The organism is Cellulomonas sp. P1_C4, assembly GCF_056406355.1.
Genome location: NZ_JBFUAI010000026.1, coordinates 1 through 53,251, shown reverse-complemented (window position 1 = coordinate 53,251; position 53,251 = coordinate 1). Strand labels below are relative to the sequence as shown.

The 53,251-nt window shown below is 71.7% G+C and carries 46 protein-coding genes and 2 pseudogenes; 29 read left to right on the top strand and 19 right to left on the bottom strand.

Annotation, left to right across the window (positions count from 1 at the left end; all coding sequences use genetic code 11):
- Together AC1DYZ_RS18500 and AC1DYZ_RS18495 are read right to left on the bottom strand one after the other, a co-directional pair.
- The coding region (locus tag AC1DYZ_RS18500; protein WP_477066581.1) for a hypothetical protein at positions 1-1,615 on the bottom strand (1,615 nt) is incomplete at its 3' end.
- Positions 1,612-4,908, bottom strand: coding sequence for an FtsX-like permease family protein (locus AC1DYZ_RS18495; RefSeq protein WP_477066580.1), 3,297 nt, complete (start codon positions 4,906-4,908; stop codon positions 1,612-1,614). The genes AC1DYZ_RS18495 and AC1DYZ_RS18500, both read right to left, overlap by 4 nt.
- A gap of 194 nt (positions 4,909-5,102) precedes the next feature.
- Between AC1DYZ_RS18495 and AC1DYZ_RS18490 the strand changes: the two genes are divergently transcribed.
- Positions 5,103-5,738 carry a PadR family transcriptional regulator gene (locus AC1DYZ_RS18490; protein ID WP_477066579.1) on the top strand — a complete coding sequence of 212 codons (636 nt, stop codon included), beginning with the start codon at positions 5,103-5,105 and terminating at the stop codon, positions 5,736-5,738.
- Positions 5,735-7,363, top strand: a complete 1,629-nt coding sequence (locus AC1DYZ_RS18485) for a DHA2 family efflux MFS transporter permease subunit (protein WP_477066578.1) — start codon at positions 5,735-5,737, stop codon at positions 7,361-7,363. The genes AC1DYZ_RS18490 and AC1DYZ_RS18485 overlap by 4 nt, the downstream gene beginning before the upstream one ends.
- A 54-nt stretch (positions 7,364-7,417) precedes the next feature.
- On the opposite strand, the gene AC1DYZ_RS18480 is transcribed toward AC1DYZ_RS18485, so the two are convergent.
- Together AC1DYZ_RS18480 and AC1DYZ_RS18475 are read right to left on the bottom strand one after the other, a co-directional pair.
- Positions 7,418-8,815, bottom strand: coding sequence for a class II fumarate hydratase (locus AC1DYZ_RS18480; RefSeq protein ID WP_477066577.1), 1,398 nt, complete (start codon positions 8,813-8,815; stop codon positions 7,418-7,420).
- Between the two features lie 35 nt (positions 8,816-8,850).
- A complete protein-coding gene (locus tag AC1DYZ_RS18475) occupies positions 8,851-9,486 on the bottom strand; it encodes a carbonic anhydrase (RefSeq protein ID WP_477066576.1) in 636 nt (211 codons plus the stop codon).
- A gap of 140 nt (positions 9,487-9,626) precedes the next feature.
- Here AC1DYZ_RS18475 and AC1DYZ_RS18470 point away from each other — a divergent pair, with 140 nt between their 5' ends.
- From AC1DYZ_RS18470 to AC1DYZ_RS18455, 4 genes are read left to right on the top strand one after another with little or no spacing between them, the layout of a single operon-like run.
- A complete protein-coding gene (locus AC1DYZ_RS18470) occupies positions 9,627-10,922 on the top strand; it encodes a sugar ABC transporter substrate-binding protein (protein WP_477066575.1) in 1,296 nt (431 codons plus the stop codon).
- Positions 10,919-11,896: a carbohydrate ABC transporter permease gene (locus AC1DYZ_RS18465; RefSeq protein WP_477066574.1), complete on the top strand. Its 978-nt coding sequence runs from the start codon at positions 10,919-10,921 to the stop codon at positions 11,894-11,896. The genes AC1DYZ_RS18470 and AC1DYZ_RS18465 overlap by 4 nt, the downstream gene beginning before the upstream one ends.
- Positions 11,896-12,744, top strand: coding sequence for a carbohydrate ABC transporter permease (locus tag AC1DYZ_RS18460; RefSeq protein WP_456823212.1), 849 nt, complete (start codon positions 11,896-11,898; stop codon positions 12,742-12,744). The genes AC1DYZ_RS18465 and AC1DYZ_RS18460 overlap by 1 nt, the downstream gene beginning before the upstream one ends.
- 37 nt (positions 12,745-12,781) lie before the next feature.
- A complete protein-coding gene (locus AC1DYZ_RS18455) occupies positions 12,782-14,038 on the top strand; it encodes an ABC transporter ATP-binding protein (protein WP_477066573.1) in 1,257 nt (418 codons plus the stop codon).
- Positions 14,039-14,154: 116 nt separating this feature from the next.
- On the opposite strand, the gene AC1DYZ_RS18450 is transcribed toward AC1DYZ_RS18455, so the two are convergent.
- From AC1DYZ_RS18450 to xseA, 3 genes are all read right to left on the bottom strand, one after another.
- The gene (locus AC1DYZ_RS18450) at positions 14,155-15,081 is read right to left on the bottom strand and encodes a carbohydrate kinase family protein (protein ID WP_477066572.1); all 927 of its coding nucleotides are present in this window, start codon (positions 15,079-15,081) and stop codon (positions 14,155-14,157) included.
- Positions 15,081-15,356 carry an exodeoxyribonuclease VII small subunit gene (locus AC1DYZ_RS18445; protein ID WP_477066571.1) on the bottom strand — a complete coding sequence of 92 codons (276 nt, stop codon included), beginning with the start codon at positions 15,354-15,356 and terminating at the stop codon, positions 15,081-15,083. Before AC1DYZ_RS18445 ends, AC1DYZ_RS18450 begins: the two co-directional genes overlap by 1 nt.
- 152 nt (positions 15,357-15,508) lie before the next feature.
- Positions 15,509-16,780, bottom strand: a complete 1,272-nt coding sequence (gene xseA / locus AC1DYZ_RS18440; protein ID WP_477066570.1) for an exodeoxyribonuclease VII large subunit — start codon at positions 16,778-16,780, stop codon at positions 15,509-15,511.
- A gap of 188 nt (positions 16,781-16,968) precedes the next feature.
- Here xseA and AC1DYZ_RS18435 point away from each other — a divergent pair, with 188 nt between their 5' ends.
- A complete protein-coding gene (locus AC1DYZ_RS18435; protein WP_477066583.1) occupies positions 16,969-17,991 on the top strand; it encodes a 4-hydroxy-3-methylbut-2-enyl diphosphate reductase in 1,023 nt (340 codons plus the stop codon).
- Positions 17,992-18,012: 21 nt separating this feature from the next.
- Here the strand turns inward: AC1DYZ_RS18435 and AC1DYZ_RS18430 are convergent, their stop codons facing one another.
- A complete protein-coding gene (locus AC1DYZ_RS18430) occupies positions 18,013-19,368 on the bottom strand; it encodes a DNA recombination protein RmuC (RefSeq protein ID WP_477066569.1) in 1,356 nt (451 codons plus the stop codon).
- Between the two features lie 79 nt (positions 19,369-19,447).
- Between AC1DYZ_RS18430 and AC1DYZ_RS18425 the strand changes: the two genes are divergently transcribed.
- From AC1DYZ_RS18425 to AC1DYZ_RS18410, 4 genes are all read left to right on the top strand, one after another.
- Positions 19,448-20,215 carry an ABC transporter ATP-binding protein gene (locus AC1DYZ_RS18425; protein ID WP_477066568.1) on the top strand — a complete coding sequence of 256 codons (768 nt, stop codon included), beginning with the start codon at positions 19,448-19,450 and terminating at the stop codon, positions 20,213-20,215.
- Positions 20,191-21,750, top strand: a complete 1,560-nt coding sequence (locus tag AC1DYZ_RS18420) for a hypothetical protein (protein ID WP_477066567.1) — start codon at positions 20,191-20,193, stop codon at positions 21,748-21,750. The genes AC1DYZ_RS18425 and AC1DYZ_RS18420 overlap by 25 nt, the downstream gene beginning before the upstream one ends.
- A gap of 71 nt (positions 21,751-21,821) precedes the next feature.
- Positions 21,822-22,895, top strand: coding sequence for a redox-regulated ATPase YchF (gene ychF / locus AC1DYZ_RS18415; protein WP_477066566.1), 1,074 nt, complete (start codon positions 21,822-21,824; stop codon positions 22,893-22,895).
- A gap of 104 nt (positions 22,896-22,999) precedes the next feature.
- Complete coding sequence (locus tag AC1DYZ_RS18410; RefSeq protein ID WP_477051512.1) at positions 23,000-23,866, top strand: GyrI-like domain-containing protein; 867 nt, start codon at positions 23,000-23,002, stop codon at positions 23,864-23,866.
- Between the two features lie 204 nt (positions 23,867-24,070).
- Here the strand turns inward: AC1DYZ_RS18410 and AC1DYZ_RS18405 are convergent, their stop codons facing one another.
- Positions 24,071-24,505 carry a hypothetical protein gene (locus tag AC1DYZ_RS18405; protein WP_477066565.1) on the bottom strand — a complete coding sequence of 145 codons (435 nt, stop codon included), beginning with the start codon at positions 24,503-24,505 and terminating at the stop codon, positions 24,071-24,073.
- Between the two features lie 159 nt (positions 24,506-24,664).
- Here AC1DYZ_RS18405 and AC1DYZ_RS18400 point away from each other — a divergent pair, with 159 nt between their 5' ends.
- The gene (locus AC1DYZ_RS18400; RefSeq protein ID WP_477066564.1) at positions 24,665-26,947 is read left to right on the top strand and encodes an ATP-binding protein; all 2,283 of its coding nucleotides are present in this window, start codon (positions 24,665-24,667) and stop codon (positions 26,945-26,947) included.
- Here the strand turns inward: AC1DYZ_RS18400 and AC1DYZ_RS18395 are convergent.
- Positions 26,925-27,590: a hemerythrin domain-containing protein gene (locus AC1DYZ_RS18395; RefSeq protein WP_477066563.1), complete on the bottom strand. Its 666-nt coding sequence runs from the start codon at positions 27,588-27,590 to the stop codon at positions 26,925-26,927. The two genes, AC1DYZ_RS18400 and AC1DYZ_RS18395, sit on opposite strands and share 23 nt — an antisense overlap.
- Before the next feature lie 330 nt (positions 27,591-27,920).
- Here AC1DYZ_RS18395 and AC1DYZ_RS18390 point away from each other — a divergent pair, with 330 nt between their 5' ends.
- Positions 27,921-28,871, top strand: a complete 951-nt coding sequence (locus AC1DYZ_RS18390) for a sugar phosphate isomerase/epimerase family protein (protein ID WP_477066562.1) — start codon at positions 27,921-27,923, stop codon at positions 28,869-28,871.
- Positions 28,872-28,974: 103 nt separating this feature from the next.
- On the opposite strand, the gene AC1DYZ_RS18385 is transcribed toward AC1DYZ_RS18390, so the two are convergent.
- The 3 genes and pseudogenes from AC1DYZ_RS18385 to AC1DYZ_RS18375 all read right to left on the bottom strand — a co-directional run bounded on the left by AC1DYZ_RS18385 (position 28,975) and on the right by AC1DYZ_RS18375 (position 30,920).
- Positions 28,975-29,430 carry an SRPBCC family protein gene (locus tag AC1DYZ_RS18385; protein WP_477066561.1) on the bottom strand — a complete coding sequence of 152 codons (456 nt, stop codon included), beginning with the start codon at positions 29,428-29,430 and terminating at the stop codon, positions 28,975-28,977.
- A 340-nt stretch (positions 29,431-29,770) separates the two neighbouring features.
- A pseudogene (locus tag AC1DYZ_RS18380) lies at positions 29,771-30,103 on the bottom strand (hemerythrin domain-containing protein); the annotation flags it as partial.
- Between the two features lie 298 nt (positions 30,104-30,401).
- Positions 30,402-30,920 carry an SRPBCC family protein gene (locus AC1DYZ_RS18375; protein WP_477066560.1) on the bottom strand — a complete coding sequence of 173 codons (519 nt, stop codon included), beginning with the start codon at positions 30,918-30,920 and terminating at the stop codon, positions 30,402-30,404.
- Positions 30,921-31,045: 125 nt separating this feature from the next.
- Between AC1DYZ_RS18375 and AC1DYZ_RS18370 the strand changes: the two genes are divergently transcribed.
- The 5 genes from AC1DYZ_RS18370 (at position 31,046) to AC1DYZ_RS18350 (ending at position 34,833) form a co-directional block, all read left to right on the top strand.
- Positions 31,046-31,774 (top strand): class I SAM-dependent methyltransferase, encoded by a 729-nt coding sequence (locus AC1DYZ_RS18370; protein WP_477066559.1) that lies wholly within the window; start codon positions 31,046-31,048, stop codon positions 31,772-31,774.
- Positions 31,775-31,821: 47 nt separating this feature from the next.
- Positions 31,822-32,310: a histidine kinase gene (locus tag AC1DYZ_RS18365; RefSeq protein WP_477066558.1), complete on the top strand. Its 489-nt coding sequence runs from the start codon at positions 31,822-31,824 to the stop codon at positions 32,308-32,310.
- An 80-nt stretch (positions 32,311-32,390) separates the two neighbouring features.
- Positions 32,391-33,242: a DUF4097 family beta strand repeat-containing protein gene (locus tag AC1DYZ_RS18360; protein WP_477066557.1), complete on the top strand. Its 852-nt coding sequence runs from the start codon at positions 32,391-32,393 to the stop codon at positions 33,240-33,242.
- 35 nt (positions 33,243-33,277) lie between these two features.
- The gene (locus AC1DYZ_RS18355) at positions 33,278-34,072 is read left to right on the top strand and encodes an ABC transporter ATP-binding protein (protein WP_477066582.1); all 795 of its coding nucleotides are present in this window, start codon (positions 33,278-33,280) and stop codon (positions 34,070-34,072) included.
- Positions 34,069-34,833: an ABC transporter permease gene (locus AC1DYZ_RS18350; RefSeq protein WP_477066556.1), complete on the top strand. Its 765-nt coding sequence runs from the start codon at positions 34,069-34,071 to the stop codon at positions 34,831-34,833. The genes AC1DYZ_RS18355 and AC1DYZ_RS18350 overlap by 4 nt, the downstream gene beginning before the upstream one ends.
- On the opposite strand, the gene AC1DYZ_RS18345 is transcribed toward AC1DYZ_RS18350, so the two are convergent.
- A complete protein-coding gene (locus tag AC1DYZ_RS18345) occupies positions 34,826-35,512 on the bottom strand; it encodes a hemerythrin domain-containing protein (RefSeq protein ID WP_477066555.1) in 687 nt (228 codons plus the stop codon). The genes AC1DYZ_RS18350 and AC1DYZ_RS18345 overlap by 8 nt on opposite strands.
- An 85-nt stretch (positions 35,513-35,597) precedes the next feature.
- On the opposite strand from AC1DYZ_RS18345, the gene AC1DYZ_RS18340 reads away from it, so the two are divergent.
- Positions 35,598-36,146 carry a CGNR zinc finger domain-containing protein gene (locus AC1DYZ_RS18340; protein ID WP_477066554.1) on the top strand — a complete coding sequence of 183 codons (549 nt, stop codon included), beginning with the start codon at positions 35,598-35,600 and terminating at the stop codon, positions 36,144-36,146.
- A gap of 22 nt (positions 36,147-36,168) precedes the next feature.
- Here AC1DYZ_RS18340 and AC1DYZ_RS18335 read toward each other — a convergent pair whose 3' ends face one another.
- The 4 genes from AC1DYZ_RS18335 to AC1DYZ_RS18320 form a co-directional block, all read right to left on the bottom strand.
- Positions 36,169-36,687: a GNAT family N-acetyltransferase gene (locus AC1DYZ_RS18335; protein ID WP_477066553.1), complete on the bottom strand. Its 519-nt coding sequence runs from the start codon at positions 36,685-36,687 to the stop codon at positions 36,169-36,171.
- A 65-nt stretch (positions 36,688-36,752) separates the two neighbouring features.
- Positions 36,753-37,262 (bottom strand): hypothetical protein, encoded by a 510-nt coding sequence (locus AC1DYZ_RS18330; RefSeq protein WP_477066552.1) that lies wholly within the window; start codon positions 37,260-37,262, stop codon positions 36,753-36,755.
- 202 nt (positions 37,263-37,464) lie between these two features.
- The gene (locus AC1DYZ_RS18325; protein ID WP_477066551.1) at positions 37,465-38,013 is read right to left on the bottom strand and encodes a GNAT family N-acetyltransferase; all 549 of its coding nucleotides are present in this window, start codon (positions 38,011-38,013) and stop codon (positions 37,465-37,467) included.
- A gap of 5 nt (positions 38,014-38,018) precedes the next feature.
- Positions 38,019-38,483, bottom strand: coding sequence for a nitroreductase family deazaflavin-dependent oxidoreductase (locus AC1DYZ_RS18320; RefSeq protein ID WP_477066550.1), 465 nt, complete (start codon positions 38,481-38,483; stop codon positions 38,019-38,021).
- Between the two features lie 381 nt (positions 38,484-38,864).
- Between AC1DYZ_RS18320 and AC1DYZ_RS18315 the strand changes: the two genes are divergently transcribed.
- The 3 genes from AC1DYZ_RS18315 to AC1DYZ_RS18305 all read left to right on the top strand — a co-directional run bounded on the left by AC1DYZ_RS18315 (position 38,865) and on the right by AC1DYZ_RS18305 (position 43,549).
- Positions 38,865-40,652: an ABC transporter family substrate-binding protein gene (locus AC1DYZ_RS18315; RefSeq protein WP_477066549.1), complete on the top strand. Its 1,788-nt coding sequence runs from the start codon at positions 38,865-38,867 to the stop codon at positions 40,650-40,652.
- A 225-nt stretch (positions 40,653-40,877) separates the two neighbouring features.
- On the top strand, positions 40,878-42,419 hold the full coding sequence (locus AC1DYZ_RS18310) for an ABC transporter permease (RefSeq protein ID WP_477066548.1): 1,542 nt from the start codon (positions 40,878-40,880) through the stop codon (positions 42,417-42,419).
- Positions 42,416-43,549 (top strand): ABC transporter permease, encoded by a 1,134-nt coding sequence (locus AC1DYZ_RS18305; RefSeq protein WP_477066547.1) that lies wholly within the window; start codon positions 42,416-42,418, stop codon positions 43,547-43,549. The genes AC1DYZ_RS18310 and AC1DYZ_RS18305 overlap by 4 nt, the downstream gene beginning before the upstream one ends.
- Positions 43,550-43,551: 2 nt before the next feature.
- On the opposite strand, the gene AC1DYZ_RS18300 is transcribed toward AC1DYZ_RS18305, so the two are convergent.
- Entirely contained in the window at positions 43,552-44,172 is a 621-nt protein-coding gene (locus tag AC1DYZ_RS18300) for a PH domain-containing protein (protein WP_477066546.1), read from the bottom strand.
- A 26-nt stretch (positions 44,173-44,198) separates the two neighbouring features.
- Here AC1DYZ_RS18300 and AC1DYZ_RS18295 point away from each other — a divergent pair, with 26 nt between their 5' ends.
- From AC1DYZ_RS18295 to AC1DYZ_RS18265, 7 genes and pseudogenes are all read left to right on the top strand, one after another.
- A complete protein-coding gene (locus AC1DYZ_RS18295; protein ID WP_477066545.1) occupies positions 44,199-46,001 on the top strand; it encodes an ABC transporter ATP-binding protein in 1,803 nt (600 codons plus the stop codon).
- Between the two features lie 151 nt (positions 46,002-46,152).
- Positions 46,153-47,940, top strand: a complete 1,788-nt coding sequence (locus AC1DYZ_RS18290) for an ABC transporter substrate-binding protein (protein ID WP_477066544.1) — start codon at positions 46,153-46,155, stop codon at positions 47,938-47,940.
- Positions 47,941-48,069: 129 nt separating this feature from the next.
- Positions 48,070-50,019 carry a translational GTPase TypA gene (gene typA, locus AC1DYZ_RS18285; protein ID WP_477066543.1) on the top strand — a complete coding sequence of 650 codons (1,950 nt, stop codon included), beginning with the start codon at positions 48,070-48,072 and terminating at the stop codon, positions 50,017-50,019.
- A 7-nt stretch (positions 50,020-50,026) separates the two neighbouring features.
- Positions 50,027-50,986, top strand: a complete 960-nt coding sequence (locus AC1DYZ_RS18280; protein ID WP_477066542.1) for a PIG-L family deacetylase — start codon at positions 50,027-50,029, stop codon at positions 50,984-50,986.
- A 5-nt stretch (positions 50,987-50,991) separates the two neighbouring features.
- Positions 50,992-51,414 (top strand): hypothetical protein, encoded by a 423-nt coding sequence (locus AC1DYZ_RS18275; RefSeq protein ID WP_477066541.1) that lies wholly within the window; start codon positions 50,992-50,994, stop codon positions 51,412-51,414.
- Positions 51,411-51,911, top strand: coding sequence for a flavin reductase family protein (locus AC1DYZ_RS18270; protein WP_477066540.1), 501 nt, complete (start codon positions 51,411-51,413; stop codon positions 51,909-51,911). Before AC1DYZ_RS18275 ends, AC1DYZ_RS18270 begins: the two co-directional genes overlap by 4 nt.
- A 199-nt stretch (positions 51,912-52,110) precedes the next feature.
- Positions 52,111-53,251: pseudogene (locus AC1DYZ_RS18265) on the top strand (hypothetical protein); the annotation flags it as partial.

The following is a 53,251-nucleotide window of genomic DNA, read 5'->3' as shown; positions in this document are numbered from 1 at the left end:
GGGACAGGGCGCGCAGCACGGGCGGCAAGGCGCGGGCGGCGAGGAGCGTGGCGGCGGTCGCGAGGAGCACGGGCGTCGACGCGAGCAGCAGGTCGACGCCGCCGGTCGCCGTCTGCAGCAGCCCGCGGCCGTGTACGGCCACCAGCGCTGCGGCGGCAACCGCGACGAGGGCGAGCTCGGCGGTCAGGCGGCGGACGCGCCGGCGGCGCACCAGCCGCTCCCGATCCACCCGGTTGGCGGGCACCCGGCGCCCGGTCCACGCGCCCCGGACCACCCGAGCGGCCGCGATCGCCGGCGCCACCGYGGCGACCAGGGCGACGACGGCGGCGATCGTCCACGACCCGCGGGCGTCGGGCCGGATCAGCCACGCGCCGAGCGCGCCGACGGCGGTGGCGAGAACGACGAGCGGGACGCTCTCCACGAGGGCACGCACGGCGACCGACGCCACGGACGCCCCCCGGGCCCGCTCCGCGAGCAGGAACGTCTCGCGGCGCACGACGAGCAGGCGGGCGGCGAGCACCAGCGCGAGCGCGCCGACGGTGGCCAGCCCGATGAGCAGCACCGATGCCTGGGCGGTGCCGGCCCGCAGCCGCGCGTCAGCCGCCCGCAGCACCACGCCGAGCCCGGTGGTGATCGCGGGCGTGTGCCCGTCGGAGCCGGTGAGCACGGTCGGGTCAGCGCGCATCTGGAAGACGGCGCGCTCGATCTCGTCGGTGTCCGTGGCGGCCAGGTCGCCGGGCTGCGCGGGGAACCGGACGATCGTCTCGACGGGCTGCTTCGATATCCCGAGCTGCATGTCGGGAAGCGACGCGTCGGACAGGAGCAGGCCCACACGGCCGACCGCGGCGGCTTGGGCGGGAGTGGGCACCTCGCCCAGCAGGTCCGGGTGCGCGGCCCACAGCGGGGAGCCGGCGTCGAGCGCCTCGTACAGCCCGGTCACCACGACCTCGACGGCGCCGAGCGTCGGCCCCTTGAGCGCGAACCGGTCGCCCACGGCGATGCCCACGTCCTCCGCGGCCGACGCGGAGACGCCGACCTCGACCAGGCGCGGGTTGTCGGCCGGTGGCACGGCGTTCCCGCTCGACAGGACGGGCGGCGGCGACATCCGAGGCTCGAGGCCCGTGACCCACCGGACCGTCTCGGGCGCGACGTCGCCGACGTGCTTCGGAGCGCCGTACCCCACGTGCACGAGCCGCGTCGCGACCAGGCCCGCGGTGGTCTGGATCGTCAGGGACGGGCTCTGCACGGCCGTGACGGGCGCGTCGGTGACCTCACGCACGGAGGCCGGCAGCAGGTCGACCATCCCGGCCGCGGCATTGGCGACGAGGGTCGCGGCGTCGTCCTGGCGGCCGTCCGCCGTGCCCAGTGCGCGGCCGATCGTCGCGACGACGTCCGCCGTCCGGCCGGCGTCCGTCACGGCCTGCTGGACGCCCTCGTCGGCCATCCGCAGCACGACGCGCGGCACGACGAGCGAGAGCAGCACCGTGACCGCCAGGAGCAGCGCCGAGAGCGTGAGGAGCCCGGCGTCCTGCCGGCTGCGCCGCCGCGCGACGAGCACTCCGTCGGCGGTCGCCGCGCGCCAACCGGCGGCCGCACGTGTCGTCGTGACGCTCATCGCTCGTCCCCCAACCGCAGCAGCTCGCCGGACGCGCGGCGAAGGAGCAGGTTCGTCGTGAGGGCCACAGCGGTGCCGACGAGCAGGACGAGGAGCGTGAGCAACGCGACCTCGGCCGGCCACGGCCAGTGCACGACGACCTGCGGGACGGGCCGGCCACCGGTCGCGGAGACCGTGACCAGGGGCGCGACGACCCACGCGAGGAGGGCGCCGAGCGCGAGGCCCGCGGCGAGCCCGAGCGTGCCGAGGATGACGTGCTCGACCAGCACCGATCGCACGAGCGAGGGGCGGGACGCGCCGAGCGCCTGCAGCCGCGCGAGCTCGAGGCGCCGCGTGCGCACGGCGACCGTCGCACTCATCGCGAAGCCGGCCACCGCGAGCGCCAGCGCGGCGAACGTGACGATCCAGAGCGCGGCCTGCACGCCGACCCGCAGCGGACCCTCGATCGCCGCCGTCCGCACCTCGACCCGGCTGGTCGGGGTGCCCAGCTCGTCGGCCACCACCTGGTCCACCAGCGCGGCCGCACGGTCGTCGGGGACCTGCAGCCACCACTCGTCCAGGAGCGGGTCGCTCCACGCCGACTGCAGTGCGGCCCGGCCGAGCAGGTCGCGGTCGACCAGCATCCCGGCGCCGCGGGGCATGCCGGGCAGGTACGGGACCTCGCGCTCGATCGACACGCGGACCGGCGCGCCGTCGAGATCGAGCTGCACGATGTCCCCGATCTTCGCCCCGAGGCTCGCCAGCACGGTGTCCGTCGTCACCACCGGCACCACGCCGGGGTCCACGAACGTCATCGCCGCCATCCGAGCCTGTCCGAAGATCAGCCCGATCGGGTCCAGCCGCGCGCTGAGGTGCAGGCCGTCGTCGTCGGCCGTGGTGGCCACCAGCGCTCGCCGGCCGCGGTCGTCCGCGGGCGCGCCGCCCGTCCACGTGGCGCCGCTCAGYGGGACGGGCGTCACGGTGTCGGCCGTCGCCCCGGCCGGGCGCGCGACCGACCGCAGGTTGCTGACGGTCACGGCCACCGCGATCGTCTTGCCCGGCCCGTCCCCGTCGTTCAGTGCGCCGATGTCCGGGCCGGCCGCGATGCCCTGGGCGACGACCGCGACCAGGCGCAGCCCTTCGGCGGCCGCAGGCAGCGGGACGCTGACGTCCCGCGTCGTCCCGAGCAGCGGCACGACCGGCAGCTGGAGCGACGTGCGGGTGCCGGACGTGTCCTCGACCACCACCGTGACCAGCAGCGAGCCGGTCAGCTCCGGTGAGACGGCGCTGTCGACGTCGAGGAGCAGGGAGGTCGGTGCACCGGGAAGCGGGATCGCCCCGTCGGGTGTCGTGGGCGCCAGCGGTGCGCTGATCTGACCCCAGTCGGGCGTGATGCGGCCCCGCAGCAGGTCGCCGCCGCGCGTGGCGTCGAGGGCCAACAGGTTGACCGTGCCGGCGTTGGTGGCGTCGTCGCCGTCGGTCGGCGCGCCGAAGCGGACGCTGCGGAACGCCACCGCGCTCGTCGCCTGCGCCCCCGGTAGGCCGTCGACGACCTCCGTCTGCGTGATCGCCTCGCCGTTGAGCCGACTCACCCGCACGTCGGTGCCCACCTGCAGGTCGACCTGGTCGGCCTGCGACGTCCGCCAGGTGGCGAGGAACGACTGCGAGAAGGAGCCGACGGCCAGCGCGAGCGTGAGCAGCAGCACCGCGCCCGCCGCGCGGGACGGCCGCCGACCCACCTCCCAGGCGGCCAGCGGCGCGACGAGCGAGCGACCACGGGCCGCGAGCCGCTCGCCCACGGCGGTGACCAGCGGGAGCGCCCGCAGCGCGAGCACCGCGCCCGCGAGGAGCAGCAGCGCCGGCGCCGCGACGAGGATCGGGTCGAGCTTCGCGCCGGCCACCACGGGGGAGCGGTACGTCTGCAGCTGCCACACCGCCACCCCGGCGAGGGCGACCAGCGCCAGGTCCACGCCGGACCGCGCGAGGCCACCGTGCCGGTCCTGGCGGACCAGCTGCTGCTCGGTGTCGACGACGCTGCCCCGGCGCCGCAGGAGCGGCCCGAGCAGGACGCCGGCCAGGACGAACGACGCCACGACGCAGGTGACCCAGAGCGAGACCGGCCGGCCCGGGTCGGTGTGCATCCCGGCGCGCTCGAGCGGGCCGAACGACGTGATGAGCCCGAAGAGCAGCCCGGCGAGCCACGGCGACACCAGCGTGGTGAGCAGCGCGACCACAGCCGCCTCGAGCGTCGCCAGGCCGAGCAGCTGGCGGCCGGACGCGCCGCGGGACGACATCAGCGTCTGCTCGGCCGCCCGCCGGTCGGCCAGCAGCCGGGCGGCGAGCAGCAGCACGGTCACGGAGAGCACGACGAGCATGAGTCCGACGATCACGATGCTGATCCGGGTGACCGCGAGGTTGCCCTCGGCGACGTCGATCGTCTCGGCCAGGTGCGAGCGGAAGGCACCGGAGACCGCAACGCCCTCGACCGCAGCGGTCAGCGACGCCTGCGCGTCGTCCAGCCGGGAGCGCAGGCCGGTGACCGCGCCGTCCGGTGCATCGGTGAGGTGCGGGGAGGCGACGAGGTCCGCGGTCGCGAGGGCGCCGACGCCGTCGAGGGCGCCCGGGTCCGCGACGAACGGACCCCACGCGTCGGTGGTGAGGAAGCCGAAGGTGCCCGGGACGGGGTAGCTGGGATCGTGCTCGGCGCCCTGCAGCAGGTCCCGGGTCCAGATGCCGCTAGGCCCGGTCAGCTCGTGGATGCCGACGACCACGAACCGGGTGTCCTGCTGGCTCGCCACGCTCTGCACGGCCAGCTCGCTGCCCACCGACCAGCCGTACGCGTCGGCCGTGACCTTCGGGACGGCCACCTCGACGCGGCCCTGGTCGTCGGTCGCGGCGGTCGGCCACGCGCCCGCCACCAGGGTGGCGTCCGACGGCAGCCGGGGGTTGGCGGCGAGGTAGGAGAGCGGGGGGACGCGGCCGCCCTGCCCGACCAGGCGGTACATGGGGGACGTGAGCCACTGGCCGCGCGTCGCCGGGACGTCGTCGAGCAGGTCGTCCAGGAACGACTCACCCGCGGCGACCGCGGTGGCCGGGTCGGACGTGGCGTCCACCGTGACGACGGCATCGATGTCGGTGGCAACCGTCGGGGCGCGGTCGAGGGCGGTGTCCAAGGACCCGTGCGCGCTGGTGTACAGCAGCAGGGCGAAGGTGCCGAGCAGCGAGGCGCCGACGAGGGCCACGGCGACGACGGCGACCAGGAGCGTCCGCTGTGCCGCGGCGCGGTGGCGCAGCACGCGCAGGCTCCAGCCCATGCGACCTCCTCCCGACGTCGTCGTCCCAGGCGCGAACGATCGAGGGATGACGCACGCGGCTCCGTGATCGTAAGGGACGCCGGAGGAAGTGTGGGAGCGATTCCGCGGATGCACAGCGGACCGTGATCCAAAGGTGACAGGTGGCGCTTCCCTGAGATATATTCCCGTCGGAATAATTAGTAAGGAGGTGGGATGTGGCCGAGCTGTCAGCGGTCGCCGTGCTCGTGCTGGCCCTGCTGCACGAGCAGCCGATGCACCCCTACCAGCTGCACCAGACCCTGGTGGAGCGCGGCGACGCCCGGATCGTGCGGGTCAACCCGGGCGCCGTGTATCACGGCGTCGAACGGCTCGAGCGGGACGGCCTCGTCGAGGTCGTCGGCACGGACCGCACCGGGAAGCGCCCCGAGCGCACCACCTATCGCATCACCGACGCCGGGCGCGCAGCCTGCGCCGAGCGCCTGGCCAGCCTGCTCGGCGACGAGCACCCCGCCTACCCGCTGTTCTCCGTCGGGCTCGCCGAGGCGAACGAGCTGCCGGCGGACGTCGTCGTCGAGCAGCTCACGGGGCGGCGCGACCGCAAGACGGGCAACCTTGCCGCCTTGGAGGCGTCCTACGGGGCTGTCCGGGAGCGGGGCCTACCCCGCCGGTACCTCCTCGACGTCGAGCACGACCTCGCCGTGCTGCGCGCGGAGATCGCGTGGCTCGACACCACGCTCGAGGAGCTGCGCGTCGGCGCACTCGACTGGGGCGGCCCGGTCCCGCCCGGCTACCTCGAGGCCAAGCGCACCCTCACGTCTTCCTCCCACCCGAACTCGAAGGACAACTCATGAGCACCGCCACCGAGCAGCCACCCGCGCTCGTCGACCTCCACGGCCGCAGTCCGTGGAGCATCCTGCCCGCCCTCTGCCTCGGCTTCTTCATGATCATGGTCGACACCACGATCGTGAACATCGCCATCCCGTCGCTGGTCACGGCGTTCGACGCCGACCTCACGGCGGTCGGCTGGGTCAACAGCGCCTACCTGCTGACGTTCGCGACCCTGCTGCTGGTCACCGGCCGGCTCGGTGACCGGTTCGGCCCCCGGCCCGTCTTCATCGTCGGCCTCGTCATCTTCACGCTCACGTCGCTGCTCTGCGGCCTGTCCGGCTCGATCGGGATGCTGATCGCAGCGCGCGCGGCCCAGGGCGTCGGCGCCGCGCTCATGACGCCACAGACCATGTCGATGATCACGCGGGTCTTCCCGCCGCAGAAGCGCGGGTCGGCGATGGGCCTGTGGGGTGCCGTCGCCGGCATCGCCACCATCACCGGCCCGGTGCTCGGTGGTCTCCTGGTCCAGACCGTCGGCTGGGAGTGGATCTTCTACGTCAACATCCCGGTGGGCATCGTCGCCCTCGTCCTCGCGGTGCGGACGCTCCCGACGCTCCCGACGGCGAACCGCTCGTTCGACGGCGTCGGCGTGCTGCTCTCGATCGTCGGCATGTTCCTCGTCGTGTTCGGCGTCCAGGAGGGTGCCACCTACGACTGGGGCACCATCGCCGGCCCCATCACGGTCTGGAGCGTCATCGGCGCCGGGTTGCTCGTGCTCGTGGCCTTCGTGCTCTGGCAGCGCCACCTCGGCAGCAACGCGCTGCTCCCGCTGAGCCTGTTCCACCACCGCAACTTCTCGCTGTCCAACGTGGCCGGGGCCGCCGTGAGCTTCGCGATGATGGGCATCTTCTTCCCGTTCACGCTCTTCCTGCAGGAGGTGCTCGGGCTCGAGCCGCTCCAGGCCGCTCTCGTGGGCCTGCCCGGCTCGCTCATCTCCGGGGTCGTCGCACCGATCGCCGGGCGCCTGTCGGACAAGATCGCCGGCAAGTGGGTCGTCGCCAGCGGGTTCGCCCTGCTCACGGTCGCCATCACCTGGCTGGCCGTCGCCGTGCAGCCCGACGCGCCGGTGTGGCACCTGGTCCTGCCGATGATCCTGTTCGGGGTCGGCACCGGCGCGCTCTTCTCGCCGCTGGCCAACCTGGCGACCTCGGGCCTCGACGGTCGCACGGCCGGTGCCGGCGCGGGCGCGTTCAACACGACGCGTCAGATCGGCGGCGTCATCGGGTCGGCCGCGGTCGTCGCCATGCTGACCTCGCGCCTGGCCGTGACCATCCCCGCGGCGGCGCAGGACGTCGCCGGGCAGCTCCCCGAAGAGCTTCGCAAGCCGTTCGTCGACGGCTTCGCCTCGGGCAGCTTCGCCAGCGGCGCGGCCCCGCAGCTGCCGTCGTCGGTTCCGGCCGACGTCGCCGCGCACATCCAGGACGTCGCCCTGCAGGCCGTGCACTCCGGCTTCGCGACCGCGGTCACGCAGACGATGCTGCTCACGGTCGGCGTGCTGGTCCTCGGGCTCGTCGCCAGCCTCGCCATGAAGGGCGGCCGCCCGGTGCACCACGCGCCCGCGCAGCAGCCGGTGGCGGCCGAGGTCTGACCCTGCGAACGACGAAGGCCCCGGTCCTGGTGGACCGGGGCCTTCGTCGTCGTGTCAGGCCTGCGGCGGCCGCGTCATGCTCAGCACGTCGAGAGCCGAGTCCAGCTGCTCCTCGGTGACCTCGCCGCGCTCGACGAAGCCCAGGTCGACGACGGCCGCGCGGACCGTGATGCCGTGCTTGACGGCGTGCTTGGCGATCTTGGCGGCGGCCTCGTAGCCGATCACCCGGTTGAGCGGCGTGACGATCGACGGCGACGACTCGGCCAGCGCGCGGGCGCGCTCGACGTTGGCTACCAGCCCGCTCACGGTCTTGTCGGCGAGCAGCCGCGAGGCGTTGGCCAGCAGGCGGATCGACTCGAGCACGCCGGCGGCGATCACGGGGATCTGCACATTGAGCTCGAACGACCCGCTCGCGCCGGCCCAGGCGACGGTGGCGTCGTTGCCGACGACGCGCGCCGCGACCATGAGCACCGCCTCCGGGATCACCGGGTTGACCTTGCCGGGCATGATCGACGAGCCGGGCTGCAGGTCGGGGATCGCGATCTCGCCGAGGCCGGTGTTCGGGCCGGAGCCCATCCAGCGCAGGTCGTTGCAGATCTTCGTGAGGCTGACGGCGATGGTGCGCAGCGCGCCCGACAGCTCGACCAGGCCGTCGCGCGAGCTCTGCGCCTCGAAGTGGTCGCGCGCCTCGGTCAGCGGCAGCCCGGTGTCCTCGCGGAGCAGCGCGATGACCCGCTGGGGGAAGCCGGCCGGGGTGTTGATGCCCGTGCCGACGGCGGTCCCACCCAGGGGGACCTCGGCCGCGCGGGGGAGTGCCGACCGCAACCGCTCGATGCCGTACCGGATGGCGGCGCCGTACCCGCCGAACTCCTGCCCCAGCGTGACCGGGGTGGCGTCCATCAGGTGCGTGCGGCCGGACTTGACCACCTCGGCCCACTCGACGGCCTTCGCCTCGAACGCCTCGGCCAGGTGCTCCAGCGCCGGGACCAGGTCCCGCACCACGCCGGCCGTCGCGGCGACGTGGACCGACGTCGGGAACACGTCGTTCGACGACTGCGACGCGTTGACGTGGTCGTTCGGGTGTACGTCGCGGCCGAGCCGGCGGGTGGCCAGCGTCGCGAGCACCTCGTTGGTGTTCATGTTCGAGCTGGTGCCCGAGCCGGTCTGGTAGACGTCGATCGGGAAGTCGCCGTCGTGCGCGCCGGAGGCCACGTCGTCGGCGGCGGCGACGATGGCGTCGGCGACGTCCTGGTCCAGGACGCCCAGCTCGGCGTTCGCGCGGGCGGCGGCCTTCTTGATGCGGGCGAGGGCCTCGATGTGGCTGCGCTCGAGGCGGCTGCCCGAGATCGGGAAGTTCTCGACGGCCCGCTGGGTCTGTGCGCGGTAGAGGGCGTCGACCGGGACGCGCACCTCGCCCATCGTGTCGTGCTCGATCCGGAACTCAGAAGTCATGCGTTCATCCTGCCGCACGCCCGCGGTGGTCGGTGTCAGGCGTCGAGCTGGCCCGCCGCCTCGGTGAGGTGCACCGTGCCGTCGGCGAGCGTGTACTCAAGGCCGACGATCGCCAGCCGTCCCTCGGTGATGGCCTCGGCGAGCGACCGCGAGTAGCCCTGCAGCATCCGGACGGTGTGCCGGACGTGCTCGTGCCCGAGGACCGCGGGGTCGAGCGTGTCCAGGGACCCGTGAGCGCCGCCCGCGAGGTTCACGATGCTGGGGATGACGCGGTCGACGATCGCGCGCACGAACCCGTCGGGCAGCTCGCCCGTGGTGAGCGCGGTGGTAGCCGCAGCGACCGCGCCGCAGCTGTCGTGCCCGAGGACCACGACCAGGGACGCGCCGAGGACCTGGACGCCGTACTCGATCGACCCGATCACCGTGGTGTCCAGCACGTGCCCGGCGGTGCGCACCACGAACACGTCGCCGAGGCCTTGGTCGAAGATGATCTCGGCCGCCACCCGCGAGTCCGAGCACCCGAAGATCACCGCGAACGGGAACTGCGCGGCGCTCAGCTCCGCGCGATGGTCGACACCCTGGGACGGGTGCAGCATCTCGCCGCGGACGAACCGTTCGTTCCCCTCGCGCAGTGCGGACCAGGCTTCGGCGGGGGTCGTGGGGCGTGTCACGGCGCCATCGTCGCAGGTCCGGCGCCCGCTCGGGAGCCGGTGTTCAGCACGCGGGTATCCCGCTTCCACTGGCGCGCCACTACCCAACGGGTGTAGCCCTTGGGTGTGAGGCGTCGACGCCTCGGGTCGGGGGTGGCGCCGTGCGACGACGAACGCGAGGGATTGCCGTCGCGCTGGCGGTGGGACTCGTCGCCCCGCTGGCTGCGTGCGCCGGGTCGGGGTCCGGGACTCCCGTGCTGACCTGGTACATCAATCCCGACGCCGGCGGGCAGGCGGAGATCGCCAAGCAGTGCACCGAGGCCGCCGGGGGTGCCTATTCGATCGAGACATCGGTCCTCCCGCGCGACGCCAGCGCCCAGCGGGAGCAGCTGGCCCGCCGGCTGGCCGCCAAGGACTCGTCGATCGACATCATGAGCCTCGACCCGCCCTTCATTCCCGAGATGGCGGAGCCCGGCTTCCTGGCCCCGGTCCCCGACGACGTCGCGTCGAAGGTCACGGAGAACGTCGTCGCCGGCGCCCTGGCCGGTGCGACGTGGAAGGACAAGCTCGTCACCGTGCCGTTCTGGGCGAACACGCAGCTGCTCTGGTACCGCAAGTCCGTCGCCGCGGCGGCGAGCCTTGACCCGGCGAAGACGCCGGTCACGTGGGACCAGATCATGAAGGCGTCCAAGGACCAGGACAAGTACCTCGGAGTCCAGGGCACCAAGGCCGAGTCGCTCACCGTGTGGATCAACGCGCTCGTCGCGTCGGCCGGCGGCAAGATCCTCGAGAACCCCGAGGCCCCGGCCGACGAGATCACGCTCGGCCTGGAGACGCCCGCGGGCGAGGCCGCCGCGACGATCATGGGCACCATCGGCAAGGAGAACCTCGGCGGTCCCGCCCTCCCGACCGAGGACGAGAATGGCTCGCTCGCCATCTTCCAGGGGGACAAGGGCTCGTTCATGGTGAACTGGCCGTTCGTCTGGTCCGCCACACAGACTGGCGTCAAGGACGGCACGTTCCCGCAGTCGCTGCTCGACGACATCGGCTGGGCGCTCTACCCGCAGGTGACGGCGGACAAGCAGACCGCGCCCCCCTACGGCGGGATCAACCTCGGGATCGGGGCCTTCAGCAAGTACGTCGACCTCTCGTACCAGGCGGCGGAGTGCATCGTCACCCCCGAGCACCAGGCGCAGTACTTCGCGACGAACGGCAACCCGCCGTCCAACACGACGTCCTACGACGACCCCGCCGTCAAGGAAGCCTTCCCCATGGCGGACGTCATCCGGGAGTCGCTCGAGCTCGCCGTGCCCCGGCCGCAGACGCCGTACTACAACGAGGTGTCCACCGGCCTGCAGCAGACGTGGCACCCGCCGAGCTCGGTGACGCCGGAGGTTACGCCCAAGGAGTCGACCGACCTGATCACCGCCGTGCTGCGAGGGGAGCAGCTGCTATGAGCAGCCAGGTCCAGACGAAGACACCCGGCGGGCTCCCACCGGACCTGCGCGACGCGGCGGCGAAGGCGGGGCGGAGCGACCGGTCGAGGTCCGAGGCGCGCCTCGGCTGGCTGCTTGCCGGCCCGGCGTTCGTCGTCATGCTGGCCGTCACGCTGTACCCGATCCTCCAGGCCTTCTTCGACTCGCTGTACCACTTCCGGCTCACGGCGCCGGACGACAAGCGCTGGGCCGGGCTGAGCAACTACGCCGTCGTGCTGACGGACCCACTGTTCTGGCAGGCGCTCGGCGTCACGGTGTTCATCACGGTCGTCACCGTGGTGGTCGAGCTGCTCCTCGGGTTCGCGCTCGCGCTCGTCATGCACCGAGCGATCACCCAGCTCCGCGGGCTGCTCCGCACGGCGATCCTGGTGCCGTACGGGATCATCACCGTGGTCTCGGCCTTCGCGTGGTTCTACGCGTTCGACATCAACTCGGGGTACATCAACCACTGGTTCGCCTGGGTGCCCGGGATCAGCACGGACCTCAACTGGTTCGCCCAGCAGGGCACCAGCCTCTTCGTCATCATCTTGTCGGAGATCTGGAAGACCACACCGTTCATCTCGCTCCTGCTGCTGGCGGGCCTCTCGCAGGTGCCGACCGAGCTGGAAGAGGCGGCGGAGGTCGACGGTGCCACGTGGTGGCAGCGCCTGACGCGGGTGGTCCTGCCGAACATGAAGGCCGCGATCATGGTCGCGGTCCTGTTCCGGGCCCTCGACGCGTTCCGCATCTTCGACAACGTGTTCATCATGACCAACGGCGCGAACGGCACCGAGGTGCTGTCGCTGCTCGCCTACCGGACGTCGATCGGCCGGCTCGAGATCGGCCTCGGGTCGGCGATCTCCGTGCTCCTCTTCCTGTGCGTGATCCTGATCTGCTGGGTCGCGGTCAAGCTGTTCAAGGTCGATCTGGCCGGCGGCGCGAGGGGGGCGGGCTGATGAAGCAGCTGTCGACGAGGGCCAAGTGGGCCTGGGCCCTCATCACGATCTTCGTCATCACGTACGCCCTCTTCCCGATCGTGTCGATCTTCGCGACGTCCTTCAAGCTGCCCAGCCAGCTGAACCTCGGGCTGTTCTGGCCGAAGACGTGGTCGACCGTGAACTACGAGGAGATCCTCGCGCCGGGCGGGTCGGCGCAGACGCTGTTCCTGTCCTCGCTGCGCAACTCGATCGGCATCTGCCTGATCGCCACCGCCATCGCCGTCGTCCTCGCCACGCTCGCGGCCTACGCGATCGCCCGGCTCGACTTCCCCGGCAAGCGGCTGGTCCTGCTCACCGCGCTCGGCGTGTCGATCTTCCCGGTCATCTCGATCGTCACGCCCCTGTTCAACCTGTGGCGGAACATCGGCCTCTACGACACGTGGCTCGGGTTGATCATCCCGTACCTGTCGCTGACGTTGCCGATCTCCATCTGGACCCTCGCGGCGTTCTTCCGACAGATCCCGTGGGAGCTCGAGCAGGCCGCGCAGGTGGACGGCGCGACCACGTGGCAGGCCTTCCGCAAGGCGATCGTGCCGCTCGCCGCACCCGGTGTGTTCACCACCGCGCTGATCGCGTTCTTCATCGCCTGGAACGACTTCGTCTACGGCATCTCGCTCACGTCGACCGACCGCGCCCGACCCGTGCCCGCCGCGCTGGCGTTCTTCACCGGTGCCTCGCAGTTCGAGGAGCCGACGGGATCGATCTCCGCCGCGGCCATCATCGTGACCATCCCGGTGGTCATCCTCGTCCTGCTCTTCCAACGCCAGATCGTGTCCGGCCTGACCCAGGGCGCCGTCAAGGGCTGACGTCCACGCGCGCAGTCCGTCCCACGAAGGAGATCCGATGGCCGCCATCACCCTCAAGGACATCGTCAAGCAGTACGGCGACGGCTTCCTCGCCGTGAAGGGCGTGAGCCTGGACATCGCCGACGGCGAGTTCGTGATCCTCGTCGGCCCGTCGGGCTKCGGGAAGTCCACGCTGCTCCGGATGATCGTCGGGCTCGAGGACATCACGGCCGGCGACCTGGAGATCGGTGGCAAGCGGGTCAACGAGAAGGCGCCGCGCGACCGGCACCTGGCGATGGTGTTCCAGAACTACGCCCTGTACCCGCACCTGACGGTCTTCGAGAACATCGCGTTCCCCCTGCGCCTGCAGAAGGGGCAGTTCACCGACGCCCAGATCCGCGAGAAGGTCGAGTTCGCCGCCAAGACCCTCGAGCTGCAGGACCACCTGGAGCGCAAGCCCGCCAACCTGTCCGGCGGTCAGCGGCAGCGCGTCGCGATGGGCCGCGCGATCGTCCGCGAGGCCGAGGCGTTCCTCTTCGACGAGCCCCTGTCCAACCTCGACGCCAAGCTCCGCGGGCAGATGCGCACCGAGATCGCGCGCATGCAGCGCCGCCTGGGCACCACGACCGTCTACGTCACCCACGACCAGACCGAGGCCATGACCCTCGGCGACCGGGTGGCCGTCCTGCGCAAGGGCGAGCTCCAGCAGGTGGCCAGCCCGCGGGGACTGTACGAGCAGCCGGTGAATCTGTTCGTGGCCGGCTTCATCGGATCGCCGCCCATGAACTTCCTGCCGGGGGAGATCAGCGGGTCAACGATGAAGCTGCCGTTCGCGGAGGTCCCGATCTCCGCGGACCTGGCTCCCAAGCTGCAGGGCAAGGAGATCGTGATCGTCGGCATCCGCCCCGAGCACTTCGAGGACGAGGCCCTCCTGGAGGACGCGCGCAAGGGCAGCGGCGTCTCCTTCTCGGCGCCCGTGGACGTCACCGAGTGGCTCGGCTCCGAGCTCTACGCCTACATCCCGTTCGACACGAATCCGGACGTCGCGACGACGCTCGAGGAGCTCGACCGCGATCTCGACGGCGAGGGCCTGCGCACGCAGCTGATCGTCGCGCTCCCGTCGGAGACCAAGATCCGGGACGGGCGCGACGCAACCCTGTGGTTCGACCCCGCCCGGATGATGGTGTTCGACCCCGAGAGCGGCGAGAACCTCACTTGGGACGGCGCGGCTGCCGAGGCGCTCGACCGTGAGAACGAGGCCGACCGCAAGGCCTCCCTCGAGCGGGCGCAGGCCCGGGAGAAGGCGCGCGTCTGACTCGCTCGCGGCGCGGGCCCGTCTACAGCACGAGCCTGCTCGTGCGTCTTCCGCACGCTCGCGGGGTGGGTTCGACTCGAGCGCGCCGAGGCTGCTGATCCCGACGGGATCGTCGGTCAGGCAAGCTCCGCCGAGCTCGGCGGGTTGGCGCCCGGTCGCGAGACGGTGATCGCGGCGATCCGGGCGCAGCGCTCTAGCACGGCCTCGACGGTCGCCGAGTCGACGTCGGCGAGCGCCTGCCGACGGTCCGCCCCGAGCAGCCCGGCGGACCAGAGCCCGTCGATCAGGCCGCCCATGAACGAGTCGCCCGCGCCGACCGTGTCCGCCACCTGCACCGTCGGCGCCGCGACCGACAGCCGGGCGCCCGCCGACGTGCTCGCGAACGCCCCGTCGCCGCCGTGCGTCACGACGACGAGCGACGGCCCCGACCTGCTCCACTCCTCGGCGATCTCCGCCGGCGCGACGCCGGGGTGCAGCCAGGCGAGGTCCTCGTCGCTGACCTTGACCACGTCCGCCAGCCGCACGAGCGCGTCGACCACGGGCAGCGCGTGCGCGGGCGACCCCATGAGGACTGGCCGCAGGTTCGGGTCGTACGTGATGGTGGACGTGGCGCGCCGCCGGGCGAGGATCGCGGCGACGGCGGTTCCACCGGGCTGCAGCACGGTCGCGATCGATCCCGTGTGCACGACGAGCGGGTCCCCGGGTTCCTCGTCCCACGTGTCGGGCAGGTCCCACTCGAGGTCGAACTCGTAGGAGGCGGACCCGTCGGCGTCGATGTGCGCGGTGGCGAGCGGCGTGCGCCGCGCCGACCGGTTGCCCTCCAGGACGTGGACGCCGGACCCGCGCAGGTGCTGCCGGACCAGGTCGCCGTCGGCGTCGTGACCCAGCCAGGTGAGCAGGTCCACGTGCCGGCCGAGCCGGCCGAGCCCGAGTGCCACGTTCGCGGGGCTGCCGCCGGGGTGCTGCGCACGGGTGCCGTCCGGTCTGGCGACGACGTCGATCAGCGCCTCGCCGACGACGAGCGCCCGGTCCGTCGTGCTCATCAGGACTCCTCGTCGTCCGTGGCGGTGGCACCCACTGGGGTGTCACGCACCGCACTGAGCCGCTCGCGTGCCCCGTCGAGCCACTCCTGGCACCGCGCGGCGAGCGCCTCGCCGCGCTCCCAGAGGGTGAGCGACTCCTCGAGCGTCGCGGCGCCGGCCTCGAGCCGGGCCACGACCGCGACCAGCTCGTCTCGAGCCTGCTCGTAGCCGAGCTCACGGACATCGGCGTTCGCGTCGGACGGCTGGGCGGCGGGCGAGGTGGACGGCTTCGGCACGAGGACAGTCAACCAGGACCAGCCCACACCGCCGCGCCGCCAAACCGCTCACCGAGACGCGGGCCGTCCCTGTCAGGCGGGGCGCACGCGGTGACCTGGGCGGTGGGGATCACGCGGAGGCGCACACGTGCCGTCGTCGCGAGGCGTGGCCGTCAGGTCGTGACGCGCGCCGCGACCTCGCCGCGGGCAACCCGGATGCGCAAGGGGTCACCGTCGGCCACCTCGACCGGGTCCCGCAGCACGTGCCCGTCGGCGCGCTGGACGACCGCGTACCCGCGGTCGAGCGTGGCGGCCGGCGACAACGCCCTGACCTGCGCCGCGAGGCCMGCCACCTCCGCCCGGCCGTGCACGAGCGCGGTGTGCAGCGAGCGGCGCGCGCTGTCGCGCAGGGCCGCCACCCGGTGCTCGTGCAGGTCCACCAGCGTCGTCGGGTTGGCCAGCACGGGCCGGCTGCGCCAGTGGTCCAGGCCGGTCTGCTCCCGGGTCAGCCGCGCCGTCAGCGCTGCCCGGGCCCGCAGGCGGGCCTGCGTGACGCGGGCGCGCTCCTCGCTGACGTCGGGCACGATCCGCTTGGCCGCGTCCGTGGGCGTCGACGCGCGCAGGTCCGCCACGAGGTCGAGCAGCGGGGTGTCGAGGTGGTGGCCGATCGCGCTGACCAGCGGGGTGCGGCAGGCGGCGGCCACCCGGACCAGGGACTCGTTGCTGAACGGCAGGAGGTCCTCGAACGAGCCTCCGCCGCGCGCGACCACGATCACCTCGACGCGGGGGTCGCGGTCCAGCTCCACGATCGCGGCACTGACCTCGGGCACCGCGCGTGGTCCCTGCACGGTCACCCGGCGGATCTCGAACTCCACGGCCGACCAGCGAGCGCGGGCGTTGGACACCACGTCGTGCTCGGCGTCGCCCTGCTGCGCCACGATCAGCCCCACCCTCGACGGCAGGAACGGCAGTGGACGCTTCCGCGACAGCTCGAACAGCCCTTCGGCCCCGAGGATGCCCTTGAGGTGCTCGATGCGGGCCAGCAGCTCGCCCAGGCCGACCAGCCGGACGTCGTCGGCCGAGAACGACAGCGTGCCCTTCTTGGCGTGGAACTGGGGCCGGGCGTGCACCACGAGGTGAGCGCCGTCCGCGAGCTTGTCCGCCAGCGGGCCGATCGCCGAGGCCGGCGCCGTCACCGACAGCGACATGTCGAGGTCCGTGTCGCGCAACGTGAGGAAGTAGAGGGTGTTCCACTTCTTCAGGTTGAGCACCTGGCCCTCGACCCACACCGGCGGCATCTTGGCGATGTAGTCGGCGATCTTGGGCGCCAGGTGCCGGACGGGCCACGGGCGGTCGGGCGTCGTGTCCGCCGCGCGCAGCGGCGGGGGACCGGCCGCCGGCGGGCTGGTGATGGGACCGGTGCTCACGCGCCCAGCCTGCCTCATCCCGCCGACAGCGCGGTCGCCGGGCGCGTCGCCAGCTCGCGCTCGTGTGCACCCCGTGCGGGTCGGGTGCAGGTCACAGCCGCCGGCGCCCGTTACGGAGGGCCCGTCGGACACGCCGAACTAGACTCCGGAGCGTGACTTCTTCGACGCCCGACGGCCAGCACCCCGACGGTCAGCACCCCGGCGACGTGCCTGCCGCCGTCGCCGGCAAGCGCGTCCTGCTCGCCGCACCGCGCGGGTACTGCGCCGGCGTCGACCGCGCGGTGATCGCCGTCGAGAAGGCACTCGAGCACTATGGCGCCCCGGTGTACGTGCGCAAGGAGATCGTGCACAACAAGTACGTCGTCGAGACGCTGGCGGCCCGCGGCGCCGTGTTCGTCAACGAGACCGACGAGGTGCCCGAGGGCGCGCGCGTGGTGTTCTCCGCGCACGGCGTCTCCCCGGCCGTCCACGCGCAGGCGGCGGCGCGGTCGCTGCAGACGATCGACGCGACCTGCCCCCTGGTGACCAAGGTGCACAAGGAGGCCGTGCGGTTCGCCTCGGAGGACTACGACATTCTCCTCATCGGTCACGACGGGCACGAGGAGGTCGAGGGCACCTACGGGGAGGCCCCCGACCACATCCAGGTGGTCAACTCGCCGGACGCCGTGGCCGACGTTGTCGTCCGTGACCCCGACAAGCTCATCTGGATCTCGCAGACCACGCTCTCGGTCGACGAGACGATGGACACGGTCCGCCGCCTGCGCGAGCGGTTCCCGAACCTGCAGGACCCGCCCAGCGACGACATCTGTTACGCCACGCAGAACCGCCAGGTCGCGGTGAAGAAGCTGGCGCCCGAGTGCGACCTGGTCATCACGGTCGGCTCCGCCAACTCGTCGAACTCCGTGCGGCTGGTCGAGGTCGCCCTCGATGCCGGCGCGCGGGCGTCCTACCGGGTGGACCAGGCGTCCGAGATCGACGTCGCGTGGCTCGATGGCGTCACCACCGTCGGGGTCACCTCGGGCGCCTCGGTGCCCGAGATCCTGGTCCGCGACGTCCTCGCCCTGCTCGCCCAGCACGGCTTCGGGGATGTCGAGGAGGTGCGCACTGCGACCGAGGACCTCATGTTCTCGCTGCCGCGCGAGCTCCGCGCCGACCTCAAGGCCGCCGGCAAGGCTCCGGAGGTCCCGCGTCGCGACGGCCGACGGTCGCTGGACGTTCAGCCCGCGTAGGCGGGCCCCACGCGGCACACGTCACGCGCTCGACGCGTCGCTGTCGTTCGTCCGCGGCACGACGCCCTCCGCACGCAGCGCTCGCTCGTCGCGCTCGGCGCGCCCGTCGAACATCACGATCTGGTCCTCCGCCGACGCCACCAGCTCGGGCGCACTGACGGCGGACAGCTGCGGGTTCACGGGGTCGGGCGTCGGGAGGTCCGCGTCCACGACGTGCAGGTCGGCGAACCGGCGGGCGCTCACCAGCACGCGCGTCTCGAGCGACGACACGGTCTGGTTGTACGCGCCGGCCGCCGAGTCGATGGCCCGGCCGAGCTTGGCCAGGTGCGACCCCATGGTCGCCAGCCGACCGTGCAGCTCCTTACCCAGGGAGAGGACCGCCTGGGCGTTGCTGGCCAGCGCGTCCTGCCGCCACGCGTAGGAGATGGTCCGGAGCAGGGCCAGCAGCGTGGTCGGGGTGGCGATGACGACGTTGCGCTCGAACGCGTACTCGATCAGGAGCGGGTCCTGCTCGGCGGCCGCGTGCAGGAACGACTCGGCGGGCACGAACATCACGACGAACTCCGGGGCCGGCGCGAACTGGTCCCAGTAGCGCTTCGCCGCCAGATCGTCGACGTGCGCCCGGACGTGCCGCGCGTGGGCGGCGAGCCGCTCCGTGCGCACCCGCTCGTCGGTCGCCTGCGCGGCGTCGAGGAACCCGAGGAACGCGACCTTGGCGTCGACCACGACGTTCTTGCCGCCGGCCAGCTTGATCACCATGTCCGGACGCAGGAGCCCGTCGTCGGTACGCACCTGCTCCTGCTCGACGAAGTCGACGTGCGCGAGCATCCCCGCCGCCTCGACCACCCGCTTGAGCTGCAGCTCACCCCACTTGCCGCGCACCTGCGAGGAGCGCAGCGCGGTGACCAGCTGGGCGGTCTCGCCCCGGAGGTGCTCGGAGGCCTGCTGCATCGCGCGGACCTGCTCGCCGAGCGCGGCCTGCCCGGCGGCGCGCGCCTGCTCGGCCGTCGACAGCTCGCGGCGGACCTGGTCGAGCGTGCGAGACAGCGGCTCGACCATGGCCCGGACGGCCTGCTCGCGCTGCGTGAGCTCGCCGACCTGCGTCTGGTGGTCGGCGGCGAACCGTTGGTGCGCGAGTGCGAGGAACTGGTCGGAGCTCGTCGCCAACGCGTCCGCCGCCAGCGAGCGGAACTGGTCGGCCAGGCGGTCGGAGTCCGCCAGCCGCGCCTGCGTCCCGTGCCGCTCCGCCTCGAGCAGCGCCGTCGCCCGGGCGGCCTCGAGGTCGGCGGCGCGCAGCMGGGCGGACGCGAGCATCCAGCCGAGGAGCACGCCGACGACGGCGCCGATCGCGAGTCCCAGCAGCAGTCCGGTGTCCATGCCCGAACGCTCCCAGGTACCTCTGACACCCCGCTCGAAACAGGCCCTGCCGCCGCGTGTCGCCGCCTAGTGTGGTCCGATGTCGACCCCACCCGCCCTGGAGCTGCGTGGCCTCTGGCGCAAGTTCGGGGACAAGATCGCTGTCTCCGGGATCGACCTTGTCGTGCCGGCCGGGTCGTTCTACGGCCTCGTCGGCCCCAACGGCGCGGGCAAGACGACGACCTTGTCGATGGCGACGGGCCTGCTGCAGCCCGACTTCGGCACCGTCCTGGTGCACGGCCACGACCTGTGGGCGGCGCCCGTCGAGGTCAAGGCGATGCTCGGTGTCCTGCCCGACGGCGTCCGGCTCTTCGACCGGCTGACGGGCGAGCAGCTGATCACGTACGCGGGCCTGCTCCAGGGCCTCGACCGCGCGACGGTCGCCGAGCGCGCGACCGACCTGCTGGCCGCGCTCGACCTCACGGCGGACGCCACGAAGCTGGTCGTCGAGTACTCCGCGGGCATGACCAAGAAGGTCGCGCTGGCGTGCGCGCTGGTGCATGCGCCGCGCCTGCTGGTGCTCGACGAGCCATTCGAGGCCGTGGACCCCGTCTCCGCGGCGAACATCCGCGACATCCTCGCCTCCTACGTCCGCTCCGGCGGCACCGTCATCGTGTCCTCGCACGTCATGGACCTGGTCCAGCGGATGTGCGACCACGTGGCGGTCATCGCGGCCGGGCACGTGCTCGCGGCGGGCACCGTCGACGAGGTCCGCGGCGACGGCAGCCTGGAGGACCGCTTCGTCGACCTGGTCGGTGGCCGGGTGACCGGGGAGGGGCTGGCGTGGTTGCGCACCTCGTCCGCCTGAAGCTGACGCTGCTGCGCAACGGCCTGCGGCGCAGCGCCTGGCAGATCGTGGGGCTCGTCGTCGGCGTGCTCTACGGTCTGTTCGCCGTTGCCCTCGTCGTGGGGTCGATGGCCGTGCTGAGCGTCCAGGAGCCCGACATCCGCGGGCTGGTGACGGTCCTGCTCGGGTCGGTGCTGGTGCTCGGCTGGTGGGTGGTGCCGCTCATCGCCTTCGGACTGGACGCGACGATCGACCCCGCGCGGTTCGTCACCTTCGCCATCCCGCGACGCTCGCTGCTCACGGGTCTGGCGCTCGCGGGCGTGCTCGGCATCCCCGGGGTCGTGACGACACTGTCGGTGCTCTCGATGGCGGGGGTGTGGTGGCGGACGCCGGCCGCCCTGGTCGCCGGGCTCGTCTGCGCGGTGCTCGCGCTGGCCACGTGCGTGGTCGGCGCGCGCGCGACGACGTCGGCCGCCTCGGGCGTGCTGAGCGGCCGGCGTTTCCGCGAGGTCATGGCAGCCGTCGTCCTCCTGCCGTTCATCCTCGTCGGCCCCGTGCTGGGCCGGTTCTTCTCCGGCACGACGATCACGCAGCAGACGGTCCAACAGGTGGCCGACGTGCTGTCCTGGACCCCGCTCGGCGCCGTGTGGGCGGTCCCCGCCGACGTCGCCGACGGCCACTGGTCCCTCGCCGCCGCGCACTTCGCGATCGCCGTCGGCACGCTCGTCGTCGTCGCGGTCGTCTGGGACCGGGCCATGGCCCACGCGCTGGTCAACCCGCCGCACCAGTCGGTCTCGACCCGGGGCCACGGTCTCGGCTGGTTCGACCGCCTGCCGGCGACAGCGCTGGGAGCCGTCACCGCGCGGTGCCTCACGTACTGGGCGCGGGACCCGCGCTACGCGATCGCGGTCGCCATCGTGCCCGTGCTCGCGGTCGTGTTCTACGTCGTGAACCCGGGTGGCGGCCTTGTCCTGCTCATCGGCCCGATCGCGGGCTACCTCATGGGCTGGGGCATCTCCGCCGACGTCGCCTACGACGGGACGGCCTTCTGGACCCACGTCGCCTCGCCGCTGCGCGGGGTCGCCGACCGGCTCGGGCGCGTCCTCGCCGCCGCCACGATCGCGGTGCCCGCCGTGGTGGTGCTCGCCGTGGCGTCGGCCGTGGTCACGGGCAAGAGCGCCATGATCCCGGCCTTGCTCGGGGTGTCGTTCGGCGTGCTGCTGACGGCGCTCGGCGGGTCGAGCATCGTCTCCGCACTCGTCGTCTACCCCGTCCAGATGCCCGGTGAGAACCCGTTCCAGAGCCGGCAGGGAGCGTCCATGTCGGCCCTGATCTCGCAGCTCTGCGGCTGGCTGGCCGTCATGACCCTGTGCCTACCGGAGATCGTGCTCGCGGTGGCGGCCGTCGGGTGGGGATCCGTGCCCCTGGGCTGGGTGACCCTGCTGGTCGGCGTCGTGCTCGGATCGGTCCTGCTCACCATCGGCGCCCGCATCGGCGGGCGCACGCTCGACCGCACCGCGCCGGACCTCCTGCGACGCATCGTCGCGTTCGCCTGACCGCCGCGCGGAGAGCGCGGGCTGAGTCGTCGGGAGGGGGCGGGCGCCCGCGCGGCCTAGACTCCTTCGTCGTGGCACTCACCATCGGCATCGTCGGCCTGCCCAACGTCGGCAAGTCCACCCTCTTCAACGCGCTGACCCGCGCGCAGGTCCTCGCGGCGAACTACCCGTTCGCGACGATCGAGCCCAACGTCGGCGTCGTCCCGCTGCCCGACCCCCGGCTGGACAAGCTCGCCGAGCTGTTCGGCTCCGAGCGCATCCTGCCCGCGACGGTGTCGTTCGTCGACATCGCCGGCATCGTCAAGGGCGCCAGCGAGGGGGAGGGCCTGGGCAACAAGTTCCTCGCCAACATCCGCGAGGCTGACGCCATCTGCCAGGTCACGCGTGCGTTCGCCGACCCGGACGTCGTGCACGTCTCCGGCGCGGTGAACCCCAAGGACGACATCGAGATCATCGCCACCGAGCTGATCCTCGCGGACCTCCAGACCCTCGAGAAGGCGATCCCGCGCCTCGAGAAGGAGGTCCGCGCCAAGAAGGCCGACGCGGGCCTGCTGGCGGCGGCGCAGGAGGCGCAGGCGATCCTCGAGACGGGCAAGACGCTGTCGCAGACCGGCAAGAAGATCGAGCACCTCGACGAGCTGCAGCTCATGACGAGCAAGCCGTTCATCTACGTGTTCAACACCGACGACGCCGGTCTGGCGGACACCGCGATGCAGGACGAGCTGCGTGCCCTGGTGGCACCCGCCGACGCAATCTTCCTCGACGCCAAGTTCGAGTCCGAGCTGGTCGAGCTCGAGCCCGACGAGGCCCGAGAGATGCTCGCCGACAACGGGCAGGAGGAGGCCGGGCTCGACCAGCTGGCCCGCGTCGGCTTCCACACCCTCGGCCTGCAGTCCTACCTGACCGCCGGCCCCAAGGAGTCGCGCGCCTGGACGATCCACCAGGGCTGGACCGCCCCCCAGGCGGCCGGCGTGATCCACACGGACTTCCAGAAGGGCTTCATCAAGGCCGAGGTCATCTCGTTCGACGACCTTGTGGCCGCCGGTTCCGTCGCCGCCGCCCGCGCTGCCGGCAAGGCCCGCATCGAGGGCAAGGACTACGTCATGGCCGACGGCGACGTGGTGGAGTTCCGCTTCAACGTGTGATCGCGTCCTCCCTGAGCTGCGCTGTTCACCCGACAGAACCGAACCGGAGAAGTCGGGCGGAGCCCCCTCTGCGTCGATGAGAGTGGGAGGCGAAGGGAGCGGCGATGATCGAGATCCTCAACCGGCTCGTCGACGAGATCGAGCAGCGCCTCGGCGACGACCTCGACGTCGATGACCTCGCGGCATCGATGGGAACGACGGGCTATCACGCGCGTCGCATGTTCTCGTCCTTGGCGGGCATGCCGGTGTCCGACTACGTGCGGCGGCGGCGTATGACTGTCGCCGCGGCTGACGTGATCGGGGACGAGGATCTGCTCACGATCGCCGTGCGGTACGGATACGGCTCGACCGAGGCATTCGGGCGAGCATTCCGTGCCGTGCACGGCGCAAGTCATGGCGACGTCCGCCGTGATGGAGGCCCCCTTCGTAGTCAACCGCAGCTCAGGTTCCGCCTGACCGTCGAAGGGACGCACCCTATGGATGCCCGCATCATCGAACGCCCCGCCTTCCGTCTGATCGGCCACGCCGCTCGCGTGCCGCTGGTCTACGAGGGTGTCAACCCACACATTCAGCGGCACGTCGCTTCGCTGCCCGTCTCCGAGCATGAGCGCCTCAAGCAGCTCGGCGGCACCGAGCCGTCGGGGCTGCTGCAGGTCAGTGCTGATGTCGAACCGGACGCGACTGAGGGCAGCGAACTGACATATCTGCACGGCGTGGCAGTTGACGTGGACGCCCAGACTCCCGATGACCTCGACGTGATCGACGTCGACGCCGGAGCGTGGGTGGTCTTCCGCACTTCCGGTTCGCACCCGGCGGCCCTCCAGGAGGCGTACGCGGCGTCTGCGACAGAGTGGTTCCCCTCCAACCCGTGGCGGCTGCGCCCTGGTCCGTCGATCGTCTCCGTACTCGACCGCGCGCCCGACTTCAGTACCGCGACGTGTGAGCTCTGGTTCCCGGTCGAGCGGGCCTGAGTGAGCGGCCGGACCGGGCTCGGGAGTCCCTGGGCCCGGTCCGCCTCCGTTTCACACGTTGTTCCGGTACGGAACGTGGTGGAGTTCCGCTTCAACGTGTAGTCGGCGCGGAGACGAAAGAACGTCGCCACCGGGCCAGCCTCGTCGCGTGGGTTGGCGTCGCCGCGCGTGCGCCGTCGGCATGCGCGTGCCCTCGGGCGAGCTTCACGGCACGAGGGCTCGGCGACGCAGCCGCAGCACGGAGAGGATCAGCGAGGTCAGCAGTAACCCGGTGTACACGTCGTTCTCCAGCCATCCGAAGGTGGTCTGCTGCTCGAGCGTGAAGGTCGTCGGGTAGTAGAAGACCGACACCCCGAGGATCACGACGAGATAGCCGAGCACGGTGATCTGCGCGGCGCGGGAGTCGAGACGGGCGAGAGCGGTGACCCCGAACGCGACCAGGTAGAACACCCAGGTGAGCGGGCTGGTCACGGTGAAGTCCGGATCCTCCAGCCCGGAGAGCCCCGCGTAGACCGTGTGGATCACGGACAGGCTGAAGGCTGCGACGAGCAGGGTCGGCACCGCCACGCCGTAGCGGGTGCGGCCCGCCGGATCGATCGCGTGAGCAGTGGTGCGGGTCTGGGCGCTGGTGGTGGACATGTCTTCCTCCGATGGTGTGGAGCTCGGGTGGTGGTCGTCGACCCAGACCGGGCCGGCGTGGTCAGGTACCAGCCTCCAGAGGCGGCTGCGGACCCGACACCCACAGCACGACCACAGTTGAGCCACGTCCACGCCCGCGGGGCGACTACCGTCCGTTCGGTGGGTGACAGCTTCGCGACACTGCTGCGGGCCTTTCGTGACGAGCGCTCCCTGACCCAGGACGAGCTGGCCGACAAGGCCGGCATCACGGTGAAGGCCGTCGGTGCGCTGGAGCGCGGCGAGCGTCGCCGTCCCTATCCGCACACCGTCCGCGCGCTCGCGGACGCGCTGGCTCTGGACGAGGGCCAGCGGGCTCGCCTTGTGGGCGCCGTCCCGGGCCGGACCCGTTCCGTCGTCGGTCCGTCGTCGGCTCCCCACCCGGACGCCGCTGCATCGAAGGCTCTGCCGAGCTCGACGGTCGACCTGGTCGGCAGGTCCACCGTGCTCGAGAGCCTCACGGCGCTGCTGGCCGAAGCAGCGACCCGGGTGGTGACGCTGACAGGTCCGGGAGGCGTGGGGAAGTCCACGCTCGCGCTCGCGGCGGCCCGAGCGGCGTCGCATGCGTTCCCCGGGGGCGTGACGCTCGTCGAGCTGGCCGGCATCACYGAGCCCCAGGTGGTCGTCCCGACGATCGCGGCAGCGCTGGGGGTTCCCGAGGCCGGGCACCGAGGGACCGTCGCCGGCCTGGCGCCCTTCCTCGCCGGTCGGCGGATGCTGCTGCTGCTCGACAACCTCGAACAGGTCCTCGCGTCGGCGCCGTCGATCGCCGAGCTGTCGGCGCACTGCCCGGGCCTGGTGATCCTCGGAACGAGCCGGGCTCCGCTGCGGATCCGGGCCGAGCGCACCCTCCGCGTCGAGCCGCTCGACCACGGCGCGTGCGTGCGGCTGTTCCGCGAGCGCGCCGAGGCGGCGGGCGGGCGGTTGACGCGAACCGCCGACGAGGACGAGGCAGTCGCCGAGATCTGCCGGCGGCTCGACGGCCTCCCACTCGCGGTCGAGCTCGCGGCCGCCGCGACCGCACTCCTGCGCCCGGCGGAGCTGCTGGTCCGGCTCGACAGCGCGCTCATCGACGGTCCGCGCGACCTCCCTGAGCGTCAGCGGTCGATGGCGGCGACGCTCGACTGGAGCTACGACCTGCTCGGCGAGCCCGAGCGAGCGCTGCTGGCGAGGCTCGCGGTGTTCCCGGGCACCTTCTCGCTGGGCGGGGCCGAGGCGGTCGCGGGCCAGGACGTGCTGCGCGACCTGCGTGTGCTGCTCGACCACTCGCTGGTCAGCCGCGGCGCCGACGTGCAGGGCACCGAGCGATTCCGGCTGCTCACCCCAGTTCGTCAGTACGCCGCGCTTCGGCTCGCCGAGGCCGATCGCGCGGTCGCGACGGCGCGCCTGGCCGACTCGGTGCTCGCGCTCGGCCGAGACCTGGAGCCGGATCTTCGAGGACCAGCACTGGTGGCCGGCCTCGACCTCGCCGAGGCCGACCTGCCCACGCTCCGGGTGGGCCTGCTGCACGTGATCGACGCCGGGCGCCTGGACGACGCGGCCGAGGCGATCTGGAGGCTGTGGCCGTTCCTGGCGCTGCGCGGTGTCGGGCAGGAAGGCCTGGCGCTGGTGGGCCTGCTCCGCGGCAGGCCGATGACCGACGAGGCGAAGGCCCGACTGCTGGTCGCCGCGGCCGGGATGAGCTACGTGGGCGGTGAGATCCCGGCCCTGCGTGCCGATGCCGACGCCGCACTCGCCCTCGCGCAACGGCTTGACGATCCCGGCCTGCTCGCCGAGGCCGCCGCGCTCGCGGGGTCGGGAGCATTGTTCGCCGGTGACCTCGGCGAAGCGTCGGCGCGCCTGGCCGTGGTGCGCACGAGGGTCGCCGACAACGACGAGACGTGGGCCGTGCTGCACTGCCGGATAGCCGACGCCCAGGTCGCGCTGCTGGCCGGCGCACTGCCTGCGTCGGAGCAGCTCCTCCTGGGCTGCGAGCATGGCGCTCGCAGGCTGGGGAACCCGTTCACGCTGGCGACGGTGCTCAATCTGCGCGCCACGCTGACCCAGCTCCGCGACGAGCACGGCGAGACCGCACGACTGCTGGCCGAGTCGGCCGAGATCTCCATGACCGCCCGGATCAGCTGGACGTTCGCCTACACGCTTCCGGCGCTCGCGAGCGTGGCCGTCAGGTCGGGGGACCCCGAGCTGGGGGCGACGCTGTTCGGTGCCGCCGCGTCGTGGTCCGCGGACCACGCGGTGGACACCGGTTTCCCGGCGTCGCAGGCGCTGGCGCACCGCGACCTGGCCCGTGCGCGCGAGGTGCTGGGCGAGGTGCGGTTCCGTCCCGCCTGGGACGCGGGAAGGGACACCACCGGGTCCGACGTCGTCGAGCTGGCGCGCGAGCTCAGCCGCCGCGCACGCGGCTGACGTAGCGGCGGTACTGCCACCGGCCGAGGGTGGCGAGGAGCACCCGGACCGGGACAGGCAGCTTTCCGAGCATCATCGACCGCTCGTCGTCGTCCGCCTCCTCGAGGACCGCTCCGAACATCAGGGGAAGCTGGCTCCGGGTCATCACCTCGACGCCGTGGTCGCCCATGGAGTCCCACTCCTTCGCGGTGACGTGGCGTGCTGCGACGGGGAGGATCGCGCGTTCCTCCAGGTCAAGGTGCTCGAGGAGCGCCGCACGGAAGTCCTCGACGAGCCGCGCGAGCTGCTCGCCGCGGACGGCCGACGCCGTCGTGCGCCAGTCTGCGCTGAGGGGAGCGATCTGGTCGGCGTACTCGTCCACGGCGTGGTGCTGCACCTCCATCGTCGCGATCAGGTCGGCTGACGGCGCAGCTCGCTCGAGGAGCAGCGGCCACAAGACCACGTCCTCGCCGGTGTGGTGCATGTGCAGGCCCGCAAGGACGAGGTCGAGGTGGGAGGCGACGACCTCGGCGCGCGCGACGTCGCCGGAGATGACGTCGCGGATCAGGTCGGGCAGCAGCCCGAACTCGCGGCGGAACGCGCGGTGGACGACGTACATGTCGCGGACATCGGCCAGGGGGCCGGCGGGGATCGTGGTGGACATCAAGTGCTCCTCTCGGTCGGTACACCGAGAATCGCGGCCCTCTCAGTGACCGGACCAGCCACGGCACTCCCACGTCGACCCCACACTCGGGCCCGAACGCCCACCCGTGGAGACGTCATTTCGGGCGGGGCTGATCACCCTCGAGCGGGACCACGCGAACTGATCGGCCGAGCTCACGGTCGATGGACCCGCAGCCGTCTGCCGCAACCTGCCGCACGGGCTGAACCGGTTTGCCCCGGCGCGACAGCCGGTTGGCCTGCCAGTAACTTGAGGATGAGACGGGCAAGGAAGCCGGTCGAACCTTCGGGCTTGGCGCCTCGGGAGGCACCGATGGAAACCTATCGATCTCGGGCCCGCACGCTGCGCGCCTTCATCGCCGCGACGCTGGTCGCGCTCTTCCTCGCCGTCGGTGGTGTCAGCACCGCGTCAGCCGCGTCCGCCGCTGCGCCGGAGTGCACCGGCAGAGGAGTTCCGACGAGCAAGATCTCGATCCAGCTCTGGACGTTCGCCGAGTACATCGGCTTCGGCACCGACGCCGGCACCATCGCCAGGACGGAGGAGGTGTTCAGCCGCCTCAGCGAGATGGGTTACCGGAACGTCGAGCCGTTCACCCTGAGCGGTCTGACGGCAGATCAGTACCGCGCGCTCCTCGACAAGTACGGGCTCAAGGCCTCCGCGCGGCACGTCGACGTCGGGACCCCTGAGGCCCCGGCCGACATCGACCAAATCCTTGCGGACAACAAGACGCTGGGGATCAAGTTCTTCGGCTCAGGAGCGACCCCGATCTTCCCGCTGGTCTACACCACCGAAGCCCAGTGGATCGCTTACGCCGAGTACCTCAACGAGATCGGCGCCGTGGCCCGGCAGAAGGGACAGACGTTGATGGTGCACAACCACAACGTCGAGTTCGAGGAGGTCTTCGGCGACCGGACCGTGTTCGACATCCTCGCGAACTACACCGACCCGAAGAACGTCGTGTTCCAGCTCGACCTCTACTGGGCTACCAATGGCGGCGGCATCGGCAACCCCCTCGACGTCATCGAGCAGTACGGCAACCGGATCAAGCTGTTCCACGTGAAGGACATGGCGACCGGCCCGTTCCCCGGTCGGATCGAGATCGTCGGCGACGGGATCATCGACTTCCCGGCGATCTTCGAGGCCGCGGGTGGCAGCACGCGGTACTACGTCGTCGAGCACGACCCCCGGTTCGGCGACCCGACGTTCGATCCCTTCGAGGCCGCCCAGGAGGGCTTCGACTACCTCGCCTGCGTGACCTTCTGAGTACCGGCCGACCCCGCTGCTGGACACTCCTCGAGGATCGGTCCCTGCCTGCCGACGTCGGACGACGGACCGACGAGGCCTGGCGCCGGTGGCCGCGAGAACGTCACTCCCGGGCGCGAGCCCGGTCTGCAGCCTCGAGCACCCGCCGGAGGCCGGTGAAGTCGCGCAGCAGGATCCGCGCCAGGACGAACGTCGGCAGGAGCGCCACCAGCCGGAGCCAGGCGGCGACGTCGCCGCCATAGTCGGCGCGGATGCGCGTGCCCCCGGCGTCGGGCGTGCACACGTACTCGACGCGGGAGTTCCACGGGGACGTCGAGTGCCACACGACCCGACGGTCGGGCTCGACGACCTCGAGCACGTCGGTGAACCGGATCCGGAACGGCCCGATGCGGTCGACTGCGGCCCACCGGTTCCCCACCTGCAGCGGACCGCCGTCCAGCGGGCGGCGGGAGTCGACCGCGGGCGCGAACTCGGGCCACCGACCCGGGTCGGCGAGGTACGGGTAGACGCGCGACGGCGGGTGATCGAGATGGACGTCTAGCTTGACGCGTCGCCACATGTCGGCGCGTCACACCATCGAGGGCACGGGCCGGTCGGGGTAGAGCTCCTTCATCGCGTTGTCGTACCCGCTTCATGAGGAGGAGATACAGGAGCCGGATCGGGGCGGGCACGTTGGCGCGGACCCAGTCCTCCCGCTCGGCCTCGGGAACGCTCGCGATCAGCAGGCCGACCTGCAGCGACAGGACGTCCTTCCCGAGCTCCTTGCGGTGCGCCATGAGGGTGGCGCGGGTGTGCTCCTCCATGAAGTCCCACTCCTGCTGGGACATCACCTCCCCCGCGACGGGAAGGATGTCGTCCTCCTCCTGCCCGAGGTGCGCCGACAGGAGGTCGCGGAGACCCTCGATGTCGGTGGCGAAGGCATCACGAAGCCGGGGATCGGCACTGACCACCCAGGGCTCCAGCTGCGGCTCGATCCGCGCGAGCCGCACCGCGACCTCGGCGTGCTGCGCCCGCATCTGACCGACGTGCAGGGTGCAGGCGGGTTCGCGCGCGACCAGCCTGTCCCACAGCACCATGTCCTCGGTCTCGTGGTGCATGTGCAGGGCGAAGAAGTCGAGGTGGGCATAGCGGCCGACGATCGCCGAGCGTGCGGTGTCGCCCGGCTCGACCTCGCGCACCAGCTCGGGGAGCTCCCGATACAGCCAGCGGAAGATCCGATGGACGAGGATCATCCCCGACGTGTCGCAGCCGGGGTGCTGCCCCGCGGGCAGCGGCCCGGGGGGAGGCAGTGTCTTGGCCATCCCGTCCTCCACCCGATCATCGACATCGACATCGCGGTGCGAGGCCGACGTTACTCCGACCCGCCGCGCGCAACATCACCCGCGGCGTCGGCGTCCGGGACCCTGTCAAGCGCGTCTGGGAGTCCGTCCGGCGGGATCGACATCGCCTGGTCGGGTCAGGCCCAGGCCGGCGATCACTCCGCCGGCCGGTCGCCTCGACCTGGTGGCGATGGATGGCGAGCTGGTGGGTTCAACCCGTGACGCGGCCGAACAGTCCGCGGTAGTGGTCCGACTGCGTGGGGTAGTAGGCGTCGAAGTCGACCGCTGCGACGTCGGCGCCGGTCTCCGCGGCCACGAGCCGGTCGAGGTAGTACTCCCAGCCCGGCCCGACGCCGGCCGCCGTCTCCGCGTCGGGCACGGACTGGCTGAAGCTGAGGGTCGTGGTGCCGGCGTCCTCGGTGAGCTCGACGAGGAAGTGCCACACGGCCTCCTCACCCTCGACGTTCGAGGTGAGGGCGATCCTGTGGGGCGGGTTGCAGGTCTCGATGGTGAAAGTCTCAGGCCTGATGTCGTCGCCCTGCGCATTCATCCGGAACAGGACCGAACCGGAGGCCGGGTCGCCGACCCAGGTGCCGACCCAGCGTTCGAGCCGGTCGGACTCGGTCATCGCCGCCCACACGGACTCGATCGGGGCGCGGAAGGTGCGGTCGACGACGACGCTGTCGTGCCCGTTGCGGGTCTCACGGCGGCCCGTCGCGCTGGGGCTCATGCTGTCTCCTCCGTAGGTGCCGGTCCGACGAGTCTGGTCAAGGTCTACCGCGGGTCGACGGACCTCGCGACGGCGACGAGCATTTCCGGTAGCCACCGTCCCGCCGCGCTCCTAGCGTCCGGGTCATGGCCGACGACGGATTCGAGGTCCCCCGCCTCGCGCAGCTCTACGACCCGCTCGACACGGACCGCAGCGACCTCGACGCGTACGTGGCCATCGCCGACGAGCTCGGCGCCCGCAGCGTGCTCGACGTCGGCTGCGGCACCGGCGTGCTCGCGCTGCAGCTGGCGGCGCGTGGACTCGAGGTGGTCGGGCTCGACCCGGCACGCGCGTCGCTCGACGTGGCGCGGGCCAAGCCGGGTGCCGACGAGGTCCGATGGCTGGAGGGCGACGCCACGGACCTGCCGCCGCTGCAGGTCGACCTGGCGACGATGACCGGCAACGTCGCGCAGGTGTTCGTGACCGACGAGGAGTGGGCGGCGACTCTAGACGGGATCCGTAGCGCGCTTCGACCAGGGGGCCACCTGGTGTTCGAGACCCGGATCCCGGAGCGGCAGGCGTGGCGCGAGTGGACGCGCGAGGCGACCTTCGAGGCGACGGACGTCGAGGGGGTCGGGCGGGTCGAGACGTGGACCGACGTCACCGAGGTCGTCGGCGACACCGTGACGTTCCGCGCCCACTACGTGTTCGCGTCGGACGGAGCCGTGCTGCACTCGGACTCGACCCTGCGGTTCCGCGACCGGGGGACCGTCGAGCGCTCCCTCGAGGCGGCCGGCTTCGGCGTGCTGGACGTCCGGGAGGCACCCGACCGGCCGGGGCGGGAGATGGTGTTCGTGGCGCGGTGTCACGTCTGACACCACAATTGCTTGACGTGACACCACTGTGGTGTCAAGATGGTGCCATGGAACTTGGACAGTACGTCACCGACCTGCAGCGCCAGCTGGTGGAGGCCGCGGAGAACGGCAATGAGGACACTCGCGCCGTCGCCGAGCGTCTCGTCGCCGGCCTCGACTCCGCCGCCCGGATCGTGCTGCTCGACGCCCTCTCGGCCGCGGCAGGGGAGATCACTCGCGACCTCGCACCCGGTTCGGTCGACCTGCGGCTCCGCGGGCGGGAGATCGAGTTCGTCGTCGCCCAGCCGAACGCGGAGCACGACACCGACGACGCACCCGCCGCGGCCGTCGACCTCGACGACGTGAGCACGTCCCGCACGACGCTCCGCCTTCCCGATGCCCTCAAGGTGCGGGTCGACGAGGCGGCGGCCGCCGACGGTCTGTCCGTCAACGCATGGCTGGTCCGCGCGATCGCGGCAGCACTGCAACCCAGGCAACGACGGTCCGCGGCCAAGACGCTGCGGACCGGCGACAGCTTCGCCGGCTGGGCGCGCTAGCCCCCAGCCCCACCCACCTCCACCAGCCACGCGGACCCGCGGGGCCGGACGAACACACCCAGAAGCAGGGAGTCGTGAGCATGCCCACGTACAGCACACCCACTCCGATCGACCTCGCCATCCACCTGCAGGTCGGTGCGATCGACGTCGTCGCCGGCGACCGCACCGACACCGTCGTGACCGTGACGCCCACCAACCCCGCCAAGGCGGTCGACCGGCGGGGCGCGGAGGACACCAAGGTCGACTTCGACGGCCAGCGGCTCACCATCACGGGCCCGAAGCCCCGTCTCAGCTGGATCGGCCCGGGACCGTTCGACACGGTCGACGTCGTCGTCGAGCTGCCCGCGGGGTCGCGGCTCACGGCCGAGATCTCGGTCGGGAACGTGCGGACCGTCGGGCGCCTCGGCGCCACCCGCATCAAGGCGTCGTCCGGTGGCGCGGACGTCGAGGCCACCGGCGACCTGTGGCTGCGTGCCGGGCACGGCAACGCGACGGTGGGCACCGTCGAGGGCGGGGCGGAGATCACGGCCGACCACGGTCAGATCCGGCTCGGCACGGTGACCGGCGACGCGGTCCTCAAGGCGTCGCACGGCACCGTCACCGTCGGGAAGTCCGGCGGGGACCTCGAGGCGAAGCTGTCCTACGGCGACCTCGAGATCACCCAGGCGCTCGCCTCCGTCACCGCGAAGACGGCGTACGGGGCCATCGACCTGCGCGAGGTCTCGAGCGGGTCCATCCAGGTCGAGAGCGGCTACGGCCAGGTGACGATCGGCGTGCGGCCCGGAGTCCCGGCCTGGCTCGACCTGTCATCGAAGATCGGCCACGTCCGCAACCAGCTCGCGGGTGACGTCGCCCCCGCCGAGTCCGAGCGAACGGTCGCCGTGCGTGCGCGCACCGCGTCCGGCGACATCACCGTCCAGCACGCCCGATGAGTTCGGCACACGAGACGAGGGGAACCAGCGACATGATGGGCATCGAGGATCGCGGACCGGCGATCCGTCTGCAGAACATCGAGAAGTCCTACAAGGAGCTGCACGTCCTGCGCGGCGTGGACTTCGACGTGGCCCCGGGCAGCATCTTCGCCCTGCTCGGCTCGAACGGAGCCGGCAAGACCACGATCGTCAGGATCCTGTCGACGCTGCTGAAGCCGGACGCCGGCACGGCCATCGTCAACGGGTTCGACGTCACCGGCGAACCGCTGCAGGTCCGGGAGTCCATCAGCCTGACCGGGCAGTTCGCCGCGGTCGACGAGATCCTTTCCGGCCGGGAGAACCTGGTGCTCGTCGCCAAGCTGCGACACCTCAAGGGCCCCGGCCAGATCGCGGACGACCTTCTCGCGCGCTTCGACCTCACCGATGCGGGAGCCCGCAAGGTGGCGACGTACTCCGGAGGGATGCGCCGCCGCCTCGACATCGCCATGAGCCTGATCGGCCGGCCGAAGGTGCTCTTCCTCGACGAGCCCACCACGGGTCTCGACCCGGAGGCGCGGCTCGAGGTCTGGCAGGTCATCAAGGAGCTCGCCACGCAGGGCACGACGGTCCTGCTCACCACGCAGTACCTCGACGAGGCGGAGCAGCTGGCGGACCGGATCGCGATCCTGCACCAGGGCCGGATCATCGCGAACGGCACCCTCGCCGAGCTCAAGAAGCTGCTGCCGCCGGCGACGGTCGAGTATGTCGAGAAGCAGCCCACCCTCGAGGAGATCTTCCTCGTCCTCGTCGGGAAAGACGCCACCACCGAGCTCAGTGAGGACCGGTCATGAGCACCACGCACTTCTTCAGCGACACGGTCGACCTGACCGGCCGCTCCATGCGCCACATCACCCGCAGCGTCGACACGATCATCACGACCGCGGTCACGCCGATCGCCATCATGGTGCTGTTCGTCTACGTCTTCGGCGGGGCGATCGACACCGGCAACGAGAACTACGTCGACTACCTGCTGCCGGGCATCCTGCTCATCGCGATCGCGTCGGGCATCGCCTACACCGCGGTCCGGCTGTTCACGGACCTGCAGAGCGGCATCTTCGAGCGGTTCCACTCGATGCCGATCTCCCGACCGTCGGTGCTCTGGGCCCACGTGCTGACCTCGCTGGCGTCCAACGCCATCACGGTCGTGATCATCGTGCTCGTCGGCCTCCTCATGGGGTTCCGCACCTCGGCCGATGTGCTCGCCTGGCTCGCCGTGGCGGGGATCCTGGCGCTGTTCACGCTGGCGCTCACGTGGGTCGCGGTCATCGCCGGGCTGTCGGCGAAGTCGGTGGACGGCGCCGCGGGGTTCTCCTACCCGCTGATCTTCCTGCCGTTCATCAGCTCGGCCTTCGTGCCGACCGAGACGATGCCGGCGCCCGTGCGGGCCTTCGCGGAGAACCAGCCGGTGACGTCGATCGTCGACACGATCCAGAACCTGTTCTCCGGGCAGCCGGTCGGCAGCGACATCTGGGTCGCCCTCGCCTGGTGCGTCGGCATCCTCGTCGTCGCCTACTACTTCGCGATGCGCGTCTACCGGCGCAAGATCAGCTGAGGGGCGCGGACCCGGGTCCGTAGACGCACGCCCGGTGCGCGGCGAACTGTCGCTTGCCGACGAGCCGCCACAGCACCCGGGCAGGAGCGGGCGGGTTGGCACGCAGCCAACCTGCCCGTTCGCCTGCGGGCACGACCTCGAGGACCCAGCCGAGCTGCAGGAACAGCCGGTCCTTCGGGATCGACGCCATGCCGTGCTCGTGCAGCAGGCTCCACTCGCGCTGGGACATGACGGTCGACGCCGTCGGCAGGATCTGCGTCTCCTCGGCGCCGAGGTGCGCCAGGAGCGTGTCCCGGAGCTCGTCGAGGTGCGCGGCCACCGCGTCGCGCTCCTCGACGCCGGCGTCCTCCTCCCATGCCGTCATGAGCTCGTCCAGGCGCTCGAGCTGGTGGGCGGTGGCCGTGTGCTGGGCCCGCATGAGGCCGACGTGCAGGGCGCAGGCGGGCGCGCGCTGCTCGAGCGTGTCCCACAGAAGCAGGTCCTCGCCCTCGTGGTGGTGGTGCAGCGCACCGGCGACCTCCCGCACATGGCCGGCGACGGGAGCCAGGCGGGCGAGGTCACCGTCCTCGACCCCGCGCACGAGCCCGGGCGCGTCGGTGAACGCGCGCCGGAACAGCGCGTGGATGGTCAGCATGTCGGAGGTGTCGCAGCCGAGCTTCTCGGTCGTCGCGGTGGTCATCGGGGTCTCCTTGCGTGTGCATCACCAGTAAAACCGTTACAGTGGTGACGACTATTGTGGCGACCCGCAGCCGACGTCAAGAGCGATGGAGGACACCGTCAGCGAGATCACCCGCCCCGACCCGCTCCTCGAGTGGGTCTCGCTGGGCGCCGAGCCCGGCGTCGCCCCCGGGCCGCTGGAGCGCGTCCGCTCCCTGCTGAACACCGACGACCGCTTCCACGGGGTCGACCACCTCGAGGCCCGCGGTCCCCGACCGCTCCGGTCGTTCCGCGATGCCCTGCGCGACTACCTCGTGACGGGTGACCAGGCCGGGCTCGCGGCGATCGCGGCCGCGCACCCCCTGGTCGTGACCTTCGACGGCGGCGCGGCGGTCCTCGCCGCGGCGGGGGACGACGCTCTCGTCGCCGACCTGCTCGCCGAGGTCCATCGGGCACACGCGGCGGGGGAGTGGCCGCGGCTCAAGGCGTGCGCGAACCCCGACTGCCAGTGGATCTACTACGACGGGTCGCGCAACCGGTCCGGCCGCTGGTGCTCGATGAACGAGTGCGGCGACGTCATGAAGGCCCGGGCGTACCGTCAGCGCTCGCGGGGAACCTCGGACGAGCGAGCGCGGGGTCGAGGATCCTCGCGGTAGGGCGCGCCGACGTGCGCGGCACTCAGGGCGCAGTCGGGACGTCGTAGCGGCGCTTGCGCGATCCGTCGACGTCGACCGTGTCGCGCAGCACGCCGCCGCAGCGCTCGATCACCGTGGCCGACCCGACGTTGTCGTCGTCGCAGGTGACGAGGGCGCACTCGACGCCCTGGTCGGCCGCGACCCGCAGCCCCGCCCGCAGGATCTCCGTGGCGTAGCCGCGGCGGCGGGCAGCAGGCCGGACGGCGTAGCCGATGTGACCGCCGACCTCGGCGAGGTAGGCGTTGAGCCGGTGCCGGACGGAGAGGCGTCCGACGATCCGGTCGCCGACGACCGCGACGAGGAACGTCGCCGGCACGCGCCCCGGCGGCAGGTCGTGCCCGGTGCGTTCGCGCTCGAGGGACTCGAGCAGGGCCGGCCAGCTCGGGGCCTCGTCGAGCCCCAGGACGAACTCGAACCCCGCGTCGGCGAGCTCGCGGTGCGCGGCCCGGGCGTCCTGCTCGTCGGAGACGGAGAGTGCGCGCAGGAGCAGGGTGTCGGTCATGGCCGGATCCTGCCAAACCGGCCGCCGGCGGGTCACGACCTTTCGTCGCGACCCGCCGGGAGGTGTCAGCTGACGGGGAAGCCACCCGCGGCGCACTCCGTGCTGATCGTGGCGTCCTGCGCCGGGAGGTCGAGCGTGGCGGCGTTGGTGCCGCCGGACTCGGCGGCGGCCAGGGCGCCCTGGATGCGGTCCTGGATCGCGGTGTACGCCCCGGCCAGCGGCGCGGGCGCCACCTTGACGGCCAGGACGAGGGACGAGTCGATCGCGCCCAGCTCCGTGGTGGTGTCCTCGTCGAGCGGCGTGCCCGCGTCCTGCGCGTCCATGGCCGGCGCGACGGCCGCGATCCGCACCTTGAGCGAGCTCGCGCCGCCGTTGTAGTAGCGGCCGCAGGCGAGCGCGATGTTCGCCTCGGCCGGCGCCGCGGTGCTGCCGGCGTCGGCGGTCGGCTTCGCGGTGGACGACGCGGTGGACGACGACGAGGCGGTCGAGTCGTCGCTGGTGTCGTCGCCGCTGGAGCAGGCGGCGAGGGTGGTGGTCAGGGCAGCAGCGACGAGGAACAGGGCGGCACGCTTCACGGTGGAACTCCTTGCGACGTTTCGACGAACGGGGCCGTGTGCGGCCCACCCCCTGGTTACCAGCCGGTAACGATGTCGTCGGGCCGTGCCCGCTTCCCGGACTGCCTCGACGTTCGCGCTCTCGAGCATTCGCCGCACGATTGCGCGGCGCAACACCAAATCGCGGACGACCGCCGTGACGGACGCCTCACCGGCGTCCGGCTCAGTCCGCCGGAGCGAGGAGCGAGTACATGACCATGTCCCGCCGCTCGTCGCCCACCCGTTGCCAGGACCGCAGCAGACCCTCCGCCGTGAAGCCCGCGTTCTCGGCGGTCCGGCGCGATGCCCTGTTCCACGGCTCGACGTAGAGCTCGACCCGCGCGACGCTGCGCAGGCCGACGGCCCAGCGGCTCAGGGTGACCAGGGCGTCGGTGGCGAGGCCTCGCCCGCGGTGCGGCCGCGCGATCCAGTACCCCGTCGACACCCGTCCGTCCTGCAGGTAGTGCAGCCAGAGGCCGATCTGGCCGACGGCTTCGTCGGTCCCGAGGTCCGCGACAGCGAACGAGTAGCCGACGCCCTGGGCGAGCCGGTCCGCCTGGCGCGCCACGTAGGCCAGGCACGCGTCGTCGTCGCCGCGAGCCGGCACCGACGTGATGAGCGGGATCAGCGGGTCGAGCGCTGCCTCGCGCACGACGGGCACGTCGGCCGGGGTGAAGGCGCGCAGCCGGACGCCGTGGCCGACGAGGGTCGGCAGGATCAGCGGGTCGCTCATGCAGGTCAGGCCGGGGCCAGACGGAACACCCGGAGCTCGCGGCCGGCGCGCGCGGCGTAGTCGTCGTACCCCGGCCAGACCGCGAGCAGGGCGGGCAGCAGGCGGGCGCGCTCGTCGTCGTCGGCCAGCGACGCGAGGACCTCGGTGGTGACGCCGCCGACGGTGACCGATGCGCGAGGGTCGGCCAGGAGGTTCCCCGACCACGCGGGGTGGTGCGCCTGGCCCCAGTTCGAGCCGATGAGCACCCAGCCGTCGCCGTCGACCGCGTAGAGCAGCACGGCCTCGCGCGGCTCGCCGGACTTGCGGCCCGTGGTCGTGAGGATCAGCTGGGGGAGCCGCGCCCGGCCGAGGGTGCTCCAGCGGCCGTCCGTGGCCTTCTGCAGGCGTCGGTCGAGTCCGGTCGTGGCCCGGCCGAGGCGTGCGAACCATCGGGTGCGCCCCAGGCGGCGCGCGGTGGTGGTGAGATCCATCGGACGAGTGTCCCCGACGATCTGCCTGTGACCGGCGTCTCGCGGCGGGCGACCCTATAGCAGACGGTCGGGACCGCCATAGCAGATCAACGCGCCGGACGTGGCTTCTTTTGAGTCAAGACACCCCTGCGGCCTCGGGAACGGACACATTACGGTGATGTTTCCGCTGGTCGCCATCTCGCATGCTGGACGGTACTCGCCAGTATCAATCAGGTAACGATCCGGCGTCAGGCCCATACGTGCCCGATATGTCCGAGCAACCGTGGCCTACCTTGTCTGCAACTCACGGCGGACGTGCTTACACCGCACCGCCTCTGTCCCGCGGCCCTGCCGCAGGCCCGAGGCGCGCAGGTCAGCGTCCACCCCTTCCCAGGAGGAACATTGAAGATCAGGCGAATCAGCGCCGCGGCCGCGGCTCTCGCAGCCGGCGCCCTGGTGCTCACCGCGTGCTCCAACAACGCCCCGACGGAGACCCCGTCGTCGTCGGAGTCGGCCGCCGCGGCTACGGGTGGCAACGTCGTCGTCGCCGAGACGAACGAGTTCTTCTCGTTCAACTCCTCGACGGCGAACGGCAACACGGACATCAACTCGAAGATCGCGCTCGCGACGAACTCGAACTTCTACTACATCGACGGCGACCTGAAGGTCAAGCGCGACGAGTCGTTCGGCACGATCGAGAAGACGAGCGATGACCCGCTGACGGTCAAGTACACGATCAACGAGGGCCAGAAGTGGTCCGACGGTGAGCCGATCGACGCGAACGACCTGGTCCTCGCGTGGGCCGTGTACTCCGGCTTCTACGACGACGGTGGCGCCCCCGACGACGAGGGCAACCCGACGACGGGCACCAACTACTTCAGCTACGCCGGTTCGACCGACGGCCTGGCCCTCACCGAGTTCCCCGAGATCGGTGACGACAACCGCAGCATCACGCTGACGTACTCCAAGCCGTTCGCCGACTGGGAGACCTCGTTCGGTCTGGACCGCCCGGCCCACGTCGTCGCGAAGGGTGCCGGCCTCGCCGACGCCGATGCGCTGACCGCCGTCATGAAGGACAAGCCGCGCGGCAACCCCGACGCCCCGGCCGCGACCGACCCGCAGCTCAAGGCCGCCGCCGACTTCTACAACACGGGCTTCGACTCCCGGACGCTGCCCAGCGACCCGTCGCTGTACCTGTCCAGCGGCCCGTACATCGTCACGGACGTCGTCGAGGGCCAGTCGGTCACGATGAAGGCCAACGACAAGTACACCGGCGGCCTCAAGCCGAAGCTGGACGAGATCACCATGCGCACCATCGCGGACCCGTCCGCCATGGTCCAGGCGCTGCAGAACGGTGAGGTCGACATCATCTCGCCGCAGGCCAACGCCGACACGCTCGCCTCGCTCGAGGGTCTCGACGGCGTTCAGGTCCACAAGGGCAACCAGCTCGCGTACGACCACATCGACCTGAACTTCAACGGCGTCTTCGCCGACCAGAAGGTCCGTGAGGCGTTCCTCAAGACGATCCCGCGCCAGGCGATCCTCGACGCGATCATCACGCCGCTGGACCCCGAGTCCAAGGTCCTCGACTCGCAGCTGTTCGTCCCGGCCCAGGACGGCTACGCCGACTCGGTCAAGAACAACGGCTCCGACAAGTTCGCCGACGTGGACATCGAGGGTGCCAAGGCGCTCCTCGCCGGCCAGACGCCGACCGTCCGCATCCTCTACAACGTCAACAACCCGAACCGTGTTGACGCGTTCACGCTGATCCAGCAGTCGGCCTCGCAGGCCGGCTTCATCATCGACGACCAGGGCGACGCCAAGTGGGGCTCGCGCCTCGGCGACGGCTCGTACGACGCGTCGATCTTCGGCTGGATCAACTCGGGCGTCGGCGTCTCCGGCGTGCCGCAGATCTTCGGGACGGGCGCCGACTCGAACTTCAACGGCTTCTCCGACACGTCGGCCGACGAGCTCATGCAGGAGCTCATCGTCACCACCGACAAGGACAAGCAGACCGAGCTGCAGCAGCAGATCGACCAGAAGATCTTCGCCGCCGACTACGGCCTGCCGTTCTTCCAGAGCGTGGGCGTGGACGCGGTCGCCGACCGGGTTCAGGGCATCGACGCGTACAACCCCAACCAGAACGGTGTCTGGTGGAACGTCTGGAACTGGAGCGTCAACGACGGCTGATCCTGGCCGAACTAGCGCACCACCCGGCGACTGTGTGACAGTCGCCTGAACGACCGAAGGTGCCGGGTCGCCCGCTCGCGGGGACCCGGCACCTTCGGGTCCGCCCACAGCTCGACGCAGTAGGACGACGAGGTCCGTGCGGTACTGGGGCGGCGACTGAATTACGCTTGACCATTCCCGGCACGCGGTTCGGCGTGCCGCCCCGACACCGACACCTGAGAAACGATGACCACCTACATCCTTCGACGGTTGCTCGCGTCCCTGCTGATCCTGCTGGGCGCGTCGTTCATCGTCTATCTGCTCATCGCCTACTCGGGCGACCCGCTGGCTGAGATCCGGTCGAGCAACTCGCCGAGCAAGGGCGCCCAGATGCAGCAGCGCACGGAGCTGCTCCACCTCGACGTGCCGCCGGCGCTCCGCTACTTCATCTGGCTCAGCGGCGCGATCAAGTGCGTGATCCCGTTCGGCGGGCAGTGCGACCTCGGGGTCACGCTGCAGAACCAGCCGGTGACGGCGGCGTTGTCGACCGCGATCCCCTCGACGCTCCAGCTGGTCACCACAGCCGCGCTCCTCGCGATCCTCTTCGGCGTGACCATCGGTGTCATCACTGCGCTGCGGCAGTACAGCACCCTCGACTACTCGGTCACGTTCATCACCTTCCTCTTCTTCTCGCTGCCGGTCTTCTGGGTCGCGGTCCTGCTCAAGGAGTTCGGGGCCATCGGCTTCAACGACTTCCTGCGGGACCCGTACATCGCGAACGGCACCGTGGTCGTGATCTCGCTGATCGTCGGTCTGATCTGGACCGTGATCATCGCCGGGAACCTGCGGCGACGCCTGATCACCTTCGGCGCCGCCACGCTCGTCACCGCTGCGGTCCTCTACTACCTGTCGGTCACCCGCTGGTTCACCACGCCGTCCCTCGGCGTCGTGGTCATCACGGTCACAGGCATCGCGGCCTCGTACGGGTTCACCGTGCTGTTCGCCGGGCTGCAGAACCGCAAGGCGCTCTACTCCTGCTTCATCACGGTCGGCATCGGCCTGGTCGCGTACTTCGCGCTCCAGCCGTTGCTCGACAACGCGAACCTGTGGATGATCATCGGCCTCGGTCTGCTGGCCATCGGGGTGGGTCTGCTCGTCGGGTACCTCATGGGCGGCTACGACCGTGGCCAGTCGATGAAGGCGGCCTCGCTCACCAGCTTCGCGGTCGCGTTCCTCATCCTGCTCGACCGCTACATGCAGTCGTGGCCCGCGTACATGGCCAACCCGCGCATCCGCAACCGTCCGATCGCGACGATCGGGGCCGAGACGCCGAACCTCAACGGCGACTTCTGGATCACCGGGATCGACAAGTACACGCACTTGATCCTGCCGACGATCGCGCTGATCCTCATCTCGCTGGCGTCGTACACGCGCTACTCGCGTGCGTCGATGCTCGAGGTCATGGGCCAGGACTACGTCCGCACCGCACGCGCTAAGGGGCTCTCCGAGCGCGTCGTCGTCACGCGGCACGCGTTCCGCAACGCGATGATCCCGCTCGCCACCATCGTCGCCATCGACATCGGCGGCCTCATCGGCGGCGCTGTCATCACCGAGAACGTCTTCTCGATCAAGGGGATGGGTCAGATGTTCCTGACCGGCCTGCACAACGTCGACCCCAATCCGGTCATGGGCGTGTTCCTCGTGACCGGCATCACCGCGGTGGTGTTCAACCTGCTGGCCGACCTCACGTACTCGGCCCTCGACCCGCGAGTGAGGGTGAAGGCATGACCGCCATCCTGGAAAACACGGCGGACGTCCCGCCGAACCCGACGACCCCGGAGAACCCGGAGGACGTCCGCGGCCTGAGCCAGGGCCGCATCGTCACCAAGCGGTTCTTCGGGCACACCGGTGCCGTCGTCAGCATCGTGGTGCTCGCCTTCGTGCTCGTCCTGGCCATCTCGGCGATCGGGCTCGGACCGATCCCGGGATGGTGGATGTGGAGCTACGCGGACACCCCGCCGCTCCAGAACGGCGGACACCCGACGCTCCAGCTGCTGCCGTTCTCGCTCGGTGACCACCCGTTCGGCCAGGACCGCGTCGGTCGTGACCTGTTCGCGATGACCATGCGCGGGACCCAGATCTCGATGTTCATCATGCTGATGGTCGGCTTCATCGCCGCCCTCGTCGGCGTGCTCATCGGCTCGAGCGCGGGCTTCTTCCGCGGCAAGACCGAGGCCGTGCTCATGCGGTTCACCGACATGATCATCATCATCCCGGCGCTCATCGCGGCCGCCGTGGTGGCCAACTCGGCGAAGAGCGTCGTGGCCCTGGCGGCGTTCCTCGGCCTCGTGTCGTGGACCGGCATGGCGCGCCTGGTCCGTGGCGACTTCCTGACCCTGCGCGAGCGCGAGTTCGTCGACGCCGCCCGCCTGGCCGGGGCGTCGAACCAGCGGATCATCTTCAAGCACATCCTGCCGAACGCGGTCGGCGTCATCACGGTGAACACCACGCTGCTGATGTCGGCGGCGATCCTCACGGAGACCGCGCTGAGCTACGTCGGCCTCGGCGTGAAGTCGCCGGACGTCTCGCTGGGCTCGCTCATCAGCGCCAACCAGGCCGCGTTCGCCACCCGGCCGTGGCTGTTCTGGTGGCCCGGCGTCTTCATCGTCGTCATCTGCCTCACGATCAACTTCATCGGCGACGGTCTGCGCGACGCGTTCGACCCTCGCCAGAAGAAGCTCGCGTTGCGCCGGGTCAAGGAGACGCGCGACCGCACGACGATGTACAAGCCCGGGGCCGCCCCGGACCACATCTCCAGCGCCGGCTCGGACTCCATCGCGTCTGGTGGGCTGTACGAGTCGTTCGACCAGCCTCGCGACATGGGCGACGAGAACGACGACGGGCGGGGCCGGCGGTGACGTCAGGTCAGAGCCACGACCGCGACGCCGACAACCGCCAGACCGAGCAGCGCGATCGCCGCTCCGTTCCAGTGCTGGTCCACGGGCGTGTCGTCCGCGACGCCGATGGGCAGCAGCTCGTTCTCCACGAGTTCCTCCCAGCGGCGGCGGACGATCGAGGCGACGTGGCCGGACGGCGCGCTGGGCAGGTCGCCGATGGAGACCGCTCCGCGGGAGTCGCGGGCCATGCGGGACATCCCGGAGAGCTCCTCGTTGCCGGCGGTCACCACCTGGTGGCGGCCCGGACCGGGTGCCGCCCAGGCGCGGTAGCGGCCGGTCGGGGTCACCAGAGTCAGCGAGTACTGCGTCTCGACCTGGATGAGCGCGGCCCACGGCACCCGGACAGTGCGCAGCGGGTTCACCAGCGTCACGCCCTCGTGCGTGACGTCGACCCGCGGGTGCCAGAAGACCAGCCACGCCAACAGACCCAGGCCGAACGCCAGCGGCAGCGCCCGCAGCACGGCCGTCGCCCCGTCCTCGAAGCCCCGCGCTGCCGTCAGTCCCGCGATCACCGTCCAGGCGGCGATCGTCGACACATATCTGCTGCGCGGCCTGTACGACAGGTCGCCACCTTCGGCACGCATGCCCGCATGATCTCAGGAGTCACACGATGACCGATACGACCTCCCAGGACGCACCCGTCCTCCAGGTCACCGACCTGTCCGTCGACTTCGCCGTGGACCGCAAGTGGATCCCGGCTGCCATCGACGTCAGCTACGAGGTCCACGCCGGCGAGGTCCTCGCCATCGTGGGCGAGTCGGGCTCGGGCAAGTCCGTGAGCTCCATGGCACTCCTCGGCCTGCTGCCCAAGAACGCGCGCATCACGGGCAGCATCAAGCTGATGGGCCAGGAGATGAGCGACATGTCGTCGGCGAAGGTCCGGGAGATCCGCGGCAACGACATCGCGATGATCTTCCAGGAGCCGATGACGGCGCTGAACCCGGTCTACACGATCGGCGCGCAGATCATCGAGGCCCTGCGGCTGCACAACATGATGTCGCCGTCGGACGCCCGCGACCGGGCGCTCGAGCTGCTCACGATGGTCGAGCTGCCCGACCCGCTCAAGGCCTTCAACTCCTACCCCCACCAGCTCTCGGGCGGCCAGCGGCAGCGCGCGATGATCGCGCAGTCGCTGTCCAACGACCCGGTCCTGCTCATCGCCGACGAGCCCACCACGGCGCTCGACGTCACGGTGCAGGCCGAGATCCTCGACCTCATGCGCAACCTGCGCGACCACCTGCACTCGGCGGTCATCCTCATCACCCACGACATGGGCGTGGTCGCGGACCTCTCGGACCGCATCGCTGTCATGCGTCGCGGGCTCATCGTCGAGACGGGCACCGCGCGGGAGATCTTCAGCAACCCGCAGCACCCGTACACGCAAGAGCTGCTGGCTGCCGTCCCGCACCTCGGCGCGGCGGACTCGTCGGGCGAGGAGATCGACCTCACGGCTGCCCTCGCCGCGGCCACCGGCAACGAGGACGTCCTCACTGTCGACGCCGCCGAGCTGGCGCGGCGCGAGGCGGCCAACAAGAAGGCGCTCGAGGTGTCGGAGCGCGCACGACGAGCGGCCGAGGTCGAGGGCACCGCCCCGATCCTGGAGCTGGTCGACGTCGCGATCGAGTACCCGAAGCAGGGGCGCATCCCCGCCTTCCGCGCGGTCGAGGGCGCCAACCTGCTCATCCGTCCCGGCGAGGTCGTCGGCCTGGTGGGCGAGTCGGGCTCGGGCAAGACGACCATCGGGCGCGCGGCCGTCGGCCTGCTGCCGGTGGTCGAGGGCACCCTGACCGTGGCCGGCGTCGAGCTGACCGTCCGGGACGCCAAGAAGCTGCGCTCGCTGCGCCGCAAGGTCGGCATGGTGTTCCAGGACCCGTCGTCGTCGCTGAACCCGCGGCTCCCCGTCGGCGAGAGCATCGGCGAGCCGATGTACCTCGCGGGCGTGGCCAAGGGTGAGGCGCTGCAGAAGCGGATCGAGGAGCTGCTCGACCAGGTGCAGCTGCCCCGCAGCTACCGCAACCGGTACCCGCACGAGCTGTCGGGCGGGCAGAAGCAGCGCGTCGGCATCGCCCGCGCGATCTCCCTGTCGCCCGAGCTGCTCGTCGCCGACGAGCCGACGTCCGCGCTCGACGTCTCGGTCCAGGCCACCGTGCTGGAGCTGCTGCAGGACCTGCAGGCGCGCCTGAAGTTCGCGTGCCTGTTCGTCACGCACGACCTTGCGGTCGTCGACGTGCTGGCCGACCGCATCGCGGTCATGCGGCGCGGGGTCATCGTCGAGCAGGGCACGCGCGACGCGATCCTGCGCAACCCGCAGCAGGCGTACACGCAGCGGCTCATCGCGGCAGTGCCCCTGCCCGACCCGGACAAGCAGCGCGAGCGTCGCGAGCTGCGGGCGCTCCTGCTCGAGAAGTCCTAGCCGTCCCGCGGACCCCGCGTGGCGTCCCGTCCTGTGGACGAGATGTCCGGAAGGGTTCAGGTGCGGGTGTGATCGACCGATATCGCTCGCATGGGGCGGATAGTCCGATCAGGTGCGAGCGGGGGTCGTGGTGCATCGTAGGTGGCTGGTCGTGGCGGGAGCTGTCGGGGCGCTCTCGCTCCTCGCGGCGTGCACCACGGAGACGCCCGAGCCGAGCCGGACCAACACGGTCGTCGTGGCCGTGGGGTCGCCGTTCACGTCGCTGAACGGCGGGACCACCGAGGGTCGGGCGCCGGGGAGCACGCTGGTGCGCTCGCTCGCGCAGTCCGGGTTCGTCTCGCTCGACGAGGACGGCACCGCCGTGCCCGACGAGGGCTTCGGCACCGTCGCGAAGGTGAGCGACGCGCCGCTGACCGTGACGTACACGATCGACCGGTCGGCCGCGTGGTCGGACGGCGTGCCGGTCACCACGGACGACCTGCTCCTCGAGTGGGCGGCGCGCAGCGGCCAGCTGGACGACGTCACCCCGGAGCTCGACCCGCAGGGCGGCATCACCAACAACGACGCGCTCGACGCAGGTGTGGCGTTCGCGGCGGCGTCGCCGGCCCTGGTGCACGCGGAGCAGCTGCCGACGACGGACGGCCCCACGTTCACGCTGACGTACGCCACGCCCGTCGCGGACTGGCCGACGGCGCTCGACGTCGGGGTGCCGGCGCACGTGCTGGGGCAGACCGCGCTCGGCGTCGAGGATCCCGCGGCCGCGGCCGCGGCGGTGACGAAGGCCATCGTCGAGCAGGACAAGGCCGCGCTGAGCTCGATCTCCGCCGCGTGGCGGACCGGGTTCGACGCCGACACGCTCGCGCAGCACGTCGACCAGGCCGTGTCGACGGGTCCGTACGTGGTCGACCTGATCGTGCCCGGCGAACGCGTCGAGCTGGCCAAGAACGACAAGTACAAGGGCTCCGGCCGAGCGGCGTACGACCGGGTCGTCGTCCGCAGCGACCTGGACCCGCTGGCGGAGGTCGCGGCGCTCGACGCGGGCACGGTGGACGTGGTCACGCCGACGGACACGAAGGACGTGCTCGACGCGCTGGCGAAGGTCGACGGGGCGGACGTGACCACGGGCGGGGACAGCACGCTGCAGCTGCAGCTGCAGGCGGCGGGCGGCGGGGCGTTCGACCCGGCGTCGTACGGCGGCGACGCGGCGGTCGCCTCGGCGGTGCGTCGCGCGTTCCTGCTGACGGTCCCGCGGGACGCGATCGTCTCCGACGTGATCCGGCCGCTGTGGCCMGAGGCGACMGTGGCCGGTGCGCTGCTGCCGACCGTCGGCCCGGACGCGGGCGGCGACGTGGCGCCCAGCGGTCCGGCCGACATCGCGGGGGCGCGCCGCCTGCTCGCGGACGCCGGCGTCACCGAGCCCGTGGTCGTGCGCGTGCTGGTCAACGCGACGGACCCGCTGCGGTCGGCGATGCTCACGCTGCTCACGGCGACGGCCGCCGACGTCGGGTTCCAGGTGGAGCCGTACGACGTGGTGGACGGCCTCGGGCCCGACCTGGTGGGGGCGCCGGACTCCTGGGACGCGGCGCTCGTGCCGGTGTCGCAGTCGGACCTGCCCGTCGACTCCGTGGTGTCCCGGTGGGGTACGGGTGGCGCGACGAACGTGACGCGCTGGACGGATGCGGCCACCGACGCGGTGCTCGCACCCCTCGCCGCGAGCGTCGACCCGACGTCGGTCGACGCCCAGCTGGCACCGGTCGCGCAGAGCCTCGAGGACGGCGGCGCCGTGCTCTCGCTCGTGCGGCAGCCCGTGGTCGTGGCGACGCGGGCGTCCGCGGCAGAGACGTCGGGCAGCACCGCGGCGCCGCTCGAGGTGGATCCGCTCCAGCTCGGGCGCGCGGACCTGACGTCGTGGTGGTCCTGGGCGCGCGCTGGGCGCTGAGGGATTGTTCGCGCTGGGCGCTGACGTGCGTCTGGTCACCATCTGACCCGTCGGGACAGGTGTGCGGGTAGAATCGATCGGCGCGGCCGACGACCCGGCGCGCTCCCCACCTTCTGAGATGAGTTCCCCATGTCTGAGCCCACGACTGCGCCGACGACCTCCGCCGGCACGAGCGTGCGCAACGACCTGCGCAACGTCGCCATCGTCGCCCACGTCGACCACGGCAAGACGACGCTGGTCGACGCCATGCTGTGGCAGTCCGGCTCGTTCGGCTCCCACGCCCACGTGGACGAGCGCGCGATGGACTCCGGCGACCTGGAGCGCGAGAAGGGCATCACGATCCTCGCCAAGAACACGGCGATCCGGTACACGGGTCCCGCGGCGGCGGAGATCGGCGAGCCCGGCGGCATCACCATCAACGTCATCGACACCCCGGGCCACGCCGACTTCGGCGGCGAGGTCGAGCGCGGTCTGTCGATGGTCGACGGCGTCGTCCTGCTGGTCGACGCGAGCGAGGGCCCGCTCCCGCAGACGCGCTTCGTCCTGCGCAAGGCGCTCGTCGCCAAGCTGCCCGTGATCCTCGTGGTCAACAAGACCGACCGCCCCGACGCGCGGATCACCGACGTCGTGCACGAGGCGACCGACCTGCTGCTGGGCCTCGCGTCCGACCTCCACGAGGACGTGCCGGACCTGGACCTCGACGCGATCCTCGACGTCCCCGTCGTGTTCGCCGCCGCCAAGGCCGGCCGCGCGTCGCTGACCCAGCCCGCCGACGGTGGCCTGCCGGACTCGGAGAACCTCGAGCCGCTGTTCAAGACCATCCTCGAGCGGATCCCCGCACCCACCTACACCGAGGGCGCGCCGCTGCAGGCGCACGTCACCAACCTCGACGCGTCCCCGTTCCTCGGCCGCCTCGCCCTGCTCCGCGTCTTCAACGGCACGATCCGCAAGGGTCAGACCGTCGCGTGGGCCAAGGCGGACGGCACCCTGGCGAACGTGAAGATCACCGAGCTGTTGGAGACCAAGGCGCTCGAGCGCGTCAGCACGGACTCCGCAGGCCCCGGTGACATCGTCGCCGTCGCCGGCATCGAGAACATCACCATCGGCGAGACCCTCACGGACCCCGACGACCCGCGTCCGCTGCCGCTCATCACGGTCGACGACCCGGCCATCTCGATGACCATCGGCATCAACACGTCCCCGCTGGCCGGCCGCGGCGGCAAGGGCCACAAGGTCACCGCTCGCCAGGTCAAGGACCGCCTCGACAAGGAGCTCGTCGGCAACGTCTCGCTCCGCGTCCTGCCCACCGAGCGCCCCGACGCCTGGGAGGTTCAGGGCCGCGGCGAGCTCGCGCTGGCCATCCTGGTGGAGCAGATGCGTCGGGAGGGCTTCGAGCTGACGGTCGGCAAGCCGCAGGTCGTCACGAAGAAGGTCGACGGTAAGACGTACGAGCCCGTCGAGCGGATGACCATCGACGTCCCCGAGGAGTACCTCGGCGCCGTGACGCAGCTGCTCGCGCAGCGCAAGGGCCGCATGGAGACCATGTCGAACCACGGCACCGGCTGGGTCCGCATGGAGTTCCTGGTGCCCGCCCGTGGCCTCATCGGCTTCCGCACGCGGTTCCTCACGGACACCCGCGGCACCGGCATCGCGTCCTCGATCTCCGAGGGCTACGAGCCGTGGGCCGGCCCGATCGAGACCCGCATCAACGGCTCGCTCGTCGCCGACCGCTCGGGTCCCGTCACGCCGTTCGCCATGATCAACCTGCAGGAGCGCGGCTCGTTCTTCGTCCAGCCCACGCAGGAGGTGTACGAGGGGCAGATCGTCGGCGAGAACTCGCGCAACGAGGACATGGACGTGAACATCACCAAGGAGAAGAAGCTCACCAACATGCGCTCGGCCACCGCCGACAACTTCGAGAACCTCATCCCGCCGCGCAATCTCACGCTGGAGGAGTCCCTCGAGTTCGCCCGCGAGGACGAGTGCGTCGAGGTGACGCCCGAGATCGTGCGCATCCGCAAGGTCGTGCTCGACCAGACGGAGCGCGCGCGCATCACGGCCCGCTCCAAGCGCGCCTGATCTTTGCGTGACTCGTTCTTCCGGCGGCCTCGTCGCGGTGCACGCGCACCCCGACGACGAGTCGCTCGCGACCGGCGCGCTGCTCGCCACCTGGGCAGCCGCCGGTCGTCCCGTCACCGTGGTGACCTGCACGCGCGGTGAGCGCGGCGAGGTCATCGGCGAGCGCCTGGCCCACCTCGAGGGGGACGGGCCGGCGCTCGCCGAGCACCGCGACCACGAGCTGGGCAAGGCGCTGGCGGCGCTGGGCGTGCCGGACCGCGGGTACCTCGACACCATCCCCGGGTCCGTCGACCAGCGGTTCGAGGACTCCGGCATGGAGTGGGTGGGCACCGGCCGTGCCGGGCTTCCCGACGAGATCCCCGCGGGGGCGTTCGTCGGCGTCGGGCTCGAGGAGGCCGCCGAGCGCCTCGCTCGCGTCATCCGGGCGCGCCGCCCCGACGTCGTCGTGACGTACGAGCCCGGCGGCGGCTACGGGCACCCCGACCACGTCCGCACGCACGAGGTCACGCAGTGGGCGGTCGAGTTCGCCGGCTCGCGTCCCGACGACGCGTCGCCCGCCTTCGCGGTCCCGGTCGTGCTCTGGGCCGTGCAGGGGCGCCTCGCGCTGCAGCGTGGCCTGCGCGCGCTCCGTGGCGACGCCGTGCTCGCGGCGCTCGGTTCGCTGTACGACGAGCTCGAGGTGCCCGACGCTGCCGCCGAGCTGCCGTCCGTGGCCGTCCCGGACGACGAGGTCGACCTCGAGGTCGACGTGCTGCCGGTCCGGGACCGCGTCCTGACCGCGCTGCGCGCCCACGTGACCCAGGTCCAGGCGATCCGGGCGATCGACGACGACGCGGGGCTGGTCGCCTGCTACGCGCTCAGCAACCGGATCCTCGCGCCGCTGCTTCCGGTCGAGGGCTACCGGCGGGGCACGGGCGGGTCCGGCGAGGACGTGGTCTGGCCCGTCGGCGTCCGCCCGGTAGCCTGACGCGCGTGCAACGCCTCACCGCCGGTGCGATCGGCACGGCCGTCGCGACCCTCGTCCTCGGGGTGGTCGTGGGCGCCCTGGGCACCGTGATGCACCGCAGCATCGAGCCCTGGGGCGTCGTCATCTGCCTCGTGCTCGCCTTCGCCGCCGCGATCACGGCGCGCGCCTGGGGCGGCCTCCTGGCGCTCGCCGGCTACGCGATCGGGCTGGTCGTGTCCGTGCAGGTCCTCACGCAGGAGGGGCCCGGCGGCGACGTGCTGGTGCCCGACGGGCAGGCGATCGGCTGGTGGTGGGTGCTCGGCTCCGTCGTCGTCACCATCCTCGCCGGCCTCCTGCCCGGCGCCCTGTTCGACGACCGCCCGCGTGCCCGCAAGCCGCGGCCGGAGGCGCCGGTGCTCGAGGGTGACGGGACGGGCGCGACCCCGTGACCGACGCGTCCGAGGTGTCCCCGGACGACTTCCGCTCCGCCGTCGGACGGCTCCCCGCGGGCGTCGCCGTCATCACGCTGCGCTGGCGCGGCACCCTGCACGCCATGACGGCCAGTGCGATCACGTCGGTCTCGCTCGAGCCGCCGATGCTGCTGTTCTGCGTGCATACCGACGCCCGGTTCCGCGACGCGTTGGACGACGTCGACACCTGGTCGGTGAGCGTGCTGGCCGACGACCAGGGCCACACCGCCGACTGGTTGGCCTCTCCGGGGCGCCCGGCGATCGACCAGCTCGCGCGCGTCCCGCACCGTACCGCACCCGTGTCCGACGCCGTCTGGGTCGACGGTGCCGCGGCGTGGTTCGACTGCCGGACGGCCTCCGTGCACCGCGCGGGGGACCACGACGTCGTCGTCGGTTCCGTCCTCGCGGCAGAGCAGGGCGCCGCCGGCGCCGGCGGCCTGGTGCACCTGCGCGGACGGCTGCGCCCGGTCCGCTGACCGACGTCGCCCGGTCCGGGCCCTCGTGGGCCGGAGGTCTCTCGACGCCCGGCCGGCGCGATTCCTCGCACCCGCCCGCGGGGCGGGGCCGGGCGGGTGAGAACCTCGTCCGCGCGCCGCGTCTCCGGCCGGACCGGTTAGCCCGGGCACGTAGACTCGCGCGGACGCGTGTGCGCGCGTGGAGCAGCGGGGGAGCAGGATGAGCAACGGCACCGACGGCGACGAGCCCGGACAGCGCAGCGGCGACGGGCGGCAGAGCCCGCCTGAGCCGGGCAGCGGTCCGTCGTCGGACCCGGTCTGGCCCGTCTGGGGCGGTGCCGGGACACCCGCAGGGCCGGACCTCTCGGAGCCCGAGAGCGCCAGTGACGAGTCGGCCACGTCGACGGTCGACGACGACCCGGCGACCGATGCTGTGGAGTCCGGGACGGCGGCCGAGCCCGGTGCTGTGGCACCGGCCGAGCCGGTGGCCGACAGCGAGACCGACGCGGATCCCGAGGCGGGATCCGACGCCGCGTCGCCGGCGGACGCTGAGCCGACGGCCGATGACGAGACCGAGGTGGATCCCGAGCCGGAGGCCGTCTCCGAGGTCGAGGCTGACGCCGCTCCCGACGACGAGGCAAAACCGGAGGCAGACCTCGATCCGGCGGTGGACGCCCCGGTCGGCGAGTCCGACGGCGTCGTCTCGCCCCCGGCCGATGCCGCTGACGACGCCGCCGAGTCCGGCGTCGATGCCACGCGCCAGGACGACGAGCCCGCCGACGAGACCGACGCGGCAGACGACCCGGTCCAGTCGGGCGAGGAGACCACCGAGCCCGCAGCCGCCGACGAGGTCGCCGCGACGGCCGTCGACGCTGACGGAGACGACGACTCGGGGCCCACGAGCCCGGTCGACGCGGCACCCGAGTCCGAGGTCGTCGCCGGCGCGACGCCGGAGGCCGAGGAGTCGGCCGACGACGCGTCCGCCTCGAAGGCGGCGGCTGCGGCTGTCGTCGCAGCCTCCGCCGCGACCTCRAGCGTGCCCGCGGCGAAGGTCGGCACAGAGAAGTCGGCCGACGCGACGAGCTCCGTCGCTGCCGAGCCCGCTTCTGAGTCGACGTCACCCGAGTCGACGAACGGCCGTGACGCCGCCACGGCGGTGATCGCACCGGTCGCCGCAGCCACAGCGGCGTCCACGGCCGCGGCGTCCACCGCCGCGGCGTCTGCCGCCGCAAAGCCCGGTGCCCMCGCGCCGGTCGGGACGCTCGCCGCCCCGGTCACCCGCACGATCCCGTCGTMGGCCACCGCCGCGACCGCGACGGTGCCGACCACGACCGCCGCGGCAACGCCAGACGCGTCAGCGC

Excerpts from the sequence above, each read along its gene's own strand:
- AC1DYZ_RS18485 (WP_477066578.1), top strand. The coding sequence starts at position 5,735 with ATGAGCACCGCCACCGAGCAGCCACCCGCGCTCGTCGACCTCCACGGC.
- AC1DYZ_RS18365 (WP_477066558.1), top strand. The coding sequence starts at position 31,822 with ATGGAACTTGGACAGTACGTCACCGACCTGCAGCGCCAGCTGGTGGAG.
- AC1DYZ_RS18310 (WP_477066548.1), top strand. The coding sequence starts at position 40,878 with ATGACCACCTACATCCTTCGACGGTTGCTCGCGTCCCTGCTGATCCTG.
- AC1DYZ_RS18425 (WP_477066568.1), top strand. The coding sequence starts at position 19,448 with ATGTCGACCCCACCCGCCCTGGAGCTGCGTGGCCTCTGGCGCAAGTTC.
- AC1DYZ_RS18385 (WP_477066561.1), bottom strand. The coding sequence starts at position 29,430 with ATGTGGCGACGCGTCAAGCTAGACGTCCATCTCGATCACCCGCCGTCG.
- AC1DYZ_RS18350 (WP_477066556.1), top strand. The coding sequence starts at position 34,069 with ATGAGCACCACGCACTTCTTCAGCGACACGGTCGACCTGACCGGCCGC.
- AC1DYZ_RS18460 (WP_456823212.1), top strand. The coding sequence starts at position 11,896 with ATGAAGCAGCTGTCGACGAGGGCCAAGTGGGCCTGGGCCCTCATCACG.
- AC1DYZ_RS18325 (WP_477066551.1), bottom strand. The coding sequence starts at position 38,013 with ATGAGCGACCCGCTGATCCTGCCGACCCTCGTCGGCCACGGCGTCCGG.
- AC1DYZ_RS18305 (WP_477066547.1), top strand. The coding sequence starts at position 42,416 with ATGACCGCCATCCTGGAAAACACGGCGGACGTCCCGCCGAACCCGACG.
- AC1DYZ_RS18410 (WP_477051512.1), top strand. The coding sequence starts at position 23,000 with ATGATCGAGATCCTCAACCGGCTCGTCGACGAGATCGAGCAGCGCCTC.
- AC1DYZ_RS18345 (WP_477066555.1), bottom strand. The coding sequence starts at position 35,512 with ATGACCACCGCGACGACCGAGAAGCTCGGCTGCGACACCTCCGACATG.
- AC1DYZ_RS18300 (WP_477066546.1), bottom strand. The coding sequence starts at position 44,172 with ATGCGTGCCGAAGGTGGCGACCTGTCGTACAGGCCGCGCAGCAGATAT.
- AC1DYZ_RS18395 (WP_477066563.1), bottom strand. The coding sequence starts at position 27,590 with ATGTCCACCACGATCCCCGCCGGCCCCCTGGCCGATGTCCGCGACATG.
- AC1DYZ_RS18340 (WP_477066554.1), top strand. The coding sequence starts at position 35,598 with ATGGAGGACACCGTCAGCGAGATCACCCGCCCCGACCCGCTCCTCGAG.
- AC1DYZ_RS18370 (WP_477066559.1), top strand. The coding sequence starts at position 31,046 with ATGGCCGACGACGGATTCGAGGTCCCCCGCCTCGCGCAGCTCTACGAC.
- AC1DYZ_RS18390 (WP_477066562.1), top strand. The coding sequence starts at position 27,921 with ATGGAAACCTATCGATCTCGGGCCCGCACGCTGCGCGCCTTCATCGCC.
- AC1DYZ_RS18295 (WP_477066545.1), top strand. The coding sequence starts at position 44,199 with ATGACCGATACGACCTCCCAGGACGCACCCGTCCTCCAGGTCACCGAC.
- AC1DYZ_RS18465 (WP_477066574.1), top strand. The coding sequence starts at position 10,919 with ATGAGCAGCCAGGTCCAGACGAAGACACCCGGCGGGCTCCCACCGGAC.
- typA (WP_477066543.1), top strand. The coding sequence starts at position 48,070 with ATGTCTGAGCCCACGACTGCGCCGACGACCTCCGCCGGCACGAGCGTG.
- AC1DYZ_RS18355 (WP_477066582.1), top strand. The coding sequence starts at position 33,278 with ATGGGCATCGAGGATCGCGGACCGGCGATCCGTCTGCAGAACATCGAG.
- AC1DYZ_RS18375 (WP_477066560.1), bottom strand. The coding sequence starts at position 30,920 with ATGAGCCCCAGCGCGACGGGCCGCCGTGAGACCCGCAACGGGCACGAC.
- AC1DYZ_RS18450 (WP_477066572.1), bottom strand. The coding sequence starts at position 15,081 with ATGAGCACGACGGACCGGGCGCTCGTCGTCGGCGAGGCGCTGATCGAC.
- AC1DYZ_RS18320 (WP_477066550.1), bottom strand. The coding sequence starts at position 38,483 with ATGGATCTCACCACCACCGCGCGCCGCCTGGGGCGCACCCGATGGTTC.
- AC1DYZ_RS18335 (WP_477066553.1), bottom strand. The coding sequence starts at position 36,687 with ATGACCGACACCCTGCTCCTGCGCGCACTCTCCGTCTCCGACGAGCAG.
- AC1DYZ_RS18480 (WP_477066577.1), bottom strand. The coding sequence starts at position 8,815 with ATGACTTCTGAGTTCCGGATCGAGCACGACACGATGGGCGAGGTGCGC.
- AC1DYZ_RS18360 (WP_477066557.1), top strand. The coding sequence starts at position 32,391 with ATGCCCACGTACAGCACACCCACTCCGATCGACCTCGCCATCCACCTG.
- AC1DYZ_RS18405 (WP_477066565.1), bottom strand. The coding sequence starts at position 24,505 with ATGTCCACCACCAGCGCCCAGACCCGCACCACTGCTCACGCGATCGAT.